This is a genomic window from Kitasatospora sp. NPDC001261 (genome assembly GCF_042896795.1).
GTDB lineage: Bacteria > Actinomycetota > Actinomycetes > Streptomycetales > Streptomycetaceae > Kitasatospora.
The window spans coordinates 223,628-275,469 of the sequence record NZ_JBIAXP010000009.1 but is presented as its reverse complement, the minus strand read 5'-3'; the positions used below and the strand labels follow the sequence as shown (position 1 = coordinate 275,469).

Annotated in this window: 37 protein-coding genes, 3 tRNA genes and 1 pseudogene (1 of these 41 cut by a window edge); 26 read left to right on the top strand and 15 right to left on the bottom strand. The window is 74.7% G+C overall.

Annotation, left to right across the window (positions count from 1 at the left end; all coding sequences use genetic code 11):
* Positions 1–157: 157 nt before the first annotated feature.
* Complete coding sequence (locus ACFY4B_RS15220) at positions 158–1,732, bottom strand: APC family permease (RefSeq protein WP_387968224.1); 1,575 nt, start codon at positions 1,730–1,732, stop codon at positions 158–160.
* 325 nt (positions 1,733–2,057) lie between these two features.
* Between ACFY4B_RS15220 and ACFY4B_RS15215 the strand changes: the two genes are divergently transcribed.
* Together ACFY4B_RS15215 and ACFY4B_RS15210 are read left to right on the top strand one after the other, a co-directional pair.
* Complete coding sequence (locus tag ACFY4B_RS15215) at positions 2,058–3,170, top strand: ABC transporter substrate-binding protein (RefSeq protein WP_380778067.1); 1,113 nt, start codon at positions 2,058–2,060, stop codon at positions 3,168–3,170.
* A gap of 320 nt (positions 3,171–3,490) precedes the next feature.
* Positions 3,491–4,684 (top strand): hypothetical protein, encoded by a 1,194-nt coding sequence (locus ACFY4B_RS15210; protein ID WP_387968212.1) that lies wholly within the window; start codon positions 3,491–3,493, stop codon positions 4,682–4,684.
* Between the two features lie 111 nt (positions 4,685–4,795).
* Here the strand turns inward: ACFY4B_RS15210 and ACFY4B_RS15205 are convergent, their stop codons facing one another.
* On the bottom strand, positions 4,796–5,329 hold the full coding sequence (locus ACFY4B_RS15205; RefSeq protein WP_387968210.1) for an NUDIX hydrolase: 534 nt from the start codon (positions 5,327–5,329) through the stop codon (positions 4,796–4,798).
* Between the two features lie 124 nt (positions 5,330–5,453).
* Between ACFY4B_RS15205 and ACFY4B_RS15200 the strand changes: the two genes are divergently transcribed.
* Positions 5,454–6,461, top strand: a complete 1,008-nt coding sequence (locus ACFY4B_RS15200) for an ATP-grasp domain-containing protein (RefSeq protein WP_387968208.1) — start codon at positions 5,454–5,456, stop codon at positions 6,459–6,461.
* Positions 6,462–6,560: 99 nt separating this feature from the next.
* Here ACFY4B_RS15200 and ACFY4B_RS15195 read toward each other — a convergent pair whose 3' ends face one another.
* Both ACFY4B_RS15195 and ACFY4B_RS15190 read right to left on the bottom strand, forming a co-directional pair.
* Positions 6,561–10,631 (bottom strand): ABC transporter ATP-binding protein, encoded by a 4,071-nt coding sequence (locus tag ACFY4B_RS15195; protein WP_387968206.1) that lies wholly within the window; start codon positions 10,629–10,631, stop codon positions 6,561–6,563.
* Between the two features lie 449 nt (positions 10,632–11,080).
* Positions 11,081–11,782 (bottom strand): TetR/AcrR family transcriptional regulator, encoded by a 702-nt coding sequence (locus tag ACFY4B_RS15190; RefSeq protein ID WP_387968204.1) that lies wholly within the window; start codon positions 11,780–11,782, stop codon positions 11,081–11,083.
* A 131-nt stretch (positions 11,783–11,913) separates the two neighbouring features.
* On the opposite strand from ACFY4B_RS15190, the gene ACFY4B_RS15185 reads away from it, so the two are divergent.
* From ACFY4B_RS15185 to ACFY4B_RS15170, 4 genes are all read left to right on the top strand, one after another.
* Positions 11,914–13,626: a carboxyl transferase domain-containing protein gene (locus ACFY4B_RS15185; protein WP_082345874.1), complete on the top strand. Its 1,713-nt coding sequence runs from the start codon at positions 11,914–11,916 to the stop codon at positions 13,624–13,626.
* A 142-nt stretch (positions 13,627–13,768) separates the two neighbouring features.
* Complete coding sequence (locus ACFY4B_RS15180; protein WP_387968201.1) at positions 13,769–16,048, top strand: biotin carboxylase N-terminal domain-containing protein; 2,280 nt, start codon at positions 13,769–13,771, stop codon at positions 16,046–16,048.
* A complete protein-coding gene (locus ACFY4B_RS15175; protein ID WP_387968199.1) occupies positions 16,045–17,037 on the top strand; it encodes a hydroxymethylglutaryl-CoA lyase in 993 nt (330 codons plus the stop codon). Before ACFY4B_RS15180 ends, ACFY4B_RS15175 begins: the two co-directional genes overlap by 4 nt.
* Positions 17,038–17,215: 178 nt before the next feature.
* The gene (locus ACFY4B_RS15170) at positions 17,216–18,406 is read left to right on the top strand and encodes an acyl-CoA dehydrogenase family protein (RefSeq protein WP_387968197.1); all 1,191 of its coding nucleotides are present in this window, start codon (positions 17,216–17,218) and stop codon (positions 18,404–18,406) included.
* Between the two features lie 195 nt (positions 18,407–18,601).
* Here ACFY4B_RS15170 and ACFY4B_RS15165 read toward each other — a convergent pair whose 3' ends face one another.
* Positions 18,602–19,078 carry a universal stress protein gene (locus ACFY4B_RS15165; protein WP_049653914.1) on the bottom strand — a complete coding sequence of 159 codons (477 nt, stop codon included), beginning with the start codon at positions 19,076–19,078 and terminating at the stop codon, positions 18,602–18,604.
* A gap of 456 nt (positions 19,079–19,534) precedes the next feature.
* On the opposite strand from ACFY4B_RS15165, the gene ACFY4B_RS15160 reads away from it, so the two are divergent.
* The gene (locus ACFY4B_RS15160; protein WP_387968195.1) at positions 19,535–19,855 is read left to right on the top strand and encodes a hypothetical protein; all 321 of its coding nucleotides are present in this window, start codon (positions 19,535–19,537) and stop codon (positions 19,853–19,855) included.
* A 434-nt stretch (positions 19,856–20,289) separates the two neighbouring features.
* Positions 20,290–21,438: an HAD family hydrolase gene (locus ACFY4B_RS15155; RefSeq protein WP_387968193.1), complete on the top strand. Its 1,149-nt coding sequence runs from the start codon at positions 20,290–20,292 to the stop codon at positions 21,436–21,438.
* Positions 21,439–21,597: 159 nt separating this feature from the next.
* Here ACFY4B_RS15155 and ACFY4B_RS15150 read toward each other — a convergent pair whose 3' ends face one another.
* Positions 21,598–22,404 (bottom strand): GNAT family N-acetyltransferase, encoded by an 807-nt coding sequence (locus tag ACFY4B_RS15150; RefSeq protein WP_387968191.1) that lies wholly within the window; start codon positions 22,402–22,404, stop codon positions 21,598–21,600.
* Positions 22,405–23,423: 1,019 nt separating this feature from the next.
* Here ACFY4B_RS15150 and ACFY4B_RS15145 point away from each other — a divergent pair.
* The 5 genes and pseudogenes from ACFY4B_RS15145 to ACFY4B_RS15125 all read left to right on the top strand — a co-directional run.
* Positions 23,424–24,719, top strand: a pseudogene (locus ACFY4B_RS15145) (helix-turn-helix domain-containing protein); the annotation flags it as partial.
* Between the two features lie 557 nt (positions 24,720–25,276).
* Positions 25,277–25,879 (top strand): oligoribonuclease, encoded by a 603-nt coding sequence (orn, locus tag ACFY4B_RS15140; RefSeq protein WP_049660762.1) that lies wholly within the window; start codon positions 25,277–25,279, stop codon positions 25,877–25,879.
* 186 nt (positions 25,880–26,065) lie between these two features.
* A tRNA-His gene (locus ACFY4B_RS15135) sits at positions 26,066–26,141 on the top strand.
* A 216-nt stretch (positions 26,142–26,357) separates the two neighbouring features.
* Entirely contained in the window at positions 26,358–26,804 is a 447-nt protein-coding gene (locus ACFY4B_RS15130) for a DUF4442 domain-containing protein (protein WP_049660764.1), read from the top strand.
* 109 nt (positions 26,805–26,913) lie between these two features.
* The gene (locus ACFY4B_RS15125) at positions 26,914–27,822 is read left to right on the top strand and encodes a hypothetical protein (RefSeq protein WP_387968189.1); all 909 of its coding nucleotides are present in this window, start codon (positions 26,914–26,916) and stop codon (positions 27,820–27,822) included.
* Positions 27,823–27,941: 119 nt separating this feature from the next.
* On the opposite strand, the gene ACFY4B_RS15120 is transcribed toward ACFY4B_RS15125, so the two are convergent.
* The 3 genes from ACFY4B_RS15120 to ACFY4B_RS15110 all read right to left on the bottom strand — a co-directional run bounded on the left by ACFY4B_RS15120 (position 27,942) and on the right by ACFY4B_RS15110 (position 30,082).
* A complete protein-coding gene (locus ACFY4B_RS15120) occupies positions 27,942–28,400 on the bottom strand; it encodes a GNAT family N-acetyltransferase (protein WP_387968187.1) in 459 nt (152 codons plus the stop codon).
* Between the two features lie 155 nt (positions 28,401–28,555).
* Entirely contained in the window at positions 28,556–29,461 is a 906-nt protein-coding gene (locus tag ACFY4B_RS15115) for a spermidine synthase (RefSeq protein WP_074005154.1), read from the bottom strand.
* Positions 29,462–29,566: 105 nt separating this feature from the next.
* Positions 29,567–30,082, bottom strand: a complete 516-nt coding sequence (locus ACFY4B_RS15110) for a hypothetical protein (protein WP_387968185.1) — start codon at positions 30,080–30,082, stop codon at positions 29,567–29,569.
* A gap of 262 nt (positions 30,083–30,344) precedes the next feature.
* Between ACFY4B_RS15110 and ACFY4B_RS15105 the strand changes: the two genes are divergently transcribed.
* On the top strand, positions 30,345–31,967 hold the full coding sequence (locus ACFY4B_RS15105; RefSeq protein WP_375877331.1) for a tetratricopeptide repeat protein: 1,623 nt from the start codon (positions 30,345–30,347) through the stop codon (positions 31,965–31,967).
* Positions 31,968–32,022: 55 nt separating this feature from the next.
* On the opposite strand, the gene ACFY4B_RS15100 is transcribed toward ACFY4B_RS15105, so the two are convergent.
* Positions 32,023–32,679: a histidine phosphatase family protein gene (locus ACFY4B_RS15100; RefSeq protein WP_074005115.1), complete on the bottom strand. Its 657-nt coding sequence runs from the start codon at positions 32,677–32,679 to the stop codon at positions 32,023–32,025.
* A gap of 253 nt (positions 32,680–32,932) precedes the next feature.
* Between ACFY4B_RS15100 and ACFY4B_RS15095 the strand changes: the two genes are divergently transcribed.
* Genes ACFY4B_RS15095 through ACFY4B_RS15085 form a run of 3 tightly spaced genes read left to right on the top strand, consistent with a single transcriptional unit; the run spans position 32,933 to position 37,118 of the window.
* Positions 32,933–34,162: a hypothetical protein gene (locus ACFY4B_RS15095; protein WP_387968183.1), complete on the top strand. Its 1,230-nt coding sequence runs from the start codon at positions 32,933–32,935 to the stop codon at positions 34,160–34,162.
* Positions 34,159–35,757: a hypothetical protein gene (locus ACFY4B_RS15090; protein ID WP_387968181.1), complete on the top strand. Its 1,599-nt coding sequence runs from the start codon at positions 34,159–34,161 to the stop codon at positions 35,755–35,757. Before ACFY4B_RS15095 ends, ACFY4B_RS15090 begins: the two co-directional genes overlap by 4 nt.
* On the top strand, positions 35,757–37,118 hold the full coding sequence (locus tag ACFY4B_RS15085) for an AAA family ATPase (protein ID WP_074005112.1): 1,362 nt from the start codon (positions 35,757–35,759) through the stop codon (positions 37,116–37,118). The genes ACFY4B_RS15090 and ACFY4B_RS15085 overlap by 1 nt, the downstream gene beginning before the upstream one ends.
* Positions 37,119–37,142: 24 nt before the next feature.
* Here ACFY4B_RS15085 and ACFY4B_RS15080 read toward each other — a convergent pair whose 3' ends face one another.
* Complete coding sequence (locus ACFY4B_RS15080) at positions 37,143–37,469, bottom strand: hypothetical protein (protein ID WP_380741407.1); 327 nt, start codon at positions 37,467–37,469, stop codon at positions 37,143–37,145.
* A gap of 281 nt (positions 37,470–37,750) precedes the next feature.
* On the opposite strand from ACFY4B_RS15080, the gene ACFY4B_RS15075 reads away from it, so the two are divergent.
* The 3 genes from ACFY4B_RS15075 to ACFY4B_RS15065 all read left to right on the top strand — a co-directional run bounded on the left by ACFY4B_RS15075 (position 37,751) and on the right by ACFY4B_RS15065 (position 38,977).
* The gene (locus tag ACFY4B_RS15075; protein ID WP_074005111.1) at positions 37,751–38,104 is read left to right on the top strand and encodes a hypothetical protein; all 354 of its coding nucleotides are present in this window, start codon (positions 37,751–37,753) and stop codon (positions 38,102–38,104) included.
* Between the two features lie 185 nt (positions 38,105–38,289).
* The gene (locus ACFY4B_RS15070) at positions 38,290–38,835 is read left to right on the top strand and encodes a bifunctional DNA primase/polymerase (protein ID WP_387968222.1); all 546 of its coding nucleotides are present in this window, start codon (positions 38,290–38,292) and stop codon (positions 38,833–38,835) included.
* Positions 38,836–38,903: 68 nt separating this feature from the next.
* A tRNA-Lys gene (locus ACFY4B_RS15065) sits at positions 38,904–38,977 on the top strand.
* Positions 38,978–39,123: 146 nt separating this feature from the next.
* Here the strand turns inward: ACFY4B_RS15065 and pgi are convergent.
* Both pgi and ACFY4B_RS15055 read right to left on the bottom strand, forming a co-directional pair.
* A complete protein-coding gene (gene pgi / locus ACFY4B_RS15060; RefSeq protein ID WP_074005110.1) occupies positions 39,124–40,785 on the bottom strand; it encodes a glucose-6-phosphate isomerase in 1,662 nt (553 codons plus the stop codon).
* Between the two features lie 174 nt (positions 40,786–40,959).
* The gene (locus ACFY4B_RS15055) at positions 40,960–42,543 is read right to left on the bottom strand and encodes a Na+/H+ antiporter (RefSeq protein ID WP_074005109.1); all 1,584 of its coding nucleotides are present in this window, start codon (positions 42,541–42,543) and stop codon (positions 40,960–40,962) included.
* A gap of 190 nt (positions 42,544–42,733) precedes the next feature.
* Here ACFY4B_RS15055 and ACFY4B_RS15050 point away from each other — a divergent pair, with 190 nt between their 5' ends.
* The 4 genes from ACFY4B_RS15050 (at position 42,734) to ACFY4B_RS15035 (ending at position 45,596) form a co-directional block, all read left to right on the top strand.
* The gene (locus tag ACFY4B_RS15050; RefSeq protein WP_049651945.1) at positions 42,734–43,642 is read left to right on the top strand and encodes an NADP-dependent oxidoreductase; all 909 of its coding nucleotides are present in this window, start codon (positions 42,734–42,736) and stop codon (positions 43,640–43,642) included.
* Positions 43,643–43,716: 74 nt separating this feature from the next.
* A tRNA-Lys gene (locus ACFY4B_RS15045) sits at positions 43,717–43,790 on the top strand.
* A gap of 205 nt (positions 43,791–43,995) precedes the next feature.
* A complete protein-coding gene (locus tag ACFY4B_RS15040) occupies positions 43,996–44,967 on the top strand; it encodes a GlxA family transcriptional regulator (RefSeq protein ID WP_049651944.1) in 972 nt (323 codons plus the stop codon).
* A complete protein-coding gene (locus ACFY4B_RS15035; RefSeq protein WP_049651943.1) occupies positions 44,967–45,596 on the top strand; it encodes a DJ-1/PfpI family protein in 630 nt (209 codons plus the stop codon). Before ACFY4B_RS15040 ends, ACFY4B_RS15035 begins: the two co-directional genes overlap by 1 nt.
* On the opposite strand, the gene ACFY4B_RS15030 is transcribed toward ACFY4B_RS15035, so the two are convergent.
* Together ACFY4B_RS15030 and ACFY4B_RS15025 are read right to left on the bottom strand one after the other, a co-directional pair.
* Positions 45,593–46,783 (bottom strand): MFS transporter, encoded by a 1,191-nt coding sequence (locus ACFY4B_RS15030; RefSeq protein ID WP_082345741.1) that lies wholly within the window; start codon positions 46,781–46,783, stop codon positions 45,593–45,595. The genes ACFY4B_RS15035 and ACFY4B_RS15030 overlap by 4 nt on opposite strands.
* A 94-nt stretch (positions 46,784–46,877) precedes the next feature.
* A complete protein-coding gene (locus ACFY4B_RS15025; RefSeq protein ID WP_387968177.1) occupies positions 46,878–48,581 on the bottom strand; it encodes a chitinase in 1,704 nt (567 codons plus the stop codon).
* A gap of 234 nt (positions 48,582–48,815) precedes the next feature.
* Between ACFY4B_RS15025 and ACFY4B_RS15020 the strand changes: the two genes are divergently transcribed.
* Positions 48,816–51,842 carry the 5' portion of a S41 family peptidase gene (locus ACFY4B_RS15020; RefSeq protein WP_387968175.1) on the top strand. It continues 192 nt past the right edge of the window, so 3,027 of the gene's 3,219 nt are visible here — the first part of the coding sequence; it begins with the start codon at positions 48,816–48,818; its stop codon lies beyond the right edge, outside the window.

Here is a 51,842-nt window from a genome sequence, read left to right as displayed (position 1 = left end):
CGGTCCGACAACCGCTCACCCGCAGGCGACTTGACCTGCCCCACCCTCGCCACACCACACCCAACGAGCCAAAGCCATCAAAGTCACTGGCATTGGTCCTAGGACGGCCACCAGCACAGGCCGATGAAGCGCTTCATGCGCCCCACGGTAGCGGCAGTCAGTCCTCCACGACCAGTGCCGGGGTGTCCTTGTGCAGCGTCTCGCCGCGGAGGAACTCCGGCCGGATGAAGCCGTACCAGGTCATCAGGCCCGCGCCGAGCAGCAGGATGCCGACGCCGATCACGAAGACCGAGCCGATGCCGAAGACCGAACCGCTGCCGTAGTCGGGGGCCCAGGCGTCGGTGAGGGTCTGGAGGAAGACCGCGGTGAGCAGCACGCCGCCGACGAACGGGGCGACGCCCTTGAGCAGCAGCGCGCGGACACCGGTGCGCAGCGAACCGCGGAAGTACCAGACGCAGGCGAAGGCGGTCAGCGCGTAGTAGAAGCAGATCATCAGACCGAGCGCCAGGATGGTGTCCTGGACCACGTTCTCGCTGATCAGGCTCATCCCGACGTAGAAGACCGCGGTGGCGATGCCCGCCGCGACGGTGGCGTAGCCGGGGGTGCGGAAGCGCGGGTGGACGGCGCCGAAGCGCGGCGGCACGGCGCGGTAGGCGCTCATCGCGAGCAGGGTGCGGGCCACCGGGATGAAGGTGGTCTGCAGGCTGGCGGCGGCGCTGGCGACGACGGCCAGGAAGAGCAGGATGCTCCACGGCGAGCCGAGCACCGGACGGGCCAGCGCGGAGAAGACGTTGTCGGCGGTGGCCGGGTTGCCGAGGCCGTTGCCGGTGCTGCCGACGCCCGCGAACATCTGGGAGGCGATCGCGACCAGCAGGTACGAGCCGACCAGGGTGACCATCGAGATCATCGCGGCGCGGCCGGGGGTCTTGGCGCTGCCCTGGGTCTCCTCGTTCATGGTCAGGCAGGTGTCCCAGCCCCAGTACATGAAGATCGACAGCGACAGCCCGGCGGTGAACGCGCTGAACGAGCTGACCTCGAGCGGGTTGAGCCAGGAGAAGGAGAAGCCGATCGAGTCGGGCAGGTCGCCCGAGGCGGCCTTCCCGATGGCGATGACGGAGAAGAGCAGCAGCACGGCCAGCTGGAGGCCGACCAGGCTGTACTGGAACCACTTGGTCGCGGTCATCCCCCGGTAGCTCATCGCGGTGGCGCCGGCGATCAGCAGGACCACGGTGAGCAGGTGGACGGCCTTGTTCTGGTCGAGTTCGGTGACCCAGCTGCTGCCGGTCATCTCCCCGAGCATCAGGTACAGGAAGTCGGTCGCGACCCCGGCCAGGTTGGAGAGCACGATGATGGTCGCCACCGTCAGGCCCCACCCGGCCATCCAGCCGACCCGGGGACCGAAGGCCCGGACGCCCCAGGTGAAGGACGTGCCGCAGTCCGGGAAGTCCTTGTTCAGCTCCTTGTACGCGAACGCGACGAGCAGCATCGGCAGGAAGCCGGCCAGGAACACCGCCGGCATCTGCACCCCGACCGCGGTGACGGTCGGGCCGAGTGTGGCGGTCAGGCAGTAGACCGGGGCGACCGTCGAGACGCCCAGCACCACACTGCTCAGCAGGCCGACGGAACCGCCCCGTAGACCCTTGTCCCCCGCTCCCCCAGCGGTCCCCTGATCGACGGGGACCCCACCACTGATGCCACTGACCGGGGCACCCTGCGGAGCGCCGGGCGCCATTGCCCGGCCGCTGCTCGTGTGCTCTGAGAGCTGCTGATCAAACACCAGCGCACCCTAGAGGCGGGCGTGGAAGGTTGAGTAGACCAACCCTTGGTGATCTAAACCACTTGCTTCGATTCGTTCTCGTGACGGCTGTTCGGGTGGATGTATTTACGGCTTGTTAACCCATGTACCTTTGTTTCAAAGGAGTTGGGCCAAGAAAATTTCTCCCTTTTGCCAAGGTTCGACCAGGTTTGCCCCCCGGCCCGGACGGGCCACTCCCCCCACCGCTCCCCGAGTCGGATAGGTTTGCCTAACCTAATTTCGATCGTGAAAGGAGCGTCGCGTGCCCCCCACCTCCGACGACCCGGTCCTCTCCCCCCGCACCTCCGGCCGTCGCCGGTTCCTCACCGCCGGGATCGCCGGCGGGGCGGTGCTCGGCCTCGGCGGACTCCTCACCGCCTGCGGCAGCTCCGGCGGATCGGGCGGGTCGGGCAGCAGCGGTTCGACCCCGGCCGGCGGCGGCTCCTCCCCGAACCAGAAGTCGGTCAAGCAGGGCGGGGACGACTACGCCGCCGTGATCGAGAGGATGAAGGGCTTCGGCACCGACGCCGCCCCCGGCGTCTACCCGCGCACCCTCAGGCACGCGATGGGCGAGACGGTGCTCCCGGCCAGGCCCACCCGGGTCGTGGTGCTGGACACCGGCGAGCTCGACAACGTCGTCGCCCTCGGCATCCAGCCGGTCGGCATCGTGTACACCGACGGCTCCAAGTCCCTGCCGTCCTACCTCAAGGACAAGGCCGGCAGCCCCGCCGCCGTCGGCACCATCAACAGCCTCAACCTGGAGGCCATCGCCGCGCTCAAGCCCGACCTGATCCTCGGCAGTCAGCTGCGCGCCCAGGACCAGTACGCGCAGCTCTCCAAGATCGCGCCGACCGTCTTCTCGCTGCGCCCTGGCTACCCCTGGAAGCAGAACTTCCTGCTCAACGCGAGCGCGTTCGGCCTGGAGGCCGAGGCCAGGACACAGCTCGACGCGTACCAGGCGGCCGCCGCGGCGATCGGCGCGAAGCTCGGCGACAAGCGGCCCACCATCACCCCGCTGCGCTTCATGCCGGGCCGCACCCGGCTCTACGCGGAGCTCTCCTTCATCGGCACCATCCTCACCGACGTGCCGCTGCCGCAGCCCGCGATCGAGCAGGTCAAGGAGCTCGCGGTGGAGGTCAGCCCGGAGCAGATCGACAAGGCCGACGCCGACTGGATCTTCTACGGCGTGTACGGCAGTCCCAGCTCGACCAACCAGGACGCGGTGCTCGGCGGCGCGCTCTGGAAGACGCTCGGTGCGGTCAAGTCCGGTCAGGCCCGGCCGGTTTCGGACGAGACCTGGTTCCTCGGGCTCGGCGTCATGGCGGCGAACGTGGTGCTCAACGACCTCAAGGGCTTTGTCGCGCCCGGCAGTTGAGCCAGGCAGGTGAATCCGCCGGGTGAGTCCGTCGGGTGAGCCCGGGTGTGAGCCCGGAGTGAACCCGGCCGGCCGGGCCTGGTCGGCGTCGGCGGGCGGAACGGGGCGGCGTTCCGGTCGTACGGCAACAGTGCCCGCCCGGCGCCGTCTTGGGCGATCCCCGGGTGGGCCCCGGGTGGGCCCGCGACGGTCCCCGGGTGATTCCGTGGTGGTACCGCGGCGGTGTCGCGGTGGTATCGCGCACACCACCGGGTTGGACGCTTGGAGCTGATCGCGTGGTGCGGGAGGATCGTCGGGACCGTTTCCCGAAGGGCCCGCAGATGACCTCGCTCCACCCCGCCGCAACCGACCCGTCCCTGCCCGGCCCGCCCCGGGACAGCGCCGGATCCTCGCCCCCGCCCGCCCCGACCGGCCCGCCCGGCTCGCCCGGCTCGCCCGTACCGATGTGCTCGATCGCGACCGCCACCGAGCCCGGTGCGGCCGCGCCCGGCACCCCGGAGGCGACGGCCCGCCCCGACTCGGTGCCGCAGCCGCGCAGCCGGTACGACGCGGAGGCTCCGCCCGTCCTGCCCGCGGCCGCTCCGGAGGCCGGTGGCGGACCGGCGGACGGCGACCGGACGGACGGCGACCCGCACGACGATGATCCGACCACGGCACGGCTGCGGGCGGCGTTCGCCGAGCGGCTGCGGGCCGCGCACTTCCAGGGCCGCTCCGTCGCCGAGCTGGCGGCCGCGTGCCGCCGACCGGTCGCGGAGGTGCGGGCCCTGCTCGGCCTCGACGCGGAGGCCGAGGACGGGTTCGTCCGGTTCGGGCCCGCCACCGCGACGGCGGAGGGCGGCCCGTCCGTCCCGGCGCAGCGCCCGGCGCACGAGGAGCCGCGGATCCTGGGATCCCGGCGGCCGTCACCCTCCCGGCGCCTGCGCCGGATGCACCCGCAGGCCTCCCGGACAGGGCAGGAGGCGACCGCACGGGAGACGGCCGCGTCCGGCCCGACCGGGCCGGCCCTGCCGGGGGCCACCGGACGGGTGGGCGAACCCGCCGATGCGGCGGAAGTGGCGGCGCGGACGCCGTCGTTCGGGACTGGCATCGGGGGTGGGGCCGGCGCTGCCGCTCCTTCTGCTGTCGACACCGGTGCCGTCGACGCCGCTGCCGTCGGACCCGCCGCAGCGGTCTCGTGGGCCGAACCGCCGCTCGGCATCCTGATCGGCGGCAGCCCCGGGCCCGCCGAGGCCCTCGGCCGACCGGAGGAGCGCGCACCGGTCCGCGTGGCGGCCCAGCCGATCCGGGTCGGCCGCGGCACCTGCCTGGTGGTACTGCCCTCCTGGCGGCCCGCCATCGCCGTCTCGGTGCCGACCGAGCAGCTGCTGTCCGCCACCGGGCTCGACCTCGAGCAGCTGGCCGGCGCCCAGCTGACGGTGCTGATGAACCCCGCCGCACTGCACGACCGGGAGCTGGAGCTGCACGGCTGGGAACCCGGTCCGGCCGGGCGGCCCCGGCGCGGCGGGCGCACCTGACCGCTCCGCCGGGCCCGTTCGGCGACTGGCCGAGCGGGCCTGGCGGGCTTGGCCGGCCTGGTGGGTCTGGTGGGCCGAGCAGGTCTGGCGGACTTGGCGGACTCGGCGGGCCTAGCGGGTGGCCGGGGCGTTCGGGATGTACCCGAGGTCGACGGGCACCGGCGGCCGCCCGTCCACGGCCCAGCCCGTACGGACCGAGTCCAGCAGTTCCGGCAGCGCGGGCGGCCAGAGCGCGTCGGCGTTCTCGTCGGCGAGGTCGGCCGGGGTCCACCAGCGCCAGTCCAGGATCCGGTCGACGGCGTGCACCGCGCTGACGTCGCCGACCGGACCGCGGTGCGGGCCGCCGGTGAGGTAGATGTGCTCGTGCTGGCGGACCGGGGTGCCGTGCCAGGTGAAGTCGTGCTCCCAGGTGCAGAGCAGCGGGCCGGGTTCGAGGTCGCTCCAGCCCGTCTCCTCCCACAGCTCGCGCCGGGCGCCGTCCCACGGGGTCTCGCCCGGTTCCAGGCCGCCTCCCGGCATGGTCCAGTGCACGCCGACCTCGTCGTTGTCCGAACGGAGCAGGAAGACCGAGCCGTTCCCGTCCAGGACCACCGTGCGGGCGGCCTGCCTCGGCCTGCGTTTGCGGGGGCGCAGCAGATTTCGCATCGGGTCACTCTCCCAGCGACCGTCCGGGGCCGTCGAGCGGTTTCGGCACTCCGGTCGGGTGCACGAGCCGGCCGGTCCGTCGTGGCGGGCGCCGGGCCCACCGGTCCGCCGTACCCTGACGGCCATGCCCGCACCCGCGATCATCTTCCCCGCCGATCCGCTCAACCCGCGCCGGCCCGACCCGCACTTCGCCTGGGAGGCCAGGACCCTGCGGGAGTTGGGCGGCGAGCTGCACCTGGTCGACCACGACGGGCTGCTCGCCGGGCGGGCCGAGGAGGCCGTGCTGCGGGTGCCGCGGGACAGCGGCCCGCTCTGGTACCGGGGTTGGATGCTGCCCTCCGCCCGGTACGCCGACTTCGCCGCCGCGCTCACCGCCCGCGGCGGCACCCTGCTGACCAGCGCGCCCGGGTACGCGGCCGCCCATGAACTGCCCGGCTGGTACGGCGTGTTCGAGGGCGCGACCCCGGCCAGCGCGTGGATCCCGTCCGAGGGACCGGTGGCGCCCGGGCCGGCGGAGCTGGCGGAGGCCGCGGCCCGGCTCGGCGGGCGCGGGCCGGCGATCGTCAAGGACTACGTGAAGTCGCGCAAGCACGAGTGGTACGAGGCCTGCTACGTACCCGAGTTGGCCGACCTGGCGGCCGTCGGCCGGGTGGTCGAACGGTTCGTCGAACTGCAGGGCGAGTTCCTGGCGGGCGGCGTGGTGCTGCGGCGGTACGAGGAGTTCGAGGGCGCGGACGTCCCGGCGGCGGGACCGGTCGGCGCGAACGGCGCGCACGGTGCGAGCCGTACGGGCGGTGGGGCCTGCACGGCTGGTGCGGCCGGGCCGGAGCGGGCGGACGGCGGCGCGCCGGGGAGCGGCGGGCGGGCCGGGGAGGCCCGGGTGTGGTGGCTGGACGGCCGCCCCGTCCTGGTCGGGCCGCACCCGGACGCCCCGCGCCGGGCCGTCGAGCCCGACCTCACCGACGTCCCGGCGCTGGTCCGCCGGCTCGGCTGCCGCTTCGTGACCACCGACCTCGCCAGCCGGGCGGACGGCTCCGGCTGGCGGGTGGTCGAGGTCGGGGACGGGCAGGTGAGCGACCTGCCGCGCGGGATCGACGCCTCGGAGCTGCTGGCCGCGCTGATCACCGCCTGACTGCCTGACGGTCCGCGCGGGAGGGACCGTCAGGCGGCTCGGAGTGTTCGGGCTCCGGGTTCGGGGCCACGCGTGCGGGCCTCCGGGTGCGGGGCCGCCCTATCCGGCGGCGACGGCCTCGGCCGCCGGGTGGCCGTCGGCGATGAACGCCTGCCAGAGCCGGCTGTAGGTGCCGCCCCGGGCGAGCAGTTCGGTGTGCGTGCCGTCCTCGACCACCCGGCCGTGGTCCAGCACGACCACCCGGTCGGCGCGCTCGGCGGTGGTCAGGCGGTGGGCGATGACCAGGGTGGTCCGACCGCCGCTGAGCCGGTCCGCGGCCTGGTTGACGGCCGCCTCGGTGGCCAGGTCGAGCGCCGCCGTGGCCTCGTCGAGCAGCAGGATGTCCGGGTCGACCAGCTCGGCCCGGGCCAGCGCGATCAGCTGGCGCTGGCCCGCCGAGAGGTTGCGCCCGCGGCCGGCCACCTCGTGGTCGTAGCCGTCCGAGAGCCGGACGATCATGTCGTGCGCGCCGACCGCCCGGGCCGCCGCCTCCACCTCGGCCGCCGAGGCGCCCGGCCGGCCGTAGGCGATCGCCTCGCGGACCGTGCCCGCGAAGAGGTACGCCTCCTGCGGCACCACGCCCAGGCGGTGGCGGTACTGCGCCAGGTCGTAGCGGGTGAGGTCGACCCCGTCCACCCGGACGGTGCCCTCCGTCGCGTCGTAGAACCGGGCGACCAGCTTCACCAGCGTCGACTTGCCGGCGCCGGTCTCGCCGACCAGTGCCACCGTCTGCCCGGCCGGGATGTGCAGGTCCACGCCGCTCAGCACGGTCGGGGCGCCGTCCGCGCCGCCGTTGTAGGCGAAGCCGACCCCCTCGAAGGAGATCTCGCCGCGCAGGCCCCCGGCCACCGGGACCGGGTCGGCCGCCTCGGCGGTGGCGGTCGGGGTGCGCAGCAGCTCGCGGATGCGGCCGAGGCCCACCGAGGCCTGCTGGTACCCGTCGAACACCTGGGACAGCTGGTTGACCGGCGCGAAGAACAGGTCGATGTAGAGCAGGTACGCGACCAGCGCACCGACCGTCAGCGTCCCGGCGTCGACCCGGGCAGCGCCGACGATCAGCACCAGCGCGGCGGCCACGCTGGAGAGGAACTGGACGAACGGGAAGTACAGCGAGATGTAGAGCTGGGCCCGGACCCGGGCCTCGCGGTAGGCGATGCCGCGGGCCACGAAGCGGTCGGTGTTGGTGTCCAGGCGGCGGAAGGCCTGGACGATCCGCATGCCGGCCACGTTCTCCTGGAGGTCGGCGTTGACGGTGCTGATCAGGTCGCGGGAGCGCTCGTACTGGTCCTTGGACTTCTTGCGGAACACCAGGGTGGCGATCACCAGCAGCGGCAGGACCGCGAAGACCACCAGGGCCAGGCCGGCGTCGATGATCAGCAGGGCGGCGAAGATCCCGGCGAAGGTCAGCAGGCTGACCACGGCGGTGACCATGCCGGTCTGGAGGAAGGAGGTCAGCGAGTCCAGGTCGGTGGTCATCCGGGTCATGATCCGGCCGGTCAGCTCGCGCTCGTAGTAGTCCAGGCCGAGCCGGTTGAGGTGGGCGAAGATCTTGAGTCGGAGCGTGTAGAGGACCCGCTCGCCGGTACGGCCGCTGACCCGGTTCTCGGCGCTCTGCACCACCCAGTCCAACAGGACCACGACGAGAGCGGCGAGCGAGGCCACCGCGACGCCGGACATCAGGCCCTTGCGGACGCCTTCGTCGATGCCGTGCCGGATCAGCACCGGCAGCACCAGCCCGGCCGCCGCGTCCAGGGCGACCAGCAGGAGGGCGATGAGCAGCGGGGTGCGGAAGGGGCGCAGCAGGCGGCTCAGGCTGAAGTCGGGGTCACCGGCCTCGGCCTCGGCGCGGGGGACGGCCGGGACGTCGGAGGCGGGCGGGAGGGCCGCGACCTTGTCCAGCAGGTCGGGGTCGGCGGTGCGGGCGGCCTTGGCCAGGGCGGGGGTGGGGAGGACGGGGGCGGCCGGGGTCGCCGGGGTTCCGGGGGTTGTGCCGGCTCCGGGGGTTGCGCCGGTTGCGGTGGTTGCGCCGGCTACGGGGGTTCCGGGTGCCTCTGCGGACGCCGGCTCGTCGGACGCCGTTTCGGGGGCGGACTGCCGGTCGGCGTGACCGGCCTCGGGATCGGTGATCAGGGCCCGGTACTGGGGACATCGGGCTTCGAGTTCCTCGTGCGTTCCGAGGTCCAGCAGCCGGCCGCGCTCCAGCACGGCGATCCGGTCGGCGAGTTGGAGGGTCGAGCGGCGGTGGGCGATCAGCAGCGTGGTGCGGCCGGTCATCACCGAGCGCAGCGCGTCGTGGATCTCCGCCTCGATCTGCGGGTCGACCGCCGAGGTGGCGTCGTCCAGCAGCAGGATCCGGGGGTCGGTGAGGATCGCCCGGGCCAGCGCGATGCGCTGGCGCTGGCCGCCGGAGAGCGTCAGGCCCTGCTCGCCGACCTTGGTGTCGTAGCCGTCCGGCAGCGCGCGGACGAACTCGTCGGCCTGGGCGGCCCGGGCGGCGGCGACCACCTGCTCGTCCGTCGCGTCCGGGCGGCCGTAGGCGATGTTGGTGCGGACCGTCTCGGAGAAGAGGAAGCTTTCCTCGGGGACGATGCCGACCGTCGCGCGGACCGAGTCCAGGGTGAGGTCGCGCAGGTCGTGGCCGTACAGGCGGACGGTGCCAGCGGCCGGGTCGTAGAAGCGGGGCACCAGCTGGGCCACCGTCGACTTGCCGGAGCCGGAGGCGCCGACCAGGGCGAGGGTCTCGCCGGGGGCCAGCTTCAGGCTGAGGCCGTGCAGGACGGGGGCGGGGTGCTCGGGGTCGTAGCGGAACTCGACCCGGTCGAACTCCAGGGCGATGTCGGGGGTCCGCGGGCCGACGAGCGCTCCTCCCGGAGTGCTCTGCGGCGCGCTCTCCGGGCTCTCGCCGTGCGCGAGGTCCAGGGTGCGGGCGTCCGGGCGCTCCTGGACCAGCGGGCGCTCGTCGATCAGCTGCAGGACGCGCTCCACCCCGGCCCGGGCCTGCTGGCCGACGGTGATGACCATGGTCAGCATCCGCACCGGGCCGGTCATCTGGGCGACGTACGTGGAGAAGGCGACGAAGGTCCCGAGGGTGACCCTGCCGTCGACGGCCAGCCAGCCGCCGAAGGCCAGGACGCCGACCTGGGCGAGCGCCGGGATCGCCTGCATCGCCGGGTTGTAGCGGGCGTTGAGCCGGATCGACCGGAGCCGGGCCGCGAAGAGATTGCGGGAGGCCGTCTCCAGCTTGTCGAGCTCCTGGGCCTCCTGGCCGAAGCCCTTGACGACGCGGACGCCGCCGATCGCGCCGTCCACCACGCCCGCGACGGCCGCCGCCTCCTGCTGGGCGGCCCAGGTGGCGGGGAAGAGGCGCTTGCGGCTGAACGCCGAGACCCACCACAGCGCGGGGGCCATGACCACGGTGATCAGGGTGAGCGGCGGGGACAGCCAGACCATCACGACCAGCGACATGACGAACATCAGCAGGTAGCCGGTCATCATCGGCAGCATCGAGAGCAGGCCGTTGACCAGTTGGAGGTCGGAGGTCGCGCGCCCCACCACCTGCCCGGTGTCCAGCCGGTCCTGGCGGTGGCCGTCCAGCCGTCCGAGCGAGCGGAACAGGTCGCTGCGCATCTCGTGCTGGACGTCCACCGCGAGCTGGCCGCCGTAGTAGCGGCGGACCTGGGTGCAGCCGAAGACCACGAGGGCCGCGAGCAGCAGCACCACCGCCCAGGGGGCCAGCGAACGGGTGCGGGCGACGATGACGTCGTCGATGATCAGCTTGGTGACCAGCGGCACCAGCGCGGTGACGGCCATGCCGAGGAGCGAGGCTCCGAAGGCGAAGAGCAGGCTGCGGCGGGACCGCCAGCTGTAGCCGACCAGGCGGCTGAGCCAGCCGGTCGACTCGGCGGCGCTCTCGGGGGCGGGCTCGGGGGCGGGCTCGGGGGCGGGCTCAGGCGCCTCGGCGCTCTTGACGGCGGGCCGGACGTTGTCGGGGGCGGGGTCGGCGTCTTCGGCGGCCGGTCCGGTGTTCCCGACGGCGGCCTGCGGGCTGTCGACGGGGGCCTCCGGGGTCGTGCCGGGGGCCGGGGGGCCGCTCGGGGATTGCTCCACCGTGGATCCGTGAGTCTCAGGCATATTTAGGGATGCTAACCATTTCGTCGGGTGGTCGCCACGGCGTTTTCCGCCCCGGGCGGGTTCGGAACGGGCCCTGACAGCCCGGATCATCCGGTCCGGCGGACTCGCCAACAGTCGATGGCCTGCGGTGATTCCCGGCCGAACACTCGCATGGCCCACTCCGCCCGGGCCATTTCCAGAGTCGCCGACGACCCTCGCGACACCCAGCGGCCACGGGCGGACGGGCGCCGTCCTTTGGGACTAGGCCTCCGGACGGGCCAACGGGGCGGGCTGCGGGCGGGCTCCGGGCGGGCTACCGATGGGGACGTTCACCGGCAGACCTTCGCTCCCGACCATTCTCCGCCGGGCCGCTCTTCGTCGAAAACGAAGCCGGGAACGGAGCCGGGAACGGAGCCGAGGGCGCAACCGGAACCGTGGTCGGAGCCGGAGCCGGAGCCGGGGATGCGGGCTCAGGCCTCCGCGGCCGCCGGACCGCCGACGGGAGCGACAGCGGCGCCGGGGACGACAGGGACGACAGGGACGCCGGCCAAGCCCGCAGCCGCCGCGAACGCGCCGTGGGCGAGGGCGTGGAGCAGGGCGGCCATGCCGTCGCGCTGGAGGGCGGCGCGCTCGCCCTGGTCGGGGTTCGGGCCGAGGCTGTGCGGGGTCGAGTTGATCAGGCCGAAGACGGCGTGCACGGCGGCCCGGGCCACCGGCTCGGCGGCGGGGTCGGCCAGCGGCGGGTAGGCCTGCCGGACCACGTCCACCCACAGTTCGACGTAGCCGCGCTGGAGCCGGCGGACGGTGCGCCGGTCCTCCTCCTTGAGGTTCAGCAGCTCGCGGTCGTGCAGGGTGATCAGGTCCCGGTCGCCCAGCGCGAAGTCGACGTGGCCGCTGATCAGCGCGTCCAGCGTGGCGGCCGGGCCCTCGCCGCCGCCCGCGCGGCGGCGCCCCTCGTCCAGCAGGCGCTCGCTGATGCCAATCAGCAGGTCCGCGAGCATCGCGTCCTTGCCTGCGAAGTGGCGGTAGAGCGCGGGGCCGCTGATGCCGACGGCCTTGCCGATCTCGTCCACGCCCACGCCGAGGAAGCCCCGGGCGGCGAACAGCCTCGCGGCCTCCCGGCGGATCTGGTCACGGCGGGGGAGCGCGGAGGCGGCGGGGACGTTGGGCATGCCGTCCATCGTAGACAGTCGGGTTATCGGCCGTTAACCTGGGCGCGTAAGTTAACGTTAATTAACGTGGCGATCACGGGCGGACCGCACCCGGCTGCCCACCTGGTCCGAGGGCAAGGGAGCTCTTGGGAATGGTCAACTCAACCGCCGGCACACCCACCGGCGTCCGGCTCGTCGCAGCGACCGGCACGGCGGCGGCGCCCGGCGCCGCCCCGGCCGCGGCAGCCGCACCGGCACCCCGGCTCGGCAGCTCCGCCGACCCGGGCTCCGAGGCGTACCGCGCCAACACCGAGGCGCACCGCGCCCTGGTCGCCGAACTGCGCGCGAAGCTAGACGCGGCCGCCCTGGGCGGCGGCGCCAAGGCCCGCGCCCGTCACACCTCACGCGGCAAGCTGCTGCCCCGCGACCGCGTGGACACCCTGCTCGACCCGGCCTCCCCCTTCCTGGAGCTGGCCCCGCTGGCCGCCGACGGGATGTACGACGGCGCGGCCCCCGCGGCCGGAGTGATCGCCGGCATCGGCCGGGTCGCCGGGCGCGAGGTGGTGGTGGTCGCCAACGACGCCACCGTCAAGGGCGGCACCTACTACCCGATGACGGTGAAGAAGCACCTGCGCGCCCAGGAGGTCGCGCTGGAGAACCGGCTGCCCTGCGTCTACCTGGTGGACTCCGGCGGCGCCTTCCTCCCGATGCAGGACGAGGTCTTCCCGGACCGCGACCACTTCGGCCGGATCTTCTACAACCAGGCCAGGCTCTCCGCCGCGGGCATCCCGCAGATCGCCGCCGTGCTCGGCTCGTGCACGGCCGGCGGCGCGTACGTCCCGGCGATGAGCGACCAGGCCGTGATCGTCCGCAACCAGGGCACGATCTTCCTGGGCGGTCCGCCACTGGTGAAGGCCGCCACCGGTGAGGTGGTCACCGCCGAGGAGCTGGGCGGCGGCGAGCTGCACTCCCGCACCTCGGGCGTGACGGACCACCTGGCCGAGGACGACACCCACGCCCTCTCCATCGTCCGCACGATCGTGGCCGGGCTCGGCCCGCGCGAGGCCAGGCCGTGGCCGCTCACCCCGGTCGAGCCGCCGGCCGTCGACCCGGCCGGCCTGTACGGCGCCGTGCCGGTCGACCCGCGCACGCCCTACGACGTGCGCGAGGTGATCGCCCGGCTGGTGGACGGCAGCCGGTTCGCCGAGTTCAAGGCCGAGTACGGCGCCACCCTGGTCACCGGCTTCGCCCGGATCCACGGCCACCCGGTCGGCATCGTCGCCAACAACGGCGTGCTGTTCGCCGAGTCCGCCCTCAAGGGCGCCCACTTCATCGAGTTGTGCGACCAGCGCGGCATCCCCCTCCTCTTCCTCCAGAACATCACCGGGTTCATGGTCGGCCGGCAGTACGAGGCGGGCGGCATCGCCAAGCACGGCGCCAAGATGGTCAACGCCGTCGCCTGCACCCGCGTCCCGAAGCTGACCGTGGTGATCGGCGGATCGTACGGAGCCGGCAACTACTCGATGTGCGGCCGGGCCTACTCACCCCGCTTCCTGTGGATGTGGCCGGGCGCCAAGATCTCCGTGATGGGCGGCGAGCAGGCGGCCTCCGTCCTCGCCACCGTCCGCCGCGACCAGTTGGAGGCGCACGGCGAGCAGTGGCCGACCGAGGCGGAGGAGGAGTTCAAGCGCCCCGTCCGCGAGCAGTACGAGCGCCAGGGCAACGCCTACTACGCCACCGCCCGGCTCTGGGACGACGGCGTGATCGACCCGATGGACACCCGCACCGTCGTCGGTCTCGCCCTCACCGCCTGCGCCAACGCCCCACTGGCGCCGCCCGCTCCGTACGGCGTCTTCCGCATGTGACGCCTCCTCGTGTCACCCCCGCGTCCGTGAATCCTCCCTTCCGGGTGTGACTCCCCACGGCGCCGGCCCACCCGGGCCGGCGCCCGACCGCCCACCGCCACCTCCTTCGTACGGCTCCCCTCGACCCGGAGGAACGCCTCCCATGTTCGACACAGTTCTGGTCGCCAACCGCGGCGAGATCGCCCTGCGGGTGATCCGCACCCTGCGGCGGCTCGGCGTCCGTTCGGTCGCCGTGTTCAGCGACGCGGACGCCGACGCGCCGCACGTCCGCGAGGCCGACGTCGCGGTCCGGCTCGGCCCGGCCGACCGCAGCGACAGCTCGGCGACCGAGACGTACCTGCGGACCGACCAGATCCTGGCCGCCGCCCGCCGCACCGGCGCCCAGGCCGTCCACCCCGGCTACGGCTTCCTCGCCGAGAACGCCGGCTTCGCCCGCGCCTGCGCCGACGCGGGCCTCGTCTTCATCGGACCACCTCCCGGTGCGGTCGAGCTGATGGGCGACAAGATCAACGCCAAGGAGGCCGTCCGGGCCGCCGGCGTCCCGGTGGTCCCCGGCAGCCAGGCCACCGCGCCCACCGACGAGGACCTCGTCGCCGCCGCCGACGAGATCGGCTACCCGGTGCTGCTCAAGCCGTCCGCCGGCGGTGGCGGCAAGGGCATGCGCCTCGTGCGGGACCGCGCCGACCTGCCCACCGAGATCGCCGCCGCCCGCCGCGTCGCCCGCACTGCCTTCGGCGACGACACCCTGCTGCTGGAGCGCTGGGTCGACCGGCCGCGCCACATCGAGGTGCAGGTGCTCGCCGACGCCCACGGCACCACCGTCCACCTCGGCGAGCGCGAGTGCAGCCTGCAGCGCCGCCACCAGAAACTGATCGAAGAGGCTCCCTCCGTTCTCCTCAACGCCGAGACCCGTGCCGCGATGGGCGCCGCGGCCGTCCGCGCCGCGGAGTCCTGCGGCTACACCGGTGCCGGCACCGTGGAGTTCATCGTTCCCGGCATCGACCCGGACGCCCCCGCCTCCGCCGCCGAGGGGGTGCGGGACTTCTTCTTCATGGAGATGAACACCCGCCTCCAGGTGGAACACCCCGTCACCGAGCTCGCGGTCGCCGTCGGCGCGGACGCGGCCCGGCTCGACCTGGTCGAGTGGCAGGTGCGCGTCGCCGCCGGCGAAGCGCTCTCCTTCGCCCAGTCCGACATCTCCTTCCTGGGCCACGCCATCGAGGCCCGCATCTGCGCCGAGGACCCGGAACGGGACTTCCTGCCCACCGGCGGCCGCATCCTCACCCTGGACGAGCCCCGGGGCGAGGGCATCCGCGTCGACTCCGGGGTCGCCCCCGGAACCGTCGTCACCAGCGCCTACGACCCCATGCTCGCCAAGGTCATCGCGTACGGGCCCGACCGCCCGACCGCGCTGCGCCGGCTCCGCGCGGCGCTGGCCGACACCCGCATCCTGGGTGTCACCACCAACACCGGCTTCCTGCGCCGACTGCTCGCCCACCCCGAGGTCGCCGCCGGCCGACTGGACACCGGCCTCGTGGAGCGGACGGCCCAGGAGCAGCCGGCCCTGCTCACCTCGCCGTACTCCCCCACGAACGCGACCGACCCGGACGTGGCCGACCCCGACGCGACCTCGGCGGCCGAACCGCCGTCGCCCGCTCACCTCCTCTACTACGCGGCCGCGCTGGCACGGCACCTGGAACTCACTCCGCCCGCCGATCCCGGCGGCTGGACCGACCCGTTCTCCCTTCCCTCCGGCTGGCGCCTGGGCGGCACCCCTGCCTGGACCACCCACCGACTCCGCACCCCCGGCCAGGACCCGGTGGCGGTGAGCATCCGTTCGATCACTGCGGGCAACGTAGCCGATGCCACTGACAATTCCGCCGGGCCCGGCCGCGAGCTGGAGCTCCGGCTCGACGGGGGCCCCGCGCACCGCGCCCGCGTGAGCCTGGCCGGCGACCGGCTGCACCTGACCGTCGACGGCCTCCGGACCACGTTCTCGCTGGCCACCGACGCCACCCCCGGCCCCGCCGCCGGACCGGCGACCTGGCTCGGCGTCGAGGGCGACGCCTGGCCGCTGCACGCCTACGACCCGGTCGTCGAGAGCGCCACCGGGGCCGGCGCGCACCACGGCGCCCTGACCGCCCCGATGCCCGGCACCGTCACCGTCGTCAAGACCACGGCGGGCGAGACGGTCCGCAAGGGACAGCCCCTGCTCGTGCTGGAGGCCATGAAGATGGAACACGTGATCGCCGCACCGCACGACGGCGTGGTGGCCGAGCTGCGGGCCACCGCCGGCGCCACCGTCGCGATGGAGGACCTGCTGGTCGTGGTCACCCCGGTCGAGGACGCGTCGGTCGAGGGCGCCCCGGCCGGGCCGGCCGCCGCCACCGTCCCCGCCGGGCCCGCGGAGGTGCGGTCGTGACCACCCCCGCCCCCGCCCGCGAGCCCGACGCGCTCGACCTGGGCCTGCCCGATCCGGTCCGCGCCCCCGGCCTGCCCGAGAAGGTCCGGATCCACGAGGTCGGGCCGCGCGACGGCCTGCAGAACGAGAAGTCCCTGGTACCGGTCGAGGTCAAGGCCGAGTTCATCGCCCGGCTCGCGGCCGCCGGGCTGCGCACCGTCGAGGCCACCAGCTTCGTTCACCCGAAATGGGTACCGCAGCTGGCCGACGCCGAGGAGCTGGTCCCCCGGCTCGCCGGTCTGCCGGAGCGCCACCCCGGCCTGCGGCTGCCGGTGCTGGTGCCCAACGAGCGCGGCCTGGACCGCGCGCTCGCCCACCACGCCGCCGACATCGCGGTGTTCGCCAGCGCCACCGAGACCTTCGCCCGCCGCAACCTCAACCGCTCGGCGGACGAGGCCATGGCGATGTTCCGCCCGGTCGTGGGCCGGGCCACCGAGGCCGGGGTCGCGGTCCGCGGCTACCTCTCGATGTGCTTCGGCGACCCGTGGGAGGGCCCCGTCCCGGTCGACCAGGTGGTCCGGTACGGCGTACGGCTGCTGGAGCTGGGCTGCGCGGAGCTGAGCCTCGGCGACACCATCGGGGTCGCCACCCCGGGCCAGGTCACCGCCCTGCTGGCGGGTTTCGCGCGGGCCGGCGTCCCGGTCGACCGGCTCGCCGTGCACTTCCACGACACCTACGGCCAGGCGCTCAGCAACACCCTGACAGCCCTGCGCGAGGGCGTCACCACGGTGGATGCCTCGGCGGGCGGCCTGGGCGGCTGCCCGTACGCGAAGAGCGCCACCGGCAACCTGGCCACCGAGGACCTGGTCTGGATGCTGCACGGGCTCGGCATCCGGACCGGCGTCGACCTGCGTTCCCTCGTCGCGACCAGCGGGTGGATGGCCGGGCGCCTCGGCCGCCCGAGCCCGTCCCGCACCGTCCAGGCGCTGCTCGGCTCCGCCGGGGGCTGACCGCCCGCTCCCGTCCCCGGCGCCGGCCGCCCGCACCATCCGGCCGGCGCCCCGCACCACCCGCACCGATCAACAGTCCATCCCTCAATCGCACCGTGCGACCGTCACACCGTCCGACGGACGCCGGTCACCCCGCTCACGTCCGCGGCCGGCCCGGCCGGGCGCCAGGAGGATCACCGTGTTCGACCACAGGCTCAGCAGCGAGTACGAGGAACTGCGGCGCACCGTCGCCGAGTTCGCCCAGGACGTGGTGGCGCCGAAGATCGGCGGGTTCTACGAGCGGGAGGAGTTCCCGTACGAGATCGTCCGGGAGATGGGGCGGATGGGCCTCTTCGGCCTGCCCTTCCCGGAGGAGTACGGCGGCATGGGCGGCGACTACTTCGCCCTCGGCCTCGCCCTGGAGGAACTCGCCCGCGTGGACTCCTCGGTGGCGATCACCCTGGAGGCCGCCGTCTCGCTCGGCGCGATGCCGATCTACCGGTTCGGCACCGAGGAGCAGAAGCGCGAGTGGCTGCCCCGGCTGACCTCGGGCGAACTCCTCGGCGCCTTCGGCCTCACCGAGCCGGAGGGCGGGTCGGACGCGGGCGCCACCCGGACCACGGCGCGGTACGACGAGGCCACCGACGAGTGGGTCATCAACGGGACCAAGTGCTTCATCACCAACTCCGGCACCGACATCACCGGCCTGGTCACCGTCACCGCACTCACCGAACCGATCGCTCGTTCGAGTGAAGAGGGCGAATTCCGCTCGCCTGCACGGGAGATCTCCTCCATCATCGTGCCCACCGGGACCCCCGGCTTCCAGGTCTCGAAGAAGTACTCGAAGGTCGGGTGGAACGCATCCGACACCCGCGAACTGTCCTTTACCGACTGCCGCGTTCCCGCGGCCAACCTGCTGGGCGAGCGTGGCCGAGGCTACGCCCAGTTCCTGCGGATCCTCGACGAGGGCCGCATCGCGATCGCAGCCCTGGCCACCGGCCTGGCCCAGGGCTGCGTCGACGAGTCCGTGAAGTACTCCGGCGAGCGCCGGGCCTTCGGCCGGCCGATCGGCGCCAACCAGGCCATCCAGTTCAAGCTTGCCGACATGGAGCTGCGCGCCCACACCTCCCGCCTGGCCTGGCGGGACGCCGCTTCCCGGCTGCTGCACGGCGAACCGTTCAAGAAGGAGGCCGCGATCGCGAAGCTGTACTCGTCCGAGGCCGCCGTCGACAACGCCCGCGAGGCGACCCAGATCCACGGCGGGTACGGCTTCATGAACGAATTCCCGGTCGCCCGCTTCTGGCGCGACTGCAAGATCCTGGAAATCGGGGAGGGCACGTCTGAGGTCCAGCGCATGCTCATCGCCCGGGAGCTCGGCGTCGGTTCGTGACGACCGCATCCTGACGGTCGCCTCCTGAGCCACGCCCACCGGGCCGGCACACCGGTCAACACACCGCTCCGCGACGAGAGTTGGGGAGCGCCACGGCGAAGGAGGCGTCAGGGGAAGGCGTCAGGAGGAAACAGCAGGAGGAGGCGTAGGAGGAGGTGTCGCGGCGGCTTCGGGAGAAGCCGCCGGAACAGGGCCTCAGGGGATCACGATCACCGGGCGGTTGGCCCGCCGCGCCAGCCGTCCGGAGACCGAGCCGAAGATCTTGCCGAGAAGGCCGTGCGTCGTGCCGACGACGATCGCGTCGGCGGCGTACTCACGGCCGACCTCCTCGATCTCGTGGCAGATGTCCCCTCCGCGCTCGACCAGGATCCACGGCACCCCGGTGAGGAAGTCCGCGCAGGCGAGTTCCAGGCCGAGGACCTCGGTCCGGTGGTCGGGGAGGTCGACGAAGACGGGCGGCTCGCAGCCCGCCCAGACCGTGGCGGGCAGGCGGTTGGCGACGTGCACGATCACCAGGCCGCACTGCGAGCGGCGCGCCATGCCGACGGCGTAGGCGAGGGCGCGCTCGCTCGACAGCGAGCCGTCGAAGCCGACCACCACACCGTGCTGGAACACCGGGTCGAGGGACGGCGCCGGGGTGTCCTGCCCGGACGGCTCGGTGGGCCCGCCCAGCGGGCCGGCCGCGCCGGAAGCCGCCTCCGGGTACTCGGCCCCCGGGCCCAGGCGGCCCGTCACCGGAACCCCGGCGGGGTCGGCCGGAGGCTCGCCACGCCGCTGGCGGGGCCCCGGGCGGTCACGGCGGGCGAGGCTGCCCCGGCGGGCGAGGCCGCGCAGAGCGCGTGCGAAACCCAGCGGGCCGTCGCGCCCTGGGCCGGGCTCCCCTGGCTCCGCAGGCTGTGGCACGTCGGCCGCCGGCCGGGCCGCGCGGGCCGCTCCGGCCGCTTCGAACCCCTCCGCGTCGTCGGCGACGCCGCCGTCGTCGTCGACCCGCTCGTGGCCCGTCCGTCCGCCAGGGATGCGGCCCGAGGCCTCGGCGCGCGCGTCGGCTCGTTCGCCGGCAGTGTCGGCAGGCCCGTCGACAGACCCGCCCGCACTGTCGTCCCCGCGGCCTCCGTCGCGTTCGCCGCCATGGCCACGGTCGCGTTCGTCGCCGTGGCTGCCGTAACTACCGTGACTGCCGTCCTGGTCGTTGTGATCGTCGTGGTCGTCGCCGAGGCGGTCACTGTGGTGGTCACGGCCGTCCTCGCCGCGCTGGTCGGCACACAGCTCGCCGCGGCCGTCGGAACGATCGGCGGCAGGCCCGCGGGCCGGGTCCACGCTGCGGGACGTGTCCGGTTCAACCGGTCGGGGAGGCTCAAAACCAGCCATGGCTCACGGCTCTTCGATGGAGAGGGGCCGACAGGAGAGGAGGACAACGCTGCCCGGGCAGCAGGCCCGCCCACGGGATGACGTCGGTCTGCGCCGCGCAGCACCGTATGTGACCTGTTCCTTTCAGAGTACGACGGGCTTGGGGCCCCGCCCAGCGAGGAAGCCCCGGAGCGACGTTGTTCCCGCGAAAGGGGGATGCGCCCGCCGAGGCTGTGCGCCCCGCCCACAGGCGATCGCGCCCCCTCCGGAAAGGAGGTTCCCTGGAGCTTGACTGAGCGGACCGGGCGGCGCAACAGCCCCACGGGACACCGTGACCGGACTGTCATGGATCGGCGACGATCCGTTGCGGCGCGTCGCGAACCGTGACGTCCGACCTGCCCCGACAGTCCCGGTGAACCCGCGCCTCACCGCCCGCCACGGGGGTGCGGAGGCCGTTTCAGCCACTCCGTACGGCTTCGCGACGCCGTCTGGCATTTGCCATATGCATAGGCGCGGCCGCTGGCACCATGCTCGGCATGTCCCTGCTCCTGTTCGACCTCGACAACACCCTGCTGCCCCGGGACGCCGCCTACCGGGCCTGGGCGCAGGACTTCCTGTCCGAGCACGACCTCCCGCCGGTCGACCTCGACTGGTTCGTCACCCTCGACGGCGGCGGCTACGTACCGCGCAGCACCGTACTGTCGGCGGTCCGGCGGCGCTACGGGCTGGACGTCTCCGCCGACTTCCTGACCGCCCACTACCGACGCGGCATCAACTCCCACATCCACTGCCCGCCCCGGCACATCGAGGCGCTCCGGGTCGCCCGGGCCGCCGGGTGGACGCTGGGGATCGTCAGCAACGGCGGCACCCGGCCGCAGTTGGAGAAGATCCGGCGGACCGGGCTCGGCCCCCTGGTCGACGGCTGGGTCATCTCCGAGGAGGCCGACTGCGTCAAACCGGACCCGCTGATCTTCGAGATGGCGGCTCAGCGGTGCGGCATCGCCCCCACCGGGGACTGGGCCGAGCACACCTGGATGATCGGGGACCACGCGCCCGCCGACATCGCCGGTGCCGAACTCACCGGACTGCGCAGCGTCTGGCTGCACCACGGCCGACCCTGGGCGGAGAGCGGCTACCGGCCGACGCTGAAGGCGGCCGGTCTGCCGGAGGCCGTCGGCCAGGTCCTCGCCGCGCGGAACGCGCCCTCGCCGCGGCCGGACGTCCGCTCCGGCGGGCCGCTCCGGAAGGCCGCGGCGGGAGCACCGGTTCACGCGACGGCGCTGGTCGGCGCACGGTCCGGCGCACATCCCGCGGTGGCCGCCGTGGACGGCCCGAGTGCATCCGTTCCCGCGGCCGCCGGGACCGCCGGCCAGGCCACCGCCGCAGGTGGGCCGGGTGTCCGAAACCGATCCGGCGGGTTTGCCCTGATCGCCGAGGCCCGTCCGGAGACCGGCCCGGGCTCCGGGACCAGGGCGGGGAGCAGACCGGGTCCGGCCGCGGACGGCCTCCGCCCCGCACCGACCGCGGCCGGCGCCGCGGCCAACGCCACGGCCGGAGCCGTCCGTCCGAAGCCCCTCGGCGGCGGGCCCGACGGCGCCGTCCCCGCCCGGACCGCCTTCGCCGCCGTGCCCCCTGCGGCCTCGTCCGCGGCGTCGTCCGCGACCGCCGTGGCGACCGCCCGGTAACGCCTCGGCCACACCCCGCCCGAGCCCCCTCCGCTTCCCCGCCCCCTCTGCTTCCCTGCCCCGCTCCGGCCCCGCTCCCCCGCTCCCCCGCCGCCCCTGCCCGCCCCCGCGCCGCCGTCAGCCGTTCGCCCGCTCCACCGACTCCACCCGCCGCCCCGGCTACGCCGTCGCCGCCACCGCCGTACGGGTCCACCAGCAGGTGCGGGCCTGCTCGACGAACCCGAGCTTGCGGTAGAGCGGTTCGCCGAGCGCGGTGGCGACCAGGGTGGCCGGGCGGTCCGGGTGCGCGTGGGCCAGGGCGGTCCGGAGGACGGCGCGGGCCGCGCCCCGGCCGCGCTGCTCGGGCAGGGTGGCGACCCAGTACACGCCGGTTGCCTGGCCGTCGTCATAGGTGAGGCAGGTGCCCGCCACCGCGCCGTCGACGCGGCCGAGCCAGCCCCGCCAGCCGGGTACGTCCAGCAGTCGCTCCGGGAGGGCCTCGCCCCGGACCCAGGGCTGTCGGGCGGGCAGCGGGAAGCCCTCCACGATCGTCCGCTCGACCAGGGCGAAGCTGTCGCCGTCCCGCGTCTCATCGACCGTCAGGACGCCGCCCCCGTGCGCCTCCGAGACCACGGGCAGGTCGGTGGTCGCTCCCTCGACCGGTCCCGGGTCCCGGACCATCACCGGCATGAGCGGCATCCGGGTGGCGCCGAGGCCGGTGAGGTCGAGCCCGTCGTACGGGTCCTCCACGGTGCAGCGTATGGTCGACCAATCGGCCATCAGCTCCGCCAACTCCTGCTTCACAGCCGCCGGTTCGTCGTAGGGGCGGGTCACCACGATGCGGTGCGCGTCGTCCGGGGTCCGGGCGCACCGGACCGCGGTCAGCCCCGGGCGGGTGCGGGACTGCCAGCCGTGGACGCGGGCTTGGGCGAGCCAGAAGGCGGCGGCGTTGTCGTTGGCCCGTTCGAGCCGGCTGTTGGTGTTCACGGCAGGACCGTAACCCGGTGCTCCGGTTCCCGGTTCCGCCGTCCCAGGCTTGGCCGGATGAAGCCTGGGAGGCGCACGACTTCTCCCCGTGCGCCCCCTCGTGCACCGCCGATTTTCGGTCAATTTCGCGCCGATCCCTCCCGCTTGGGCAAATCCGCAGCCCAGACCAGCCGGCCGGGCGCACCGGAGCCGGACGCCCCAGGAACCGTCCCGCGACAACCAGCCACCGTTGCCCCGGCCCTCTTCCCAGAAAGGTCGACGGGTGCCACGCTTCGTGATCGAATGCATCACGCCAAATTGCCATGTCGACATAGCGTCGGATGGTGAACTTGTCACAACGGCAATGGTCCACCCGATAGATTTCGATCTTGGCCAGCAGTGCCGCACCACCCACACCACACCACCGAGGGGGCTTGAGCGCCTTGAGCAGGGTGAGCAGGAGCGACGCGGGTCCTGACAGCGGCCAGGCGGCGGCCGGCAGCTCGGGTCGGTCCGCGAGAAGCACTGGCATCGCCGCGATCGCCACCACCCGCACCTCCGGCACCCCGGGCGCCGCCTCGCACTCCTCGTACTCCGCGGTGCCCTCCCCCGGGGCGGGCACCGGCATCGGCCCCGGCGCGGCGCCGGCCACGGCGGACCACGGCGCGGCGGCATCCTACGGAGGACAGCCCGCCTACGGGGGCCAGTCGGCCTTCGGCGGACAGTCCTTCGGCGGACAACCCGTCAGCCGAGGACCCGTCAGTCCCGGCCAGGCCTACGGCGGCGAGCACCCGGGCCATTCCAGCCACCCGGGACATCCCGCCCACCCCGGCCATTCCGGCCACCCGGGCTACGGCGGCCAGCTCGGCCACCCCGGTCATTCCGGCCACCCCGGCTACGGTGGCGGCACCCCGGGCCCGAACGGCGGCGGCACCGTCGCCGCCGGGCCGGGCGGCGGTCCGCTCGGCGGCCTCGCGCTCGGCTCCGGCCACGGCCCGCTGGGCCACGGCGGGCCCGGCGCGAACGGCTCCCCGACCCCGGTGACGGCCTCCGCCCCGCGCAAGCTGTCCGGCCGGCGCCGCCGGGAGACCGTCGCGGTGCTGATCTTCGGCGGCGCCCCGATCTTCGAGAGCTCCATCCCGCTCTCCGTCTTCGGCGTGGACCGCCAGGACGCCGGGGTGCCCCGCTACCGCCTGCTGGTCTGCGCCGGCGAGGAGGGCCCGCTGGCCACCACCGGCGGACTGACCCTCTCCGCGCCGTACGGCCTGGAGGCGCTCGCCCGGGCCGGCACGATCGTCGTACCGGCCTGGCGCTCGATCTCCCAGCCCCCGCCGGTCGAGGCGATCACCGCCCTGCGCAAGGCCCACCACGAGGGCGCCCGGATCATCGGGCTCTGCACCGGCGCCTTCGTACTAGCCGCCGCCGGCCTGCTCGACGGCCGCCCGGCGACCACCCACTGGATGTACGCGCCGACGCTGGCCAAGCGCTACCCGCGGGTCCACGTCGATCCGCGCGAGCTGTTCGTCGACGACGGCGACGTGCTCACCTCGGCCGGCACCGCCGCCGGCATCGACCTGTGCCTGCACGTGGTGCGCAGCGACCACGGCGCCGAGGCGGCCAACGCGCTGGCCCGCCGCCTGGTGGTGCCGAGCCGCCGCGGCGGCGGAGGACAGGCCCAGTACATCGATCAGTCTTTACCTGAAGAGATCGGCAACGACCCGCTGGCCGAGGTGGTCACCTGGGCGCTGGAGAACCTCAACCAGCAGTTCGACGTCGAGGTGCTGGCGGCTCGCGCGTACATGAGCCGGCGCACCTTCGACCGGCGGTTCCGCACGCTCACCGGCAGCGCGCCGTTGCAGTGGCTGATCACCCAGCGGGTGCTCCAGGCGCAGCGGCTGCTGGAGACCTCGGAACTGTCGGTGGACGACGTCGCGCGCCGGTGCGGGTTCCGTTCGCCGGTGGCGCTGCGCGGGCACTTCCGCCGCCAGCTCGGGGTCTCCCCGGCCGCGTACCGGACCAGCTACCGGGCCCGCCGTCCCGGTCAGCAGCCGACCGCGCCGGCCGGTGCGCTCGGCGACCTGCGGCTGTCCGGAGCGATCCCGCACCCGGCGGGCGCGGTCGTCCCGGCGGGCGGTCCGCTGTTCGGCGGGGCCCACGGCATGCCGTCGGGGCAGCCGTTCCCGGCCGGTCCGGGCGCGCCGCTCCCGGTCGGCTCGCACGGACAGCCGGTGCCGCACGGCCAGCACGGGCAGCCGGGCGGCCACGGCCAGCCCGGCGGGTTCGGTCCGGGCCAGGTCGGGACGCCGACCGGCCAGGCCTTCCACGCCCGCGGCGGTCAGCCGTACCCGCACCAGCAGGCCTCGCAGCAGTCGCACCCCGGGCAGCAGGGTGCGGCTGGGCGCGGTCCGCTGCGGCCGCCGGTGGTTCCGCCGCAGGCCGGGTCGGGGACCGGTCGTCCGCCGCGCACCGCCGAGCACGCGGCGGCGGAGGACGGCCTCCCCCAGCCGGGGGTGCGCGGTCAGGGCCAGGGGCACCGGAGCGCGGCCGAGCGGCCCGCGGACGACCCCGGTTCGGCCGGGCGCGGCCACGGCGCGGCCACCGGACGGATGCCGGCCCCGGCCGGGCAGCCGGGCTCCGGCCCGGGCGAGCTCCGCGGCCGCCAGGCCCGGGCTCCGCAGGTCCGCGGCCAGGCCGGCCGGCCCGCGCCCGAGGGCGCCCGGGCGGCGCGCGAGGTCCGGACCGGACGGGACGGCCACACGGTCCTGACCGGCCGGGAGGACGAGCACCCGGACGGCCATGGCACGCACGACGGACCGGAGGAGCACCAGGCCGAGGCACCCCGCTCGGCTCCACCGGTCCCCGCGGCGCGTGATCGCGCCGTAGGGTGAGTTGTGTGAATGACCGTTTGGTATGGATCGACTGTGAGATGACCGGCCTCGACCTCGACCAGGACGCCCTGGTCGAGGTCGCGGTGCTGGTGACGGACTCCGAGCTGAACATCCTCGGCGAGGGCGTGGACGTCATCATCCGGCCGCCGGCCGAGGCGCTGGCGAACATGCCCGAGGTGGTGCGCGAGATGCACACCGCCTCCGGGCTGCTGGAGGAGCTGGAGCAGGGCGTGACCCTGGCCGAGGCCGAGGAGCGGGTGCTCGCCTACGTGCGCGAGCACGTGCCGGAGGCCGGGAAGACCCCGCTCTGCGGCAACTCGGTGGCCACCGACCGCGGCTTCCTGGCCCGGGACATGCCGGCCCTGGAGAAGCACCTGCACTACCGGATCGTGGACGTCTCCTCGATCAAGGAGCTGGCCCGCCGCTGGTACCCGAAGGCGTACTACAACAGCCCGCAGAAGGGCGGCAACCACCGGGCGCTCGCCGACATCCGGGAGAGCATCGACGAACTGCGGTACTACCGCGAGGCGGTGTTCGTCCCGCAGCCCGGCCCGGACGCCGACACCGCGCGGGCGATCGCCGGGAAGTACCAGGCCCCGGCGGGCTGAGCCCGGGCCCGCCCCGGGCGGCCCACCCCGGAACCGCCCGGAACCGCCCGGCGGACCCCTGTCGGAGGGACCGGGAAGGTGCCCGCGTTCGCCGGAGCGAAACCCTGGCGCGAGCACCCTCTCGGATCCTGTAGAGTTCTTCCTGTCGGAACGGGAACGCGAGAGCGGGAACGGGCCGGACAGATGGTGGGTGTAGCTCAGTTGGTAGAGCACCTGGTTGTGGTCCAGGTGGCCGCGGGTTCGAGTCCCGTCACTCACCCCAGAGCCTGAGGGGCCGATCTCTTCAAGAGATCGGCCCCTCAGGCGTTTTCGCCTCCCTCGGCAAACACGGCCCCGGTCGAACACCGCCTCAGCCGGACACGGCCTCAGCTGCGCACGCGCCCCCTCGTCCGCGTGTGCGCTCCCTCACACGCGCCCACCGGATCGGCTTTGCGGCGACCCCTGCCCTCAGAAGCTACCGACTAGTAACATCGTCGCCATGACCACTCCCACGATCGGCCAGATGCTCGACTCCACCGTGCCGATGGCGCACACCCTCAAGCTGGAGTACCTGGAGACCACCCCGGAGCGCGCCGTGCTCCGCCTCCCGGACCAGCCCGCGTACCACAACCACGTCGGCGGCCCACACGCCGGCGCGATGTTCACGCTGGCCGAGTCCGCCAGCGGCTGCATCGTGCTCGCCGCCTTCGGCGACCAGCTGTCCCGGGCCGTGCCGCTCGCCGTGAACGCCGAGATCGCGTACAAGAAGCTGGCCATGGGCGAGGTCACCGCCACCGCACTGCTCGGCCGCCCGGCCGCCGAGGTCGTCGCCGAGCTGGACGCCGGCGGCCGCCCCGAGTTCCCGGTCACCGTCGAGATCACCCGCGCCGACGGCGCCGTCACCGGCGTGATGACGGTCACCTGGACCCTGCGCCCCAACTCCTGACCGCCACCCGGTCGGTGGCCCCGGGAGAACAGGCCCGGGGCCACCCGTACGATGACTGTCCGTGACGGCGGGCGTGACCTCACCGCCCGGCCGCTCGTTCTCGATTCACGTGCGAGCCAATCACGCGACCAAGCCCCAGGAACCCGTCCCCCGCGGCGCCCCGCGCGGCGTCGCGGGCGCCCGCCGCGGGATCGCCCGGCGGCTGCCCCGCCCCCGGGTCCTCGCGGCCGCCGGGGCCCTGCTCGCACAGCTCTGGGGGTTCGGCGCCCCCGGGGCGTACGCGGCCACCGCCGACCCGGTACCGGACCCGGCCCGGCCCACCGTCCGCCGCGCGCTGCAGGCCGCACCGGCACTCGACCGGCCGGTGCTCGACAGGCCGGTACTCGACGGACCCGCCCTCGACGGGCAGTCAGCCGAACGTCCCGTCGGGTCCGGACCGCCGGGCCGCTCCCCCGGGCCCGCCGGGGAGCCGACCGGCAACGGCCCCGCCGACGGGATCACCGGCGTCGCCGGAGCCGTCGGCGGCACCCTCCAGGAACGCATCCGGGCCGGCGGCCTGCCCCTGCCCGGCCAGCGGGCGGCCGTCCCCGACGCCTTCGCGCTCGCCTCCGGCCTGCTCGGCACCGTCCCCGCCCAGGCCCGGCCCGACGGCCCCCGCGCCTCCCGCGAGGGCGAACCCGCCGCCCCGCCCTCCGCCACCCGGCACCGCGGCGGCGCCCTCTCCACCGTCCCCCGGCAGCGCGAGGCCGCGACGGAACCCCTGCTCCAGGAGGCGGCCACCGCCGTCGACGAGGGCGGACCCACCACCGAAGCCGGCAGCACGGCGGACTCCACCGCCACCCCCGCGCCGGACCATGGCAGCACGCCCGGGACGACGGCCATCGCCGACACCGCCACGGCGGCCGGCTCCGGAGACGGCTCCGCCACCGCGACCGCCGTCCTCGTCCCCATCGCCGCCGGACTCCTGCTCACCGGAGCGGCCATGTGCAAGCACCGCGGACTGCCACGCGGCCACTGAGCGGCCCCGGCCGCAGTGGACCGCCCCGTAAGGCATGGGGACGCTGCGCAGCCGCGAGAAGGCGGCGGGACACCTCCGGCCACCGGGCCCAGGGCCGGGCGGCAGCGCTCCGCCCCCGCCTAAGGCGTGGCCAGGTCCACGGCCAGCAGCGGGAGTTCGCGCCCCGGGATCGAACCGGACGGGACGGCGCCGATCCGGATGGCGCCCATCGCGAGGTAGAACGGCTCGGCGTTCGGGTCGGATTCGATGACGAGCCGAGACAGGCCGAGTGCCACGGCCAGGCCCCTCGCCCGCTCGAACAGCGCGCGGCCGACGCCACGGCCGATCGACTCGGGCTCGATGAAGAGCAGGTCCAGCGACCCGGTCGGCGGCGCCCCGGAGAGCGAGACGAAGCCCAGGACCCGCCCGTCGTCCTCGGCCACCGCCGTGGCCGACCGCTCGATCACACCGGCGTCCACGGTCAGCTCCGCCCGGCAGGCGGCCATGAACGCCTCGTCGTAGCCCCAGTACGCCTTGGACCGCAGCGCGATGCCGGTGAGCAGCGCGGCCCCCTCCGGCCGGGCCGGTCTGATCTCCATGACGCCCCCTCGGGTCGCTGGCCGGACGGCAGCGCCATTGTCGACCGCGACTCGGTCGTCGGCAAACGGTTTACGGCCGGCGGAGCGGGTGCGGAGAAGCGGTGCGGAGAAGCACCCGCAGGACCGCCGAACCCCCTACCGCGACGAGCGGCCCGTCAGCGGAACACCCCCGGCGGCGGTTCCGGGGACGGGGCCGCCGTGGCGTCCGTCGCCGGGACGGCGCCGGCCGCGAAGTCGGTGAGGGCGCGGCCGTGTTCGACCCTGGCGTGGGCGGAGTCGGAGGCGGCGCGGCGGGTGAGTTCGGCGATCGGCAGCGGGGTGTGGGCGGCGGCCAGGACGAGGTTGCCGAAGCGCTTGCCGCGCAGCACGGCGGGGTCGGCGATCAGGCAGAGCTCGGGGAAGACCGCGGCGAGGGTGGCGACCTGGGAGCGGGCGAAGGGCAGGGCGCCGCCGTCGGCGATGTTGGCGGCGTACCAGCCGCCGGGGGCGAGGGCGCGGGCGGCGAGGGTGGTGAACTCGACGGTGGTGCAGTGGGCCGGGGTGCGGGCCCCGGAGAAGACGTCGGTGATCACCAGGTCGACGCTGTCCTCGGGGGTGCGTTCCAGCACGCCGCGGGCGTCCGCGCCGCGCACCTTGATCTGCCAGCCGCGTTCCAGGGGGAGTTCGGCGCGGACGAGTTCGGTGAGCGCGGTGTCGATCTCGGCGACCTGCTGGCGGGAGCGCGGCCGGGTCGCGGCGGTGTAGCGGGCGAGGGTGAGGGCGCCGCCGCCGAGGTGCAGGACGGTGAGCGGGCGGCCGGGCGGGGCGACCAGGTCGATCAGGTGGCCGAGCCGGCGCTGGTACTCGAAGCCGAGGCGGGTGGGGTCGGCGAGGTCGACGAGGGACTGCGGGGCGCCGTCGATCAGCAGCGACCAGGCGGCGGGGCGGTCGCGGTCGGGGCGCAGCTCGGCGAGGCCGGAGCCGACGGGGCGGCTGAGCGGGCCCTGGGCGTGGGTGCGTCCGCCCGGTCCGGTGGTGGCCTCGGGTTCCGGTCCGCGTGCGGCTCTGCTGCTTCGTCCCATGGCGGCCATTATCGCCGCCGCCGGGGGACGTCCGCTGGTCAGGGGCGTGCCACGGGGGCCCGGCCGGAGGTCGACTGGCCCGGCGGGGTCCGCGCGGCACGCCCGCTAGAACGGGCCGAGGCCGCCCGCGGTGAGTGTGCAGGCGGCCTCGCAGAGGGCGGATCGGAGGACCCAGGCGTCGGTGGGGCGGGCGGTGCGGCCGGTGCCGGAGGGCGGGATCACCCAGCGCGGGTCGGTGGCGGCGGGCAGCAGGGCGCCCGCGGTACAGGAGCTGCCGGGCAGGTGCCAGGTCTCCCAGGTGCCGGCCGGGACGAGGAAGGAGACGGTGCTGCCGTTGCGGCTCTGCAGGACGACTCCGCAGGCGCGGCGCAGTCTCAGGATGTCGACGGCCTCCAGGCCGTGCCGCAGGGCGACGGTCACGGTGTCGCAGGCGCTGACGACGGCGCCCTCCTCGGGGACGGTGCGATCGCGCCGGTGGCCGCCGCGGGGGAGGCGGCCGCCTTCGACCGGTCCCCGGCCGGAGAGCCGGTCGTCGGCGGGTTCGGGGAGCAGGGCGGGGGCCGCGCCGGCGAGCACTCCCCCGGGGACGGGTCGGTACTGCGGCAGTCCGGTGGCCATCATGGGCTCTCCTGTACCTCGTCGGGTCCGGAAGCACAGCCGTTGGGAGGGGCCACCCGGCTGGGACGGGCCGGGCGACGGCGTGGGCTTCTTCCTCGTACCAGGACAACGCGGGGGTCGTGGCGCAGGCCACGGGGCGCATTACAGCAAGGCATGGCATTTCATGGCGGATACCCCGCAACATCGCCCTTTTTACCCGGGATTGACACGATATGTCCCACCAACCGAATGTGTCCGCTCGGTGACTCCGAGTACTCTCGGCGCCATGGCAGCCACCCCACCGGCCGAGCCGAACCGTCCGTCCCCCAACGCCGTGATGCGCGCACTGCGCGGCGACCGCTCTCCCGGCGAGTTCGCCACGGCCGTCCGCAGGGCCGCCCGCGAGATCGGCGAGCACGTGTCCTGCGACGCCCGGTACGTCGGGCGGGTCGAGTCCGGTGAGATCCGCTGCCCCAACTACGCCTACGAGCGGGTGTTCCGGCACATGTGGCCGGACCGCGCGCTCACCGACCTCGGCTTCGCCCCCCGGACCTCCGTCCGCCGCCGCCCGGCGGACCGGTCCGTCGGGTGGAACGAACCCCCTCCGCTCCACCCGACGTTCCCGCCCCCGCCCGCCCCGCGCTCACCTCTCTCCACTCAACTCCCGTACGCTGCCTCGCCGTACACGGATCCAGCCGCACCGGACGGGCCCCCGTGGCCGAGCCGCGGGACGGTGCCCAGGGGGCCCGATGGATCGCCCAATCTCGACGAGGAGAACGACGACGTGCGTCGCCGTACGTTCCTGGCCGGCGGCACCACCGCGCTGGCCTCCGTGATCGGCATCGACCGACCGGCCTCGGCGGCCGGCCGGCAGGCCGGCGCCGACGGCGCCCCCGGTGCGCTCGCCGGCCAAGGCGCCTTCCCCGGTGCGGAGTTCACCGCGCCGTCGCTGCTCGGCGGCGAACCGCTGGTGCCCGGCCGGCCCGGGCCGGTGGGGCCGCTGCGCCGGGTCGGCGCCGCCGAGGTGCTCGGCGTGGAACAGGCCGTCCGGGAGATCCGGCTGGCCGACGACGCGCACGGCGCCGACGCCCTGTACGAGCTCGCCGGGCGGTCGCTGCGCAACGCGTACGTGCTGCTCAACGAGTGCGAGTACAGCCCGGAGACGGAACGCCGGCTGCAGACCGGGGCGGGCGAACTCGCCATCTCCGTCGGCTGGTTGGCCCACGACTCGAACCGGCTCGCGGACGCCCGCTCGTTCTACTCCGAGGCGCTCGCCACCGCCCGGATGGCCGGGGACTCCGCCCTGGAGGCGCACGTCTTCTGCAACAGCGCCTTCCTGGCCCGGGACGCCGGCCGCCCGCGCGAGGCGCTGCGCGCCGCCCAGGCCGGGCAGGTCGCCGCCCGGGGCCTGGGCTCCGAGCGGCTGCTCGCCCTGCTGGCCATGCGCGAGGCCGGCGCCTGGGCGCTGCTCCAGGACCGCGTCTCCTGCGAGCGCGCGCTCGGCCGGGCGTACGCCCTCTTCGACCGGGGCCCCGGCGGGCGGGACCCGGAGTGGATGTCCTTCTTCGGCGAGGCCGAGATCGCCGGCCTCCAGTCGCAGTGCTGGTCGGCGCTCGGCGACTGGGACCGCGCCAGCGAGCAGGCCGGGCTGGCGATAGCGCTCCAGAAGCCGCACTTCGTCCGCAACCGGGTGCTGTACACCGCCGAGCTGGCCCACGACCGGCTCGGCCGCGGGGACCTGGCGGGGGCGGCGCACCACGGCTCGGCCGCCGTCGCGCTGTTCGGCGCCGTCCGCTCGGCCCGGATCCGGAGCATGCTCGCGGACACCGCCGGGCGGCTGCGCCCGCACGTCGCGGTGCCCGAGGTGCGCCGGTTCCTGACCGACTACGACCGGGCGGCGGCCGCCTGAGCCCCGCCGCCCGGCCTAGCCTCGACGGGCCCCGGAGCCGCCCGGCACAGCCGGCTCAGTGCCCGGCGGCCAGGCCCTCCAGGTGGGACAGGTCGTTCCAGACCTCCACCGCCGGGGCGCCGTACTCCCAGGACAGCACGCACAGCGCGGCCGTACCGAGCTTGAACCGCTGGGCGTACTCGGGCGGCAGGCCCAGCCAGCGGGCGGTGAGGATGCGCAGCAGGTGGCCGTGGGCGAACAGGATCACGTCCCGGTCGGCGCAGTGCATCACGGTGGTGTCCGGGGCGGGGACGCCGTGCTCCTCGTTGAGGCCGGCCAGGAAGGCGTCCACCCGGGCGGCCACCTCGGAGAGCTTCTCGCCGCCGGGCACCCCGTCGCGCCAGATCAGCCAGCCGGGCTGGTCACTGGAGCGGATGTCCGCGCCGGTGCGGCCCTCGTACCGGCCGTAGTCCCACTCCATCAGCTCCGGACGCTCCACCGCGCGGTCGCCGAAGCCGGCCAGCTCGCAGGTCTCCTTGGCCCGGCCGAGCGGGCTGGTGTAGACGAGCGCGTCCGGCAGCCCGTTCCAGGGGGCCTTGGCGAGGCGGGCGCCGAGGGCCCGGGCCATCGCCCGGCCCTCCTCGGTCAGCGGGATGTCGGTGCGGCCGGTGTGGCGGCCGGTGGCGGACCACTCGGTCTCGCCGTGGCGGACCAGCACGATGCGGGCGGGCATGGGGACTCCTAGCGACGGGGCGGTGGCAACGGTCGGTCGGTCTCACCATTGAGCACCGGGCTCCATGATCCCCCACCCGGGCGGCGACCACGATCGAGGGGCCCGTCCCGGCGGCCGCGGGACCGGGGGCGGCAGGCGTCCGGTTCCGGCCGCGGCCCGGGGGCGGCGGACGTCCGGTTCCGGCCGCGGACCGCCTCTCCAACGGCCGGTCCGCACCGCGTTGTCGGACCCGGATGCGACACTGGGCCGCACCATGAACGTCTCGACGAACGTCCCGCCGCGCGGGCCCGCTGAGCCGCTCGCCCAGCGGCTCGCGGAGCTGCGCGGACCGGCCCCGCAGCGCAGTCTGAACGCCCGCTCCCTCGCCGCGCTGGCCGCCAACCCGGGCTGCCACCGCCGCGCCGTGCTCGACGCGGCCGGGGTGGACAAGTCGGTGCTGGCGGCCCGGCTCGGCCGCCCGGCCCCCTTCGGCCAGTCCCCCTTCGCCATCGCCCGCGGCGTGATCTTCGAGTCCCGGCTGAAGGCCGACGGCTACGCCCCACTGCTGGAGCCGCTCCGCCACCACCTGGGCCTCCCTGCGGACGGCCACGCCCCGCTCCTGGTGCCGGACCTGCTGCACCGCTCGGGCCCGGCCGTGCGCGCCGACCGGACGGCCGAGGCGCTGGCCCTGGCCGCCGCCGACCCGGAGGCCTGGACGCTGCTGGACCACCCGATGCTGCGCCTGGGGGTGGCCGGCAGCACCGCCTACCTGGAGCCGGACGCGCTGGTGGTGCACGGCGGGCGGTGCACGGTGGTCGAGATCAAGTCCTTCCCGGTGCTGGACGGCGGCGCCGACCCGGCCAAGGTCGGCGCCGCCGCCCGGCAGGCCGCCGTGTACGTGCTGGCGCTCCAGCGGCTCGCCGCCGCGGCGGCCGGGCAGCCGCTCGCCGAGGACCCGTACACCGAGCAGCGGCTGCCGGGCAGCCCGCGCACCAGCGTGCTGCTGGTCTGCCCCAAGGACTTCGGCAACCGGCCGACCGCGGTCGCCGTGGACGTCCGCCGCGAACTGGCCACCACCCGCCGCCAGCTGGGCCGGATGACCGGCATCGGCCGGCTGCTGGCGGCGCTGCCGCCGGACGCCGACTTCGACCTGGCCGCCGACGAGGACGGCGCGCCGGCCCGGACCACCGAACAGCTGGCCGCCTCGGTCGAGGCGGTGCCCGCCGCGTACAGCCCGGACTGCCTCTCCACCTGCGAACTCGGCTTCCACTGCCGCGCCCGGGCCCGCTGCGACGACCGGGTCGAGCAGCTCGGCCGGGGCGTGCGCGGCGAGCTGGGCAGCATCCGTACGGTCGCCGAGGCGCTGGCCGCCGCCGGCACCAAGAGCGAGGACCTGGACGGCGCGGACGACGCCGCCGAGCGCCTGGCCTACGCGGCCGCCCTGCGCGCCGAAGCCCTGGGCGCCGGCGCCGTGGGGGCGGAAAACCAAGGGGCTCGCGCATGAGCCTGCTCACCACCCTCGCCCGGCTGGAGGCCGTCCGCAGCGGCCGGGCCGAGCCGCTGGCCACCGTCCGGCACCGGCACCTGTCCGACCGCCCGATGGTGCTGGTCCCGCTGACGGCCGCCGGCGAGTCCGGCGCGCCGCTCGCGGTGATGCTCGGCACCGACCGGGACGCGCCCCGGCTGCACCTGGTGCCGCAGCCGCTCAACCGCACCCTGCGGTTCGACTTCCTGGCCGAGCTCGCCGCCGACCTGCTGCCGTACCTGGAGTCCTTCGCCGAGGACGTCGAGCAGATCGAGGGCTCCGAGAAGGACCCGGAGACCGGCGAGAAGACCCAGGTGTTCCGCGAGCTGTGCGCGGACGCCCCGCAGCTGGTGGTGCCGAACGGCGCGGGCGTGCACCACCTCGCCCTGATCGGCCGCTCGACCCGCTTCCGCCGCACCGCCGAGGACGAGGAGCCGGGCCCGTACCCGGCGCCGGTCCGGGTGCCGCTGCTCGGCCGCTGGCTGACCCACCTCACCGACCGCGCCCAGGTGCCCGGCTCCTCGCTGCTGCTGCCGATGACCGGCCTGCTGGCCCGGCACTGGGCGACCGGCCAGAGCCACCTGGAGGACCAGCACCTGGCGGCCCGGCTCGCCTGGCACCGCCCGCCGGACGGCCTGACCGGCGCGCGGGCGGCCGAGCTGGCCGAGTCCGCCCGGGACGACCGGGGGCAGCTGCTGCACCCGCCGGCCGGCCCGGCCACCGACCCGCGCTTCGACGAGTTCGTGCTGGCCCCGGCGATCACCCGCTACGACTCCGCCGTGGGCGCCCTGCAGCACAGCGCCGAGCAGCGCGACGAGGCCGCCGCCGCGCGCGCCCGGACGGCCGTGCGGGCGGCGGTGACGGCGCTGGAAGAGGCGCTGGCGTCGGTCCTGCTGCCCACCTGGCGGGACGTCTGGCAGGGCCTGGACCTGCTGCGCGCCCTGCCGCCGGCCGGTCACCTGGCGGAGCGCTGGACGGGCGACCGCTGGTCCTACACCGGCCACCGGGACCGGCTGGCGGCCGGCGAGCCGCCGCAGCCCCGGCAGGACGACGCCGTCACCGCCGCCCGCAAGCTCGCCCAGCGCGAGCGCGAGCAGGCCCGCCTGGACGTCCAGGAGGCGCTGGACGACCCGCTGGCGATGGCCGAGCACCGGCTGTCCGGCGAGGCGTTCAGCGGCGTGGTGACGGAGGTGGTGCCGGACTGGGACACCACCGGCCGCTCCCCCAAGCCGCGCCCGCTGGTCACCCTGCGCACCGCCGACCGCCCGCACGCGGACCTCGGCCGGGAGGTGCACCGGGTGCACGGCCCGAGCCCGCAGAAGGCCGAGATCGTCGCGGTGGACACCGCCGAGGGCACCCTCACCCTGCGGGTGCTCTCCGGCATGGGCCGCAGGAAGGAGCCGGAGCCGGGCAGCCTGCCCGAGCCCGGCGAGCCGGTCACCTTCACCCTGTTCGAGCTGACGGTGCGCCAGTCCGCGCCGCTGCCCGAGCCGGACGACACCCCCTGGACCCACGGCGGCCCGCCCGGCGCCGCGCCCGTACCCGCCCCGTCCGTCTCCGAGGAGTGGGAGTGATGACCACTTCGATCCCCGAGCAGGCCCCGGGCGCGGCCGCCGACGCCGCGGTGGCCCGGATCCTGGCGGCCACCGTCCGTCCGCCGGCCGGCGCCCCGCGCGGCGTGGTGGTGGACTCCCCGCCCGGTGCCGGGAAGTCGACGCTCGTGGTGCGGGCCGCCCGCGAGCTGGTCGGCGCCGGCGAGCGGCTGATGATCGTCGCCCAGACCAACGGCCAGGTGGACGACCTGGTGGGCCGACTGGCCGAGAAGGCACCGGAGTTGACGATCGGCCGGCTGCACGCCGCGGACTCCCGGCCCGGTCCGGAGGTGCTGAAGCACGCCAACGTCACGCCCTCCGACAAGGTCGCCGACCTGGTCGAGCACGACGTGGTGATCTCCACCTCGGCCAAGTGGCAGTGGGTGCGGACGGAGGCGCCCTGGCGGCACGCGATCGTCGACGAGGCGTACCAGATGCGCTCGGACGCCCTGCTCGCGGTGGCCCGGCTGTTCGAGCGGGCGCTGTTCGTCGGCGACCCGGGCCAGCTGGACCCGTTCACCGTGGTCGGCACCGAGCAGTGGGCCGGGCTGTCGTACGACCCGTCCGGCAGCGCGGTGGTCACCATGCTGGCGCACAACCCGGAGATCGAGCCGCACCGGCTGCCGGTCTCCTGGCGGCTGCCCGCCAGCGCCGCGCCGCTGATCTCGCGGGCCTTCTACCCGTACACGCCGTTCCGCTCCGGCACCGGCCCGGACGACCGCCGGCTGACGGCCGCCGTCCGCCCGGACGGCTCGGCGCTGGACGCGGTGATCGACCGGGCCGCCGAGCACGGCTGGGCCCTGCTGGAACTGCCCGCCCGGCACACCGTACGGACCGACCCGCAGGCCGTGGCGGCCGTCGCGGCCACCGTCCGCCGGCTGCTGGAGCGGGGGCTGACCGCCCACTCCGAGCAGGGCGAGGCCCCGCTCACCGCGGACCGGGTCGCCGTCGGCACCGCCCACCGGGACCAGGCGGCGGCCGTACGCGCGGCCCTGCTCAAGGCGGGCGTGCCGGTGGACGGCGCGGCCGGTCCGGCCGTCACGGTGGACACCGCCAACCGCCTGCAGGGCCGCGAGTACGACGTCACCGTGGTGCTGCACCCGCTCTCCGGGCGCCCCGACGCGACCGCCTTCCACCTGGAGACCGGCCGGCTCTGCGTGCTCGCCTCCCGGCACCGGCACGCCTGCATCGTGGTGGCCCGGGCCGGGATCGCCGAGCTGCTGGACGAGCACCCCGCGACCGAGCCGGTGCAGCTGGGCGTCCCGGTGGCCTTTCCGGACGGCTGGGAGGCCAACCACGAGGTGCTGGAGCACCTGAGCCGCCACCGGGTCCACCTGCGCTGAGGCCCGTCCGGCCGGCCGCCGGGGTCAGTCCTCGGTCTCGCAGACGGCGTAGGCCACCACCGACCCCCGCTCCGCCTGCGCGCTCCAGCCGCGCGCGTCGGCGGTGGGGCCGTCGGCGCGCACCGGACCGTCCGCGTCCGGCTGGAGCCGGTAGCCGCCGCCGGTCAGGTGGGTGCCGGCCGGGCAGGTCGCCGTCGAGGCGCCGCCGGGGGCGCTCGGCTCCCCGGTGACCACCAGCGCCGTCTCGGCGGCCGCGGCGGGCGGGGCGACGGAGGCGGCGACCGTGAGCAGGGCGCCCAGCAGGGACAGGACGGACAGGGCGAGGGCCGTCAGGCCTCTTCTCACACGCATGGGGGTTCTCTCCGGTTCGTCGGCTTCATCGGCTGCCTCGGCTTCGTCGGGCAGCCCGGGCGCACCGGGTGCACCGGGCGCACCCGGACAACCGGTTCGCATGCGATCCGGAAGCGCGGCGCACGAGTCGCGCGCCCGGCGTGCGCCGGGGAATAGCGCTCGCGTGCGCACCGTTCCGCTACGGGCCCCCGCCGCGAGACAATGGACGGCGGCCACGACCGGGCGGCGCAGCCCGGAGCAGATTTCCCCCACCCCCACCCGAAACCCGGAGGTGTCCGTCCATGCCCGACTCCCCAGAGTCGTCCGAGCCCACCAGGCGCCTGCGTCCGGTGCAGCTGCTGTTCGAGCCGCAGTCCGCCGAACCCGAGCCGGAACGATTCTTCGACCTGGAGTCGATCGAGGACCCGGCGGAGCTGCTGCGCCGCTCCACGGAGCTGGCCCTGGCCTTCCGGGCCGCCGCCGAGCGGGCCACGGACTTCCAGGCGGTCGCCGCCGCGCAGCTCGCCGACCCGCGCCGGTTCGACGCGCTGTCCGACGCCGAGGTCGCCCGGCGGGCGGACTGGACCCCGGACTACGCCGCGAAGATGATCGAGTACGGCCGCACCCTGCTCCAGCCGCGCCGGCACGAGGACTGAGCGCCCGCGGCCGGACACGGGCCTCTGGCATATGCGCGGCGGGGAAGGGTACGCCGTCCCCCGCCGCGCTGTCCGGCGAACCGCGCTTTCCGTCGCACCGGGGGCGTGCGCCGCACAGGCTGCTCTCCGTGGAGATCTGGACGCAGCAATCGGTGACGCAGCAGTCGGTGTCGTACCCGTCGGTGATGCACCCGTCGGTGGAGTGCGTCGGCGCGGCCGGGGAGGCCTGGCTCGCTTCCGCCAGCGAGTACCCGCGCAGCATGCGCGCCCTGTGGGAGAGCCGCCCCTGGGCGCCCTCGGTACTGCCCTGCGGGCGCGCCTTCGACGTGATCAGCATGCCGGCGCTGTTCGGCCGCCGGGTGCTGGACGAGCTGTGGGCGTCCGGGCCGGGCTGCGGGCCGGTGGCCGTCCACCGGGGGCGGCTGCTGCTGTTCGTCCAGCCGGGCGCGGCGCCCCGGCTGCGCCGGCTGCTGGCCTGGGAGGAGTGGGCCCGGGACGTGCCGCCGCTGCTGTGCCACGGCAAGGGCGACGCGGTGACCGTGCCGCCCCTGCAGCGGCTGGTGAACAGCCCGGACTCCCCCGGGCAGGGCGCCGGCCGGTGGATCGTCGCGCCGGAGCGGCGCGACCCGCGGCTGCCCGGCGCCGCGGTGGTGCTGTGGGCCTGCGTCCGGGCGGCGCGCGAGCCGGGTGCGCCGGTTGCCGCCGGGGCGGCCGTCGTGACCGGGGGGTGAACGCGGGGCGGCCGTTATTCGATTTTGGCTCGGCCGCACGGCGCTGCTAGAGTCTTCTCTGTCAGCAGGCGCCGCTAGCTCAGTTGGTTAGAGCAGCTGACTCTTAATCAGCGGGTCCGGGGTTCGAGTCCCTGGCGGCGCACAGACAGTCGGAAGGCCCTTCGCGAGAGCGAAGGGCCTTCCGGCGTTTCGGCGTCTCAACGCTCCGGCGTTCCGGGTTTCCGGGTTTCCGGGGCCGGAGAAGCGTCCCGGGCCGCCCGCCGGAGCGGACGGCCCGGGACGACGGGCTCAGCGGCCGCGCAGCGCGCGGTAGCGGGCGACCAGCTCGGCGGTGGAGCTGTCCAGCTGCTCGGTGCCCTCGCCGGTGAGCAGCACCGGCTCGATCCGCTTGGCGAGCACCTTGCCCAGCTCGACGCCCCACTGGTCGAAGGAGTCGATGTTCCAGATCGCGCCCTGGACGAACACCTTGTGCTCGTAGAGGGCGACCAGCTGGCCGAGCACCGAGGGGGTGAGCTCGCCGGCCAGGAGGGTGGTGGTCGGGTGGTTGCCCTGGAAGGTCTTGTGCGGGACGAGCTCGGCGGGCACGCCCTCGGCCGCGACCTCCTCCGGGGTCTTGCCGAAGGCCAGCGCCTGGGTCTGGGCGAAGAAGTTGGCCAGCAGCAGGTCGTGCTGGGCGACCAGGCCTGCGGGCAGGTCGGCGACCGGCTTGGCGAAGCCGATGAAGTCGGCCGGGATGACCTTGGTGCCCTGGTGCAGCAGCTGGTAGTAGGCGTGCTGGCCGTTGGTGCCGGGGGTGCCCCAGACCACCGGGCCGGTCTGCCAGTCCACCGGGGTGCCGTCGCGGGTCACCGACTTGCCGTTGGACTCCATGTCCAGCTGCTGGAGGTAGGCGGTGAACTTGGACAGGTAGTGCGAGTAGGGCAGCACCGCGTGCGCCTGGGCGTCGAAGAACGCGCCGTACCAGACGCCGAGCAGGCCGAGCAGCAGCGGGACGTTCTGCTCCGGCGGGGCGGTGCGGAAGTGCTCGTCGACCAGGTGGAAGCCGTCCAGCATCTCGCGGAAGGCGTCCGGGCCGATGGCGGTCATCAGCGAGAGGCCGATCGCCGAGTCGTAGGAGTAGCGGCCGCCCACCCAGTCCCAGAACTCGAACATGTTGGCCGTGTCGATGCCGAAGTCCTGCACGCCCCGGGCGTTGGTGGACAGCGCGACGAAGTGCTTGGCCACCGCCTCGGTGCCGGCGCCCAGGCCGCCGAGCAGCCAGTCCCGGGCGGAGACCGCGTTGGTGATGGTCTCGATGGTGGTGAAGGTCTTCGAGGCGACGATGAACAGCGTCTCGGCCGGGTCGAGGTCGCGGACCGCCTCGTGCAGGTCGGCGCCGTCCACGTTGGAGACGAAGCGGACGTCGAGGTCGCGCTTGCTGTACGAGCGGAGCACCTCGTAGGCCATCGCCGGGCCGAGGTCGGAGCCGCCGATGCCGATGTTGACGACGGTGCGGATCGGCTTGCCGGTGTGGCCCTTCCACTCGCCGCTGCGGACCCGGTCGGCGAAGGCGGCCATCTTGTCGAGGACGGCGTGCACCGCGGGCACCACGTTCTCGCCGTCGACCTCGACCACGGCGCCGCGCGGGGCGCGCAGCGCCGTGTGCAGGACCGCCCGGTGCTCGGTGTTGTTGATCTTCTCGCCGCGGAACATCGCGTCCCGCAGCTCGGCGACACCGGTGGCGGCGGCCAGCTCGCGCAGCAGCCCCAGCGTCTCGTCGGTGACCAGGTGCTTGGCGTAGTCCACGTGCAGGTCGCCGACCTGGAGGGTGTAGCGGCGGCCGCGCTCCGGGTCGGCGGCGAACAGCTCGCGCAGGTGGGTGGCGCCCAGTTCGGTCCGGTGCTTGGCCAGGGCGGCCCACTGCGGGGTGCGGTCGAGCGGGGTGCGGGCGTCGGCGCGGGTCTCCGACATCGGTGGGTCCTCGATTCATCTGGGTGCAGAAACCGGCAGGGCCAGGCGTGAGGGTTCGCCGAGGTCGTGCGGGTACTGGTGGTGCGCCGACTCCGTTGACGGCCTGCCCGGGTTCAGCCTATGCAACCCCGGGGCCGGTCGTGCGCATTCCGCCCGGCCCCGGCTGCCGCCCCGTCACTTCCGTTCGGAGCGCAGGTCGAGTCCGCGCAGCACCTCGTCGACCAGCTCCGGATCGGCGCCGGGCTCGCTGCGGGCGGCGAGCATCTCGCGGCGGGAGGCGGCGATCATCTCCTGCTCGACGTCCCGGGCGGCCCGCCACTGGGCCATCCGCAGCTTGGCCTCGGCGGCCTCCTCCTCGGCGTAGTTCTCCGGGCAGAGCCGGGCCAGCCGGTCGTGCTGACGGTCCCGCAGGCGGTCGGCGACCTCGGCGGGCAGCCGGTCCTGCTCCTCCAGTTCGCCGAGCCGGTTGAGCCCGGCCTTGGCGGCCCGCCACCAGAGCTGGCGCACCGCCTGCTCGTGCTTGTCCTGGTCGATGTCCAGTTCGAACCGCTTGGCCAGCCAGGGCAGGGTGAGGCCCTGCACCAACAGGGTGAAGAGCACCACGCTGAAGGCGATGAAGACCAGCCGGCCGCGCTCGGGGAAGTCCTCGCCGGAGTGCAGGGTGAGCGGGATGGCGAGCGCCAGGGCGACGGTGGCCACGCCGCGCATGCCGGACCACCAGAGGATCACGCTCTCCTTCCAGCTGAACGGCGTGTCCTCCTCGTCGCCGGAGCGCAGCCGCTTCGACAGCCAGCCGGCCGGCAGCAGCCAGAGCAGCCGGACCGCCACGACCACCGCGATGACCACGGCGGCGTCGCCGATGAAGCCGGTCCAGCCGCGGCCGGCCTCCTTGAGCACGGTGGCCAGCTCCAGGCCGATCAGTCCGAAGGCGACGCCGGTGATCAGGATCTCGACCACCTCCCAGAAGGCGTTGCCGACCAGCCGGTAGGCGACGGCGTCCGCGTCGGAGGCCCGCTCGGCGAGGTAGAGCGCGCAGACCACGACGGCGAGCACGCCGGAGCCGTGGATCTCCTCGGCCAGGGTGTAGGCGGCGAAGGGCACCAGCAGGTTGAGCGCGACCTGCTGGGTCGGGTCGTCCAGGCGCTCGGCGAGCTTGGTGTTGACCCAGCCGAGCGCGACGCCGACCACCACGGCCAGCACCGCGGACAGCACGAAGCGCAGCACCGCGTCGCCGCCCGAGAAGTCGCCGCTGACCATGGCCTCGATGGACAGCGAGTAGATGACGATCGCGGTGACGTCGTTGAACAGCCCCTCGCTCTCCAGGATCGCCACCAGGCGGCGGGGCAGCCCGACGCTGCCGGCCACCGCGACGGCGGCGACCGGGTCGGGCGGGGAGACCAGCGCGCCGACCGCGATGGCGGCGGCCAGCGGCAGGGCGGGCAGCAGCCAGTGCACGGCACCGGCCACGGCGACCGTGGTGACCACCACCAGGCCGATCGCCAGCAGCAGGATCGAGCGGGCGTTGGCCTTGAAGTAGCGCACCGAGGAGCGCCGGGCCACCGCGAAGATCAGCGGCGGCAGGACCAGCGGGAGGATCAGCTCGGGTTCGATGCTGACGTCCGGGATCTGCGGGACGAGCGCCATGACGATGCCGAGCAGGGTCATCAGCACCGGTTGTGGCACTCCGGTCTTCCGACCGAGCGGCATGGTCACCACGGAGGCGAGCAGCACCAGGAAGAACAGGGGCAGCTGGCCCACGGGGAGGTTCCTCTCGACGACGGACGGCTGAGCGCCGTCCAGGATAAATCTGACAATGCGCCCATCAGTGTCGACACGCTGAACAAAAGCTTGACCTCAAGCGCACTTCAGGCCCGAGGATCGTCGACAACGGATGGATCAAGAAGGCTCACGAAGGTTCGAGAAGGATCGAGAAGGGGCGGGAAAAGGCATGAAAGCGGTCACCGTGACGGGGAGCGGCGGTCCTGAGGTCCTACGGGTCACCGAGGTGCCCGACCCGGAGCCCGGGCCGGGCGAGGTACGGGTACGGGTGTACACGGCCGGGGTGCAGCCGGTGGACCTCGCGATCCGGGAGGGGTTCCGTCCGCCGGGCCTGGCGGTCGAGCCGCCGTTCGTCCTCGGCAACGAGTTCGCCGGGGTGGTCGACGCCCTCGGTCCGGACGCCGGCGACTGGCGGGTCGGGGACGAGGTGCTGGGCTTCCGGGTGCTGGGCTGCCAGGCCGACCGGGTCGTGGTCGACGCCGGCCGGCTGGTCGCCAAGCCCGCCGGGATGCCCTGGGAGCAGGCCGGCTCGCTCTCCGCCTCCGGCCAGACCGCGCACCTGGCGCTCACCGAGCTGGGCGTCGGCCCGGGCGACACCGTGCTGGTGCACGGCGCCGCGGGCGGGGTCGGCACGGTCGCCGTCCAGCTGGCCCGCGCCTGGGGTGCCACCGTGGTCGGCACCGCGAGCGAGCGCAACCACGCGTACCTGCGGGAGCTGGGCGCGGTACCGGTCACGTACGGCGAGGGGCTGGTGGAGCGGGTCCGGGCGGCGGCGCCGCAGGGGGTGACCGCGGCCTTCGACGCCGCCGGGCGGGGCGCCCTGGAGGCCTCCGTCGAACTGGTCGCCGACCGGGACCGGATCGGCACCGTGGTCGACTACCCGGGCGCCGAGCGGCTGGGCGTCCGGCAGCTGCGGGGCGAGCGGACGGCCGGGCGGCTGGCCGAGCTGGTGAAGCTCTGGGAGGCCGGCGCACTGCGGCTGGAGGTCGAGGAGTCGTTCCCGATCGAGCGGGTCGCCCAGGCCCACCGGCTGGTCGGCTCCGGGCACGTCCGGGGCAAGGTGGTGCTGACCATGTGAGCGCGCCGGGCTCCCCGCCCCGGGCCGATTGTGAGTTTCAGCCGCTGACCAGGTAATGTTCTCCACGTCAGCAGGCGCCGCTAGCTCAGTTGGTTAGAGCAGCTGACTCTTAATCAGCGGGTCCGGGGTTCGAGTCCCTGGCGGCGCACAGACAGCCGGAAGGCCCTTCGCGAGAGCGGGGGGCCTTCCGGCGTTCCGGCGTACGCCCGCGCGGTTTCCGCCGTACGCCCGCGCGCGCCTCCGGTCCCGCGCCGCCGCACGCGCCCCCGCCCTCGCTCCCGCACGCGCCGGATGGCAGGAAAGGTGGGAAGCAGGTCATTGCTGCCACCGCTCCCCGTTGGGAGGCTGGCCGTATGAGAGCGCACAGCGTGGTCATCGTCCTCTTCGAGGGCGTGCAGAGCCTCGATGTGACCGGCCCCCTGGAGGTGTTCGCGGGGGCGGGCCGGGCCGCCGGGCAGCCCGCGGCCTACCGGGTCACCACCGCCTCCCCCGGCGGCGGGCCGGTGCGCAGCCACAGCGGACTGCGGCTGCTGCCGGACGCGGACCTGGCCGGGGTCGGGCCGGTGGACACCCTGCTGGTTCCCGGCGGGATGGACACCGGGCGCCCGGACCCGGCCCTGGTGGAGCGGATCCGGGAGCTGGCCGGAGCGGCCGAGCGGGTGGTGTCGGTGTGCACCGGGGCCTTCCTGCTCGCCGAGGCCGGGCTGCTGGCCGGGCGCCGGGCGACCACCCACTGGGCCTACGGCGAGGAGCTGGCCCGGCGGTTCCCGGACGTCGAGGTGGACCCGGACCCGATCCACGTCCGGGACGGGCGGATCGCCACCTCGGCCGGGGTCACCGCCGGGATCGACCTGGCGCTGGCCCTGGTCGAGGAGGACCTCGGGCGCGAGACGGCCCTGCTGGTCGCCCGCCACCTGGTGGTCTTCCTGCGCCGGCCGGGCAACCAGGCCCAGTTCAGCACCCAGCTGGCCGCCCAGGTGGCGGCCCGGCAGCCGCTGCGCGAGGTGCAGCGGTGGATCGCCGAGCACCCGGAGGCCGACCTCTCGGTCGAGGCGCTGGCCGACCGGTCGGCGCTGTCGCCGCGGCACTTCGCCCGGGCCTTCGCCGCCGAGGTGGGGGTGACCCCGGGCCGGTACGTGGACGGGGTCCGGCTGGAGGCCGCCCGGCGGCTGCTGGAGGACACCGACCACGGCATCGAGGAGATCGCGCGCTCCTGCGGCTACGGCACCCCGGAGGCGATGCGGCGCGCCTTCGTCCGGGCCCTGGCCGCCCCGCCCGCCGAGTACCGACGCCGCTTCCGACCCGAACCCACTGGAGGTCACTGATGCGCATCGCCATCCTGCTCTACCCCGAGTTCACCACCCTGGACGCGGTCGGCCCGTACGAGGTGCTGTCCCGGCTCCCCGGCGCCGAGGTGGTGTTCGCCGCCGCCGAACGGGGGCCGGTCCGCAACGACGTGCACAGCCTGGCGCTCACCGCGGACGCCGCCCTGGACGAGGTGGACTCGGCCGACCTGCTGCTGGTGCCCGGCGGGCCCGGGACGGAGGCCCAGCTGAAGGACCGGGCCGTGCTCGACTGGGTGCGCCGGATCGACGCGACCACCACCTGGACCACCTCGGTCTGCTCCGGCTCGCTGATCCTGGGCGCCGCCGGGCTGCTGGAGGGCCGCCGGGCCACCTCCCACTGGGGCGTCCTCGACCGGCTGCCCGGGTACGGGGCGGAGCCGACCGGGACGGAGCGGGTCGTCATCGACGGCAAGTACGCCATCGCCGCCGGGGTCTCGGCCGGGATCGACCTCGCGCTGACGCTGGCCGGCCGGATCGCCGGGGACACCGTCGCCCAGGCGATCCAGCTGCTGATCGAGTACGACCCCCAGCCGCCGTACGACTCCGGCGCGCTCGCGAAGGCGTCCCCCGAGGTGGTCGAGGAGGTGAACCGGCTGATGCGGGGCTAACCCCGCACCGACGGGAAGGCGTGCCGGCGGGCGGCGGTGGCCACCGCGAGGACGGGGAGCATCAGCGCGAGCACCGTCCAGGGCAGGGCGCCGGTGCCCAGGCCGCTCAGGACCAGGCCGCCGAGCACGCCGCCGCCCGCCATCGCGGCGTTCCACAGGGTCACCAGGACGGCCTGGGCGGCGTCCGCCCGCTCCCCGCCCGCGTCGCCGAGGGCGGTCTGGAGCAGGGTCGGGGCGCCGCCCCAGCCGAGGCCCCAGAACAGCGCCGCGGCGTACACCAGCGGCGTGCTGCCGGACGCCACCGCGAGGACGGCCGCGGTCACGGCGACCAGCAGCGCGCCGCCGATCGTCAGCTGCCGCAGCCGGCGGTGGATGTGGGCGCCGACCAGCCAGACGCTCGCCAGCGAGGCCAGCCCGAAGACCAGCAGCACGGTGCCGGTGGCGCCGCCGAGGCCGGCCCGGTCCAGGAAGGGCGCGATGTAGGTGAACAGGATGGTGTGCGCGAGCACCCAGAGCACCGTCACGGTGAGCACCGGCCGGACGCCGGGCACGGTGAGCGCGTCCCGGACCGGTGTCCGCTCACCGGCCGGCTGCCCGGGCTGGTCCGGCAGCAGCGCCGCGATCCAGCCGATCACGGCGACCGCCAGTGCCGTCATGGCCAGGAAGGGCACCCACCAGGCGAGCACCTGCCCGAGGAAGGTGCCGACCGGCACTCCCAGCGACAGCGCGACCGGCACGCCCGCCATCGCCACCGCCATGGCCCGGCCCTGCTGGTCGACCGGCACCAGCCGGCGCGCGTACCCCGCCAGCAGGGCCCAGGCGAGGCCGGCCGCGACGCCCGCGAGGAAGCGGGCGGCCAGCGTGAGCGGGTAGTTGGTGGAGACCGCGGTGACGGTGTTGGCCACCGCGAAGCCCGCCATCGCGGTGAGCAGCAGCCGCTTGCGGCCCCAGCCGGCGGTGGCCGCGCTGAGCGGGATCGCGGTGACGGCGGAGCCGATCGCGTAGACGGTGACGGTCTGCCCGGCCGCGGACTCGCTGACCCCGAGTGCCTCGCTCATCCCGGGCAGCACCCCGGCGGGCAGGTTCTCGGTGAGACCGGTGACGAAGACGGCGGTGGCCAGGGCGAGCAGGGCGGGGAGCGGGAAGGGCTTGGGGGGTACCGGGGTGGTGAGCTGTGTGGTCGCCATGGGGACCATGCTTGGACCTCACACCGGTGTCAGGTTCAAGCACGGTCCCGCGGGCGGCCGGGTCAGCGGATCAGCCGGCCCGGGACTCGGCTGCTCAGCGGCCGAAGTAGCCGTTGAAGTTCTTGGAGAACTCCTGGCCGCCGAACCGGTCCCAGTTGATCGACCAGGTCATCAGCCCGCGCAGGTTCGGCTGCGCGCCCGAACGCGGCACGTAGGTCCCGCAGTTGGCCAGCTTGGTGAGGCAGTCGAGCGCCTTGTTCACCTCGGCCGGGGCGACGTAGCCGTTGCCCGCGTTGGTGGTGGCCGGCATGCCGATGGCGACCTTGGAGGCGGGCAGCGCCGGGAACACGTTGTTCGCGTTGCCCGCCACCGGGAAGCCCTTGAGCAGCATGTCGGTCATCGCGACGTGGAAGTCGGCGCCGCCCATCGAGTGGTACTGGTTGTCCAGGCCCATGATGGAGCCGGAGTTGTAGTCCTGGACGTGCAGCAGGGTGAGGTCGTCGCGCAGCGCGTGGATAACCGGCAGGTACGCCCCGGCGCGCGGGTCCTGGCCGCCCCAGGGGCCGGATCCGTAGTACTGGTAGCCGAGTTGGACGAAGAAGGTCTCCGGCGCCATGGTCAGCACGAAGCCCGGGCCGTACTTGGCCTTGAGGGTCTTCACCGCGGAGATCAGGTTGACGATGACCGGGCTGGTCGGGCTCCTGAAGTCGGTGTCACCGGTGTTGAGGGAGAGCGAGTGGCCCTCGAAGTCGATGTCCAGGCCGTCCAGGCCCCACTTGTCGATGATCGCCGAGACCGAGCTGACGAAGGTGTCCCGGGCGGCGGTGCTGGTCAGCTGGACCTGGCCGTTCTGGCCGCCGATCGAGATCAGCACCTTCTTGCCCTGGGCCCGCTTGGCGGCGATGGCGGCCTTGAACTCGTCGTCCGACTCGACGGTCGGGCACTCGGTGGCCGGGCAGCGGTTGAAGCGGATGTCGCCCGAGGTGACGGAGGTGGGCTCGCCGAAGGACAGGTTGATGAAGTCCCAGGAGTTCGGGACGTCGGCCATCCGGGTGTAGCCGGCGCCGTTGGCGAAGCTGGCGTGCAGGTAGCCGACCAGGGCGTGACTGCCGGCGGGCGGGCTGGTGGGCGTTCCCGTCGGGGTGCCCGTGGGCGTGCCGGTCGGGGTGCCGGTGGGCGTGCCCGTGGGCGTCCCGGTCGGTGTGCCCGTCGGGGTCGCGGTCGGCGAGGCGGTCGGCGAGGCCGTCCCGGTGGGCGTCGGCGTGGGCGTCGGGCTGGGCGCGCCCGGCCCGTCCAGCGAGATGTCGTCCGCGTAGTAGGTGCCCTGGCCGTACCAGCCGTGGGTGTAGACGGTGGCGCTGGTCTGGGTGGCGCCGGTGGTGAAGCTGAGGCTGAGCTTCTGGTACGAGCCGCCGGTGCCCGGGGTCCAGGTGCTCGGGCCGCCGCCGTCCACGCCCAGGTAGACGTACGAGCCGTTGACGTAGGCGCTGAGCGTGTAGGTGGTGTTCGGGGCGACGGTGACGGTCTGGCCGCACTGGGCGGTGTCGCCGGCCGTGGCGGCCGCGGCGAGCGCGCGACTGCCGCCGTGCACCGGGCTGGTGACGACGCTGCCGGAGTTGCCGGAGCAGCTCCAGGGGCCGAGCGAGCCGGACTCGAAGCCGCCGTTGACCAGGAACTCGCCGGCCGAGGCGGTGGGCGCCAGGCCGAGTGTGACGCCGACCAGCGTGGCCGCGGCGACGGCGGAGGCGGTGCCGGCCGCGATGGTGGCGCGGCGTTGTCCGGGAAGGGTTCTGCGCATGCGGGTGCTCCTGCGATGGCGCGGTCGTGGGGGACGTCCGAGGGCACGCCGGAGCACGGGCCAGTGGGGGGAACGGCCCTGCCTGGCACCCAAGTTGGACTAGACCACTGAAGTGGATCCGGCCGGGAGGTGTCAATGGTCCAGACCGGTTCGGGCGGCCCCGGCCCATCGGCGCCCGGCCGCCCCCGGTTGCCTCCGGTTGCCGGAGGTGACACCCCGTCGAAGGATGGAGGCGTGACCCCGCCCGGCTACCTCCGCCACCCCCACCTGCACGGCGGCCTGCTCACCTTCACCGCCGAGGACGACGTCTGGATCGCCCCGCTGGACGCCGGCGGCGGCGGCACCGGCCGGGCCTGGCGGGTCGGCTGCGACCGCACCCGGGTCAGCCACCCCCGCTTCTCCCCCGACGGCACCACCCTCGCCTGGACCAGCTGGCTCGCCCTGACCCCCGAGGTGTGGACCGCCCCGGTCGAGGGCGGCCCGGCGGACCGGCTCAGCTTCTGGGGCAGCCAGGACACCCGGGTGCGCGGCTGGCTGCCGGACGGCGAGGTGCTGGCCGTCACCTCCTACCACGAGCCCTTCGGCCACTACACCTGGGCGCACGCCCTGCCGCCGGACGGCTCCCCCGGCCGCCGGATGCCCTGGGGGCCGGTCGGCGACGCCCAGATGAGCCGCGAGCGGACCGTACTGCTCACCGGCGCCGCCCCGCACGGGCCGGCCGCCTGGAAGCGCTACCGGGGCGGCGCCACCGGCCGGCTCTGGGTGGACGGCGACCGGATCCTGCCCGGGCACACCGGGCACCTCGCCGCGCCGATGCCGGTCGGCGGCCCGCTCGGCGACCGGATCGCCTTCCTCTCCGACCACGAGGGCATCGGCAACGTCTACTCCTGCCGCCCGGACGGCACCGACCTGCGCCGGCACACCGACCACGCCGCCTACTACGCCCGCGAGGCCGCCACCGACGGCACCCGGATCGTCTACCAGCACGCCGGCGACCTCTGGCTGCTGGACGACCTGGCCGCCCCCGCCCCGCGCCGGCTGCACGTCCCGCTCGGCGGCGCCCGGGCCGGCCGCCGCCCGTACCAGGTCAGCGCCGCCGGCCAGGTCAAGGACCTCGCCTGCGACCAGACCGGCCGGGCCGGGGTGGTCACCGTGCGCGGCAGCCAGTACTGGCTCACCCACAAGGACGGCCCGGCCCGGGCGCTCGCCGACACCCCCGGAGTGCGCACCCGGCTGCCGGTGCTGCTCGGGCACACCGGCGAGGCGGCCTGGGTCACCGACGCCGAGGGCGCCGACGCGATCGAGGTGGTGCCGCTGCCGGGGCACCCCCGCTCGGAGCAGCACCGCCACCGGGTGCTCGCCGCCGGGCGGATCGGCCGCGTCCTGGAGCTCACCGCCTCCCCCGACGGCAGCCGGCTCGCCGCCACCACCTCGGACGGGCGGCTGCTGCTGGTCTCCGCCGCCGACGGCGGGGTGCGCGAACTGGCCGCCTCCGGCTACGGGCCGGTCACCGGCGCCCGCTTCTCCCCCGACTCGCACTGGACCGCCTGGTCCGAGCCGGTCGCCGGGCGCTCGCTGCGCCGCATCCGGCTCACCCGCGCCGACGCCTCCGCGGCGACCACCGACGTCACAGACGGCCGGTTCGAGGACGAGCAGCCGGTGTTCACCCGGGACGGCCGCTACCTGGCCTTCCTGTCCTGGCGCGGCTTCGACCCGGTCCACGACGTGCACACCGGCGACCTCTCCTTCCCGGTCGGCTGCCGCCCGTACCTCGTCCCGCTCGCCGCCGACACCCCCTCACCGTTCACCGCCCCGCCCGAGGACGGCGCCGCGCACGGCGAAGGCGGCGACGGCACCGTCCGGGTCGACCCGGAGGGCATCGGCGAGCGGCTGCTCCAGTTCCCGGTGATCGCCTCCAAGTACTCGGCCACCGACGCGGTGCGCGGCGGGCTGGTCTGGCTGCGCTGGCCGATCTCCGGCACCCTCGGGCAGACCTTCGCCAGCCCGGAGGACACCTCGGGGCGCCCCTCGCTGGAGCACTTCGACCTGGCCCGGGGCACCCGCAGCACGCTGGTCGACAAACTGGACGGCTACGCGGTCTCCGGGGACGGCGGCTCGATCGCGGTGTACTCGGCCGGGACGCTGCGGGTGGTCCCGGTCGCCGCCCCCGCCGCCGGCACCACCGTCGACCTGCGCCGGATCACCCACACCGTGCACCCGGCCGCCGAGTGGCGCCAGGCCTACCACGAGGCGGCCCGGATCGTCCGGGACCAGTTCTGGGACGAGCGGATGTCCGGCCTGGACTGGCCCGCGCTGGTCGCCCAGTACGAGCCGCTGCTGGACCGGGTCTGCTCCCCCGACGACTTCGCCGACCTGCTGCGCGAACTCCTCGGCGAACTCGGCACCTCGCACGCCTACGTCACCCCCTCCCGGCGCGCCGAGGGCCCGGTGCTCGCCCAGCAGCCGCTCGGCCTGCTCGGCGCCAACGCCCACCGCTCCCCCGACGGCCGCTGGCTGGTCGACCGGGTGCTGCCCGGCGAGACCTCCGACCCGCGCGCCCGCGCCCCGCTCGCCGCCCAGGGCGTGCGGGACGGCGACGAGTTCCTGGAGGTCGGCGGCCGCCCGGTGGACCCGCTGCGCGGACCGCTGCCGCTGCTGGCCGGCACCGGCGGCACGACGCTCGAACTGGCCCTGCGCGGCGCCCCGGACGGCCCGGTGCGGCGGATCGTGATCACCCCGCTGGTCGACGAGCGGCCCATCCGCTACCAGGACTGGGTGGCCAAACGGCGTTCCCTGGTCCGCGAGTTCAGCGACGGGCGGTGCGGCTACCTGCACATCCCGGACCTCGGCGGCTCCGGCTGGGCGCAGTTCAACCGGGACCTGCGGCGCGAACTGGACAAGCCCGCGCTGGTCCTGGACGTCCGCGGCAACGCCGGCGGCAACGTCTCCGAACTCGTCCTGGAGAAGCTCTCCCGGCACGTCCTGGCCTGGGACTTCACCCGGGACCGCCGCCCGGTCCGCTGGCCCCGGCACGCACCGCGCGGACCGCTGGTGGCGCTGGCCGACGAGGCCACCAGCTCCGACGGCGACGTGATCATCGCGGCGATCAAGCTGCTCGGGCTCGGCCCGGTGATCGGCGCCCGCACCTGGGGCGGGGTGGTCGGGATGAGCGGACGGCACACCCTCGGCGACGGCACCCAGATCTCGGTGCCGAAGAACGCCTCCTGGTTCGGCGGCGGGCTCGGCTGGACGGTGGAGAAC

What these genes read in the sequence shown, in the direction of transcription:
- ACFY4B_RS15050 (WP_049651945.1), top strand. Translation starts at nt 42,734, where the DNA reads ATGAAAGCGGTCACCGTGACGGGGAGCGGCGGTCCTGAGGTCCTACGG.
- ACFY4B_RS15040 (WP_049651944.1), top strand. Translation starts at nt 43,996, where the DNA reads ATGAGAGCGCACAGCGTGGTCATCGTCCTCTTCGAGGGCGTGCAGAGC.
- ACFY4B_RS15035 (WP_049651943.1), top strand. Translation starts at nt 44,967, where the DNA reads ATGCGCATCGCCATCCTGCTCTACCCCGAGTTCACCACCCTGGACGCG.
- ACFY4B_RS15085 (WP_074005112.1), top strand. Translation starts at nt 35,757, where the DNA reads ATGACCACTTCGATCCCCGAGCAGGCCCCGGGCGCGGCCGCCGACGCC.
- ACFY4B_RS15100 (WP_074005115.1), bottom strand. Translation starts at nt 32,679, where the DNA reads ATGCCCGCCCGCATCGTGCTGGTCCGCCACGGCGAGACCGAGTGGTCC.
- ACFY4B_RS15115 (WP_074005154.1), bottom strand. Translation starts at nt 29,461, where the DNA reads ATGGGACGAAGCAGCAGAGCCGCACGCGGACCGGAACCCGAGGCCACC.
- ACFY4B_RS15130 (WP_049660764.1), top strand. Translation starts at nt 26,358, where the DNA reads ATGACCACTCCCACGATCGGCCAGATGCTCGACTCCACCGTGCCGATG.
- pgi (WP_074005110.1), bottom strand. Translation starts at nt 40,785, where the DNA reads ATGTCGGAGACCCGCGCCGACGCCCGCACCCCGCTCGACCGCACCCCG.
- ACFY4B_RS15190 (WP_387968204.1), bottom strand. Translation starts at nt 11,782, where the DNA reads ATGCCCAACGTCCCCGCCGCCTCCGCGCTCCCCCGCCGTGACCAGATC.
- ACFY4B_RS15220 (WP_387968224.1), bottom strand. Translation starts at nt 1,732, where the DNA reads ATGGCGCCCGGCGCTCCGCAGGGTGCCCCGGTCAGTGGCATCAGTGGT.
- ACFY4B_RS15155 (WP_387968193.1), top strand. Translation starts at nt 20,290, where the DNA reads ATGTCCCTGCTCCTGTTCGACCTCGACAACACCCTGCTGCCCCGGGAC.
- ACFY4B_RS15110 (WP_387968185.1), bottom strand. Translation starts at nt 30,082, where the DNA reads ATGATGGCCACCGGACTGCCGCAGTACCGACCCGTCCCCGGGGGAGTG.
- ACFY4B_RS15185 (WP_082345874.1), top strand. Translation starts at nt 11,914, where the DNA reads ATGGTCAACTCAACCGCCGGCACACCCACCGGCGTCCGGCTCGTCGCA.
- ACFY4B_RS15070 (WP_387968222.1), top strand. Translation starts at nt 38,290, where the DNA reads ATGCACCCGTCGGTGGAGTGCGTCGGCGCGGCCGGGGAGGCCTGGCTC.
- ACFY4B_RS15090 (WP_387968181.1), top strand. Translation starts at nt 34,159, where the DNA reads ATGAGCCTGCTCACCACCCTCGCCCGGCTGGAGGCCGTCCGCAGCGGC.
- ACFY4B_RS15080 (WP_380741407.1), bottom strand. Translation starts at nt 37,469, where the DNA reads ATGCGTGTGAGAAGAGGCCTGACGGCCCTCGCCCTGTCCGTCCTGTCC.
- ACFY4B_RS15200 (WP_387968208.1), top strand. Translation starts at nt 5,454, where the DNA reads ATGCCCGCACCCGCGATCATCTTCCCCGCCGATCCGCTCAACCCGCGC.
- ACFY4B_RS15160 (WP_387968195.1), top strand. Translation starts at nt 19,535, where the DNA reads ATGGCCACGGTCGCGTTCGTCGCCGTGGCTGCCGTAACTACCGTGACT.
- ACFY4B_RS15195 (WP_387968206.1), bottom strand. Translation starts at nt 10,631, where the DNA reads ATGCCTGAGACTCACGGATCCACGGTGGAGCAATCCCCGAGCGGCCCC.
- ACFY4B_RS15095 (WP_387968183.1), top strand. Translation starts at nt 32,933, where the DNA reads ATGAACGTCTCGACGAACGTCCCGCCGCGCGGGCCCGCTGAGCCGCTC.
- ACFY4B_RS15030 (WP_082345741.1), bottom strand. Translation starts at nt 46,783, where the DNA reads ATGGCGACCACACAGCTCACCACCCCGGTACCCCCCAAGCCCTTCCCG.
- ACFY4B_RS15105 (WP_375877331.1), top strand. Translation starts at nt 30,345, where the DNA reads ATGGCAGCCACCCCACCGGCCGAGCCGAACCGTCCGTCCCCCAACGCC.
- ACFY4B_RS15180 (WP_387968201.1), top strand. Translation starts at nt 13,769, where the DNA reads ATGTTCGACACAGTTCTGGTCGCCAACCGCGGCGAGATCGCCCTGCGG.
- ACFY4B_RS15205 (WP_387968210.1), bottom strand. Translation starts at nt 5,329, where the DNA reads ATGCGAAATCTGCTGCGCCCCCGCAAACGCAGGCCGAGGCAGGCCGCC.
- ACFY4B_RS15025 (WP_387968177.1), bottom strand. Translation starts at nt 48,581, where the DNA reads ATGCGCAGAACCCTTCCCGGACAACGCCGCGCCACCATCGCGGCCGGC.
- ACFY4B_RS15120 (WP_387968187.1), bottom strand. Translation starts at nt 28,400, where the DNA reads ATGGAGATCAGACCGGCCCGGCCGGAGGGGGCCGCGCTGCTCACCGGC.
- ACFY4B_RS15210 (WP_387968212.1), top strand. Translation starts at nt 3,491, where the DNA reads ATGACCTCGCTCCACCCCGCCGCAACCGACCCGTCCCTGCCCGGCCCG.
- ACFY4B_RS15075 (WP_074005111.1), top strand. Translation starts at nt 37,751, where the DNA reads ATGCCCGACTCCCCAGAGTCGTCCGAGCCCACCAGGCGCCTGCGTCCG.